The sequence below is a fragment of the Alishewanella tabrizica genome (genome assembly GCF_014652375.1).
Lineage (GTDB): Bacteria > Pseudomonadota > Gammaproteobacteria > Enterobacterales > Alteromonadaceae > Alishewanella > Alishewanella tabrizica.
This window is the reverse complement of record NZ_BMYR01000004.1, coordinates 57,672-115,342: the sequence shown is the minus strand read 5'-3', so window position 1 is coordinate 115,342 and position 57,671 is coordinate 57,672. Positions and strand designations below refer to the sequence as shown.

The following is a 57,671-nucleotide window of genomic DNA, read 5'->3' as shown; positions in this document are numbered from 1 at the left end:
TCCCACTAAACCACAGAGTATTTTTTGCAGCAGGCTTTCGCCTAATTGCTCGCGCTGTTTTAGATAAAACGACACTTTCTCCCAACTGCGCGGGCTAGGCCAACCCCGTTCAACGTCGGTTTCCATATCAAAAAAACATTGTGGTTGATAACGCAAAAAGGCAATCATGCCATCGTCGAGTTCATGATTACGTGCCCACAGCGTCCAGCTGTTTAAGTCGGCTTTAAGCTCCAAATGGCAAAACCGGTTCGCTAAGGCGCTAGACATGGTATAGGCCACTGCGCGATCGCCACTGCGATTCCCTGCCGCTAATACCAACCAGCCAGGGGGTAATTGGTAAAGATCACCTAGCCGCCGATCCAGAATAATCTCATAAGCCGCAACTTGCAGGCTGCGATCGGCCGCAGTGATTTCATCAAACAGAATAATGCCACGGCTGTTCGGATCGCGTGGCCACTCGCCACTGAGTAGCCAGTCAACCTGATCACCGCGCACCACCGGTAAACCACGAATATCCACCGGCTCGCGCTGGGCAAGCCGGATATCGATAAAGCCAATCCCCTGTTTTTTGCACAGTTCGCGTACGATAGTACTTTTACCTACACCCGGCGGCCCCCATAGCATCACCGGCGCGACCAGCGACGCATGCTCAGCGTTTTCCAGCAGCTTTAGCTGTAACGAAAGAAATTGTTGTAACTCTTTTGGGGTGGTTAAGATCTGGCGATTTGCGGACATAGACACCTCTGACTAGTAGATAACCCAGCATAAGGCAGTGTTGCGACAAGATATGTCGCGGGTAAGGTACCTTTGCACAAAAGCTCGTCACAAAGAACTGTAACAAAAATCAATATTAATGAATTACCGTTTTTAGCGAGTCAATAAACTCAATACTTGATTTGGCCTTAAATTGGCTTGGCTTAATAAGCTTGATGCGGCTTGAGTTACAATCTGCAGTCTCGTGAGCTCAGCTGTTTCTTTAGCAAAGTCAGTATCTCTTATTCTAGAGCGAGCGGTCGAAACATTTTCGCTGGTATTAGTTATATTACGGATAGTACTCGCGAGTCTGTTCTCAATCGCCCCTATCGAGCTTTGCTGAAAGCCCAGCTGAGACAAACCAACATCTATAGACTGAACACTTAATGCTGCTGATTCAAAAGTACTGATATCCATTCTTGAAATAATAGCTTCAACTCGATCCTCCAAAACAAAGCCAAGTTGGCTGGCATTGTTTGAAGATACCTCAAGGTTTGTAAAGCCATCACCGAAGCTTCTCAGCTCAATTCTTGGAATATAAATACCTGGTTTGAGTTCAGGAAAAAATACACCCGCGTTAGGACCGCTGATCGCAACATCACCAGAAGAGACTAAAGTAAGACTCAGTGCATTACCGCCTAAACTAAGTTGAGCACTGACACCAGAACCACTCAGTTGAGTGTTTAATTGATTAATAACATTGGTACGATAATATGCTGCTTCCTCTTGAGGATGAATCAATGGGTTATATTCTTGGATGGACGTTAGATCAATATCTTGTCCATTGATGCTAAAATTAACTGCATTAGAGAGTTCCGAGGGTAAAAAGCTTGTTCTGAAACTTACTGAATTTAAAGCTCTCGCAGTTACTGGAGAATTATTTGCAGGGTAGTCCGCTGAATTAATCGCATTAATTAACTGCGCTGAGCTGGTAAAGTTATCAGTAAAGTCAACACCGTTAATGGTAAGTGGATTCGTTGAGCTGATAAGACCTTCCAAATTATTATCTTTAGCAATACCATTAAAACGCAAAGGTGTATTTCCCGCCATACTGACACTAAAAGCTGTATCAGTTGTGATAAACGTTGATGGTATATAGGCGCCATCAGTGATTGCGGACATCATTAAGCCTGTACCATTAATGGTCAGTGTATTTTTATCCGGCCCCGAAAATGCAACGAGACGGGTTGAATCATTAAAGTTTGCTGATACATTCGCTGGTAGTCCACTTTGAATGCGATTTTTTATCTCAAAATATAAGTATTCACTTTCTGACTGTGCGCTAAGAGGATCATGAGGGACTATATCGTCGAAACGAATCTCAGTACCATTAATTGTTATGAAATCAGGAATGTTTGCCGGGTTTGTCGTATTTATGTTGCTGCGAAGCTTTACCGGCCCATCAACTGTGATATCTGCGCCAGGTAATGCCTGTACAAAATTTACAAAGCCATTAAAATCAAGACCGTTGGGAATGGTTACACCATTTATACTACCGCCTGGGCCAAGTAAAGCTTGTTCTTTTATGAAGCCAGTATTAGATTTATTGGGATTATCAAATTGCGTTCTAAAGCCAGTAAAGGTTTCTCGGGTTGCCCAGCCGTAGAAGCCAAGGCGTTGACTTCTGATATCTAAGTCAGTAATTGTGATATACTCATCGCTATCACCGTTTGCGCCAACCAAAAAATTTCCCTCATAATCACCGCGCGTTAGCGTGTTACCAGCAAAAGTAGTGGTATTGGCAACTCTGTCAATTTCTTGTTTTAGTGCCTGAAACTCTTTATCTAAAGCTAACCTATCATTATCGGTATAAATACCATTTTGCGCTTGAATGGCTAGCTGACGCATTCTTTGAACTAAATTAGTTACTTCACCAATAGCACCATCTGCGACCTGAGATACTGATATCGCGTCTTGAGCATTTCGAGTTGCTTGATCTAAACCGTTAATTTGAGACGTTAATCGAGAACTAATCTGCAATCCGGCAGCATCGTCACTTGCTGAATTGATGCGAAAACCTGACGATAATCTCTTAAAAACACTATCTAGAGCTTGGTTTGAGCTCATCAAAGCTCGATTGATATTTAATGCTGAGGTGTTGGTGAAAACAGAAAGCACTACTTAACTCCGCTTTAAAAGAAACTAAACTCCATACACAATTTATCGTCTAAGTCATGAGATTCTTTAATAAAAAACTTAGCTAAGCGGAGAAATTGAAAGAGATTGGCTAAAAATAACGCGTTGTGCACAAATTCATTGATTAAATTTCCTGTGTCGAAGATGCATATAAGCGACACACAAATTTATCAACGTAATTAGGTAATAAACACTGATATAATCGTTTGGCACAGCAAGACGAAGGCTAACCACATGTAAGCAGTAACTTGCTGAGTCGAATCAACCTTGGCAGCTGACGAATTAAAACTAATAAAGCGTAGATGTGATGCTAACCTATTAGCAAATCAAGCTTAAAGTTTCGAATAATTCTCTTATCGATACAGCTTTGCAAAAACTTATTCATTGCAGCCATATAAAAATTAAGCATTAAGGTATTAAATTCTTGCTCATGCTTAGCAGGCATATTAATGATAGGATAGCCATGCACTAACAAAATACTGTTCATCATAAAACGGCCAATGTTTACTCATATCGCAAAAAAACGGTACTCTAGCCATTTGTAAGAAAGCCGTAATGGCCTGGTCATAAATATCGCTTTCATATAAACCAGCTGCTAAATTTCATGCCATTTCTCTTCTAAAATATCCGGTGCTGGAGGAGTATAATCAGAGCCAGTAATAGAAACAAAACCTGGGCGGAATTAGCCTATTCACACCCAAAACATCAAGAAAAAAACAAACTAAACGCACCTTAAAACATCAACTGTTATTCAACCGATAATGCATTAAAGCCCGCAATAACATCAAACAACTCTTCATCAATGCCACTCTGCCTTAAGCCGTTGAACTGACTTTTCATTTTAAGTAATAGCTCATCAATATTTTTTTCTGCTCTTTGCATGGCAGCCAAACGGCTGGCGTTTTCACTTGCCAACGATTCCGCACATGCGCGGTACAAAGATACAAACAGAAATTCATGGATCAGTGCTAATTGTGTTTGCTGGTAGCGATTACCAAGGGGGTTGTTATTAGCATCTGAGCTGCTTTCTGTGTTTTTATGTGTGCTGTTATGCGCGCTTTTATGTGCGTTGTCAGATATGTTGGCAACCACAACTTCAGGTAGGTTATTTGTGGGCCAGGGCAAGAGTCTTACTTGTTGTTGCCACTGTTGATCCAGGGGCAACAAACGCTGTTTAACTGGGCGATAAATTGCACCTGACTGAGTATGATCTGGTTGGTTATGAAAAACTGCTACTTGGTTTATCTTGCCAGCAGCACGGTAAGTTTCCATTTCAAGTAAAAGCTCACTTACCAAAGGTGTGATAGTGTTGATTGCCTTGGGTAAGGCAAAACCTTGTTCCAGCGTTAAATTGCTTTGCATCAAACGAGATTGCAAGCGCTCGCCAACAACCCAGACAGTTTTATCGCTCTGTTGCTTTGCTAAATCTGCTAACACAAACTCGGCAAGACTCTCATTAAACTGCCCTACTAAGCCCTGATCAGAGCCAAAAACCAACACGCCCAATTTAGCCGTTCTACCCCCTGAGCTAATTAAGTGATTGTGGGCATCAGTGATATTTTCAGTTTGATTAAAACAGGCCCTCAAACCCAATTGCACGGTCCGGTAATAATCCCCTAAAGAATCCACCGCACGCTCGTACTGCGTGATATGAGATGCAGTCATTGCTTTCATGGTTCGTACCACGGCGAGCAAGTCAGCTGCGCTATTTATTTTACGTGTCAGTCCCGCGGTAGATTCACTCATGACGCTGCAGCAACAAATGACAGCAAACGTTTACGTGCCAAAGTAATAATCACATTATTGTCGTGTTCACTGATTGTTTTTTCACTGAGCCATCTGTGCTGAATATCATCCGGAATATCCTGCGCCGCCTCGCGCACAGCGAGTTCTGCTGCCGGCATATCGGCTAATGGAATCGCGTCAAATAGCCCTGCTGTTAACGCGAGTAAGAGTATAATTTGCCCAGCGACAGATACCGGTGAGCGCTCTGCTTGAATAAAGCAGGCACGAATGCGCTTGCCATGATCAACAATCGCTTTGGATTTATCATCTAATCGTGCACCAAAGCGGGCAAAGGTTTCTAATTCTTCAAATTGAGCGTAGGCCAACTTTAAATCACCCGCGACGGTGCGAAATGCAGGCAACTGCGCTTTACCACCAACGCGCGACACAGATTTACCGACATCTAGCGCCGGTAATACACCTAATTCGAACAACGCTGGCGATAAATATATTTGGCCATCGGTGATAGAAATAAGATTAGTAGGAATATAGGCAGAGATATTTTGTGCTTCAGTTTCGATAATCGGCAGTGCCGTAAGTGAACCACCACCGCGCGCTGTATTTAAGTGCGTAGCCCGTTCCAGTAACCGTGAATGGATATAAAAAATATCGCCAGGAAAGGCTTCTCGCCCCGGTGGTCGGTGTAACAAGAGCGATAACTCACGATAGGCCCGGGCATGTTGGGTTAGATCGTCATAAACAATAAGGACATCGCGCCCTGCTTCCATAAAAAATTCAGCAATACTGGTAGCCGCATAGGGCGCAATATAGCGTAAGCCTGGTGCATGATCGCCTTCACTTACCATTACCACCGTGTATTTGAGAGCGTCCTGCTCGGTTAATACCGCAATCATCTTAGCAACGGCAGAGGCTCGCTGGCCTATCGAACAGTAAATGCAAAGTACATTCTGGTCGCGCTGATTCAAAATGGTGTCGATGGCAATGGTGGTTTTACCGGTTTGACGATCACCTAAAATTAATTCGCGCTGACCACGGCCAATAGGAATTAACGCATCAATTACTTTTAAGCCCGTTTGCAGCGGCTCTGACACCGGTGCACGATCCATAATGGCAGCTGCTGCACGCTCTATTGGCCAACGTGTGGTACTTACTACCGGGCCTAGGCTATCCAATGCAGCTCCCAGCGGGTTGATGACTCTACCCAATAAACCATCCCCTACCGCAACGTCCATTACCCGTCCGGTACGTTCCACTGGATCGCCCGCTTGCAAGTGCCAAAAATCGCCGAGTAGCACCACACCTATGCTGGTTTCATCGATATTAAAAGCAATGCCAAAAATATTATTGGGGAATTTAAGCAATTCATCGGCACCCACGCCCGGCAAGCCAGTAACAATAGCATTGCCGTTGGACACACTACTGATCATGCCAATTTCGCGAGTCAATAAATCTGGCTTATATGCACGTCTTGCCTGTTGCAAGATAGAAAATGTCTGGCCTAGCACATGCTGCAAATCAATCATGGTGCTATTGCCGTTTTGGCGACTTGTCCCGCAACAGATTTATCTTCGCGAGCTCGGAGCAATTTGTGAACACTGTTTTTTAGCGTCGCAAGGTATTCGTCAATACTCCAAGATATTTGCTGGCCATTATTTTTAAGCGTTATACCACTGACAACGCCCGCTGCCGTTTCGAATTGCAATTGAACATCGGCCGAGAATAGCGTGTTTATTGCCACACTTAGGGCCGTTTTTTGGGTTGGTTCTAGCTCAAAAGCACTGTAAACCCGTATATGCTGCTTGTCACCAGACATGGCGTTGATAAAATCTCGTTTGTTATCGCCATCAATAGTGTCTAGTTTAGCGATAAATGTTTCGGTGATGCATTGTTCTAAACTGACTCCGGCTAGATCTGTCAGCACGTTGCGGGCGATAGCAAATACCTCGTCACTGGCTAAATTCTGTAACGCAATGTGTATAGCGTGTTGTTCTCGCGCTAAGGTTTGTTGCAGCGTTACGCTAAGTGCATCGGCTTGCTCGCGAGCGGCGGCGATTAAACTTGCCCGCTCAGTATCAGCAGCCGCTTTGGCTTGTTGCAGCAGGGTTTGTTTTTCCATGTCAAACTCTGCATTCTTTTGCGCAAACTCATCGTGGGCTTGTTGCGCGGTACGTTGTATCGTATCGGCACTTTTAAGCGCGTCGGCTATACGCTTTTCACGTGCATCTATGGCCTCTAAAATGGGCTGATAAAGAAAACGTTTCAGTAACCACACCAGGATCAAAAAGTTGAGTATCTGCGCACCAACAGTGAACCAATCTATCGCCATGGTTTATTTTCCCACCAACTGCTCGATAGCCAAATTCCAAAAAGGGTTGGCATACAAGAGGATCATCGATACCACGAAACAGTAAATGGCGGTAGATTCGATCATCGCCAGTCCCACGAATAAAGTACGGGTAATGGTAGCGGAAGCATCAGGTTGCTGCGCCAGCGCCATCAGTGCTGAAGACACCGCCTTACCTTCTGCCAAGGCCGGCCCCATGGTACCAAAACCGGTAGTAATGCCAGCCATGATGATGGAAACTAACGCAATAAATGTCGTGCTGCTGATCATATCCATACTAAAAACTCTCGGTTATTTAACGGCTTTTTTGGGCATTGCTGCTTGAGTTGGAACTTCACGTGAACGGGTAGCCGCCGCGATATAGACGGCTGCCAGAATAAAAAAGATATAAGCCTGTACCATGCCTGTCAGCAGACCGAGTAAAGTCATAACGACAGGAAAAATAAAGGGTGTAATGGCCAGCAAAATAGCGATGATCATGGCACCACTCATCATATTGCCAAATAATCGGACTGCCAGCGCCAAGGTACGGGACACTTCACTGATAATGTTAAAGGGCAACATAATTACTGAGGGCTGCGCATAGGACACCAAATAAGAGCCCAAGCCTTGATTAAGAATGCCAAACAAAGGCACTGCAATAAACACACATAAAGCAAGTGCAACAGTGGTTGACAACGATCCCGTTGGCGGCTCATACCCAGGGATAATAGTACTGATGCTGGCAGCCGCGACAAATAAAAACAGGGTACCAAGAAAGCCCAGATAAGGCCGAGGGTGTGTAAGGCCTACATCCTGAATTTGCTTTTCCAAGCTGGTGACAATAATTTCCAGTAGGTTGTGCCAGCGCGAGCGTGGCTTGCTTTCTTGCACAGCAGAATCGGGCGTAATGCCGGCAGACAATTTTCGGGTAATCCAAAAAGCGCTGATCACCAGCACCAGCATCAGTGCCCAGGTAAAAACGATAGTGGCATTAAGTTTAACGAAGCCATATTGCCAAAATATAATCTCGTCTGGACTAAGTCGCATTGTTATCACCGTCTCGTGAGCCCGGGTCAATGGTGCTATTGTTAATCTGGCGACTGTGCTGCTGGGCCAACCAGATAATTAAGAAACGCGCACTAATAAAACCTGTTAAACAGGCCAGTAAACGTGGCCATCCGCCAAAAGTAATGAAATAAATACCGACCACGGCTAAGCTTATCCGCAGAACCGAGCTTGTTAAAAACCACGCTCCGGTATGAGCAGATTGCAACCCTTTTTGCACCGTCCACCACAGTCCACCAAAAAAGAGCCCGCCCAATATGCCGCCACCTAACAGCGCCATAGCAAGCATTAAAAATCCTGAAGAGTAATCATTCATTTTTCGTATCGTCCTCTCGCATTGCCTGATGTTCCTTGTCAACCCAATGCCAGGCGTTAAAACAGCCCAGCGTTAATCCGGCAAAAATTAGCGCTACCGTCCAGTTATGCTGGCCAGGGTGATACTTATCCAAATACAAGCCCAGTGCCGCACCCAATAAGGTTGGCACTACCACCGACCAACCAATTAAGCCCATCATGCCAAGACCAAACCAAACACCTGGTGTGCTATTGCGCTTTGCCAGACGTTTTCGCGTTGCTTTACGCTGCACTTGTTCGGAAAAATCGGGCTTATTTTCAGGTTTCATGTTGAAACATGGCAAAGCGACGTAAAAAACCAGTTTCTAATTTCAACATGGTGGCATGCCGGTTTCTTTCCAGCTCGTCCTGCAGCAGAAACTCTTCTTCTACTAATTTGTGTAAAGTATCCAGATTGTTGCCAGCTACGGCGCGTCGTGTCGACACCAGTACCGTGTTGCCGGTTTTCACCAACACCCCTTCGTCAACAGCAATAAACATCTCATCTTCAGTTGCGTTGCTGTAGCTTAAAATGCCGGCGTTCAGCACGGCGACGCAGTCCAGCCGATTAGGTAACATACCCAGCGCCCCTTGCGTTGTCTCCACCACCATCGACAGCACGCCGGAAATATCAGCAAAGGCGGCAAAGGGCATAAATACTTTAAGCTGCATCATCTTTGAGGACATCGCCCTTCTCCCTTGCCGATTTGGTGGCTTTTTGTTCAGCCTCATCAATTGTGCCAATCATATAAAAAGCACTTTCAGGCAGGCTCTCAAATTCATCTGCCAATATGTTTTCACAGCCGGTAAGAGCATCGTTAAGGCTGACTAATTTGCCCGTTAACCCTGTAAATGCTTCAGTGGTAAAAAACGGTTGGGTAAAAAAACGCTCCAAACGGCGTGCCCGCGCTACTAACTGGCGATCTTCCGGGGTAAGTTGTTCAAGTCCAAGCATGGCGATAATGTCTTTTAGTTCAGCATATTGGGCCAGGGTGCGCCGAACTTCCCTGGCTAAGTTATAATGCCGCTCGCCAATGATGGCGACCGTCGCCATGTTAGAATTGGATTGTAAGGGATCGATTGCCGGATAAAGCCCTTCGCTCGCGCGTTGGCGCGATAGCACAATGGATGCCGATAAGTGTGAAAAGGTGTGAACCGCAGCAGGATCAGTGAAATCGTCGGCAGGCACATACACGGCCTGAATGGAAGTAATAGCACCGCTTTCAGTATTGGCTATCCGCTCTTCAAGCGCAGCCAACTCTGTGCTCATGGTTGGCTGATACCCCAGCCGCGAAGGCATTCTGCCTAGCAACCCCGACACCTCTGAGCCAGCTTGAATAAAGCGAAAAATATTGTCGATTAGCAGTAACACATCGCGGTTTTCATCATCACGAAAATATTCAGCCATAGTCAATGCTACCTGACCAACATGAAAACGGGCACCGGGCGGTTCATTCATTTGCGCGAACACCATCACCATGTTATCCAATACTTTGGCGGCTTTCATTTCCCGATATAGCTCCTCGCCCTCTCTTGAGCGCTCACCAATGCCGCAAAAAATACTGACGCCATCATGATGACCCAACATGTTGTGGATCATTTCGGTTAACAGCACTGTTTTGCCAACTCCCGCCCCACCGAATAATCCCGCTTTGCCGCCGCGCTCTAACGGCATCAGGACATCAATAACTTTGATGCCCGTTTCAAAAATTTCAGAATGAGTAGAACGACGTTCTAACCTTGGTGGTGCCTGATGTACCGAGCGCCATTGCACGTCGGTAAGCGGCGGCGCCTTATCGATAGTATCGCCAAAAACATTAAACATACGGGAAAGAATGCTAGGGCCTACCGGAGCAGTTAACGGCCCACCGGTATCCTCTACTGCCATACCTCGTTGTAAACCTTGAGTAGGCGTGAGCGCAATCCCTCGGACATGGGTTGCATCGGGCTGTTCCAGCACCTCAATCATTATTTTGCCATCGTCGGCACGCAGCAAAGTATGAATAGGCGGCAACTTTTTTCTGAATTGAATATCAACCACGCTGCCGCGAACAGCAACGACTGAACCATAATTAATGGCAGCATCGTGCAGTTGTGTATCCGTACCCATAAGAACTCCGGTAGCGTTAATCAATGCACTGAGAAAGTAGCTACAGATTAAATCCAAAAGCGTTATGCGTCTGTGCGCCACCGCACAATGGTGTTACATGCAGTTGTACCGTCTTTGTTTCTGTTTATCGTTACAGCAGTCATTTAACCCGCTGCTCTTTTTTGCTATCGCAAAAACAGGCATCGTTCCAAGTACCCAAATGGCGAAGAACTCAGGTGTTCTGCTGACGCATAGAAAGCGGACATGAAGAATTGCAGTTACCCTTTAAACAGGTAAAGGTGATGAAATGAATTGTGAGAAAGGCAGTGTTAAATATAAAAATACGAAAAACTCACCAAAACTTTTTACCTTCATAACCCGAGGATTGAGATTTTAGGATCTGGTTTAAGTAATTTTAACTGGTGTTCACCTACTTGGTATTTGTCGATAATCTGCTGAATACTGCCGTCAGCGAAGCGTGCTTGCCAAGCATCGGCTAACTTTTCAACCTGTTCTTTGCTAATAGTTTTTTTGTTAAAACCAAAATACACTGGGGTTTCATACACTTTTAAAATAGGTTTTAGGTTTTTATCCTGTCTCCCCATATCATCTCGCCACGCGATAAAGGCCATTATATCGTCCAAAACACCATCAACTCGATTGTTTAGCAGCAATAAAATCTTATCATTGTTACTTACTATGGGCACAAAGACGTTGTTGCTTTTATGGGAACTTATAATGTCATCAATTTCTTGGCCGTAATAACTGCCATTTAAAAAGGCGATCATGCCAGTACTATAATTTTTTAGCTGTGCTACGTCGGTTATTCCTGCAAAGGCGTTATCAGCGCCTACTAAATAAATTTCTTCTAAATGATGTGGCCCAATAAAATAAAATTCTTTGCTGCGTGCCGCGCTATACGTCATATGAACGAGTACATCCAGCTCGCCCCGCTCAACTAACCTTAAGGCACGTAACCAAGGACTTGGAATGATATCGAGTTGGCAGCCGATATCTTCAGCCAACATCTGCAACAGCTCTATCGTTACCCCTTGCCAACGTTCATTTTTATGATCAATAAAAGGGCGAAAACTTACTTCACTGCCTAAACGTAATGAACACGCAGCTGCGGATGTTGAAGTGATTAAAAATATCATTGCAATGATGACTAACCGCATGCGCTCTCCATTGTCAGTATAAATATTCTGCTGACTGTTTTTAAAACGTAGCCTTTTTAACGCGAGCTGAGGTCCAACTACTAGCCGTACGGTTAAGGCTTGGCATTAAAAATGCTGAACCTGTGCCCAGCCATTCAATTCCCAACGGCTTTAATTAATGCAAAATGTTTCTGTATAATATCTCTTTTATTTTAGATTTTAGTGATTCGCAACCATGTGGCTTAACAAAGAACAGATCACTGATACTGCACTGCGCGCTTACCGACAACAGCTATCACTTAACTTACCACGCTATATGGTTATTGATCATCTTTTTGATAATAATCAACTGGAACAAGTACTAAAACAGCTGCAACAAGAAAACGGCTGGCAAACCCAGAAGCATACCTACGACAAGCTCTATGTGAATGATAAAAAATGGCAAAACACCCCCGAGCCAGAGCGCTTTGTAAAGCGCGATGTTTGGCTACGTAGCAGCACAACAACACAAAATAACCTTGCACAGCAGTTTTTAGATTATTTGCGGGGTGAGGAATTTCTTAAGCTACTATCACGGCTGTTTAAAGTACAGCTTACTGATAAAAACGTCGCTGATCCGGCGATTAATACCAATTACTTTCGGCTTGGCAGTAGCGATTTTGTGCACCAACATGCCGACGATTCGCCCGGGCGCGAAGTCTGTATGCTGCTGTATTTAAATAAAGACTGGCAAGCAGATCAAGGCGGTGATTTAGTATTTCAGGGGCAAGATAACAACACCATTGCCATCGCGCCGCTATTTAACCGCTGCGTGCTATTTGATCCCGCTTCACCTGGCGCTGAGCATTGGGTCAATGCGGTAAAAGCGGGAACAACGAGCCGTTATCGATACAATGTGACTAGCTGGTATTGGTCTGAATAATCAACAAAGCTGTAATTACGTTGAGCCCGCTGATGCTTTACTACGATCAATACTAATACAGCGATTTTTCGCTAACCCTTTGCGGCTTGCTATAAACAATCTGCTGCTCTTTGTGATGACAACTCTCGCCTTCTTTACGGTAATTTCTGCAGCCCCAAAAGCTGCCGTAGGGGCCGTTGCGTTGCACCATCTCGGCGCCACATTTAGGGCATACTGGCACCCAGCTATTACACCTATCGTTAAGACACACTTTAAAACGCCCTTGCCGTGTCATTGCTGCACTGCATTTGCCACAGCCGCGCTCTTTATGGTTGCACAGCGGGTATTTATTACAGCTAAAAAAAGTGCCAAACTGCCCTACTCTGGGCACCATAGTACCAGTTTTACATTTAACGCATTTAATCAACTGAAACAGCTGTTGGCTAAGCGAGGTGTCAAACTCATTTAGCTCCAGCGGATACTTGTCGTTTAACAGCTCCACTACAAATTCAGAGGCCACAGCCATATCGGTAATTAAATACACCCTATGCCGGGCACGGGTCAGGGCAACATAAAATAGGCGGCGCTCTTCGGCAAAGCGATAGCTTTCTGCGGCAGGTAATAACGCTTCTAGCAAAGGATGGGTTTGTTTATGCGAGGGAAACCCATGCTTGCCCGTTTCTAACCCCAGTAGCACCACATAATCGGCTTCTTTTCCTTTTGAGGCGTGAATGGTCAGGCTACTTAACGCAAGCTTAGGGAAGATGCGGCTAAGACGTTTTAACTCGGCGTTGTCGGGTAAATTAAAACCAAAGCGCCCGAGCAGATAGACACTGCTGCCCGCAGCGGCAACGCTATTAAGCTTAGCCAGCACCCGCTCTAGCCGACTTGGCTCGCCGGGTTGTTCGCGATTATCCGCGCGCAATAAAGACACTGCCGGATAATTTACCTGATTAAAGGTATTCAGCGCCTTGCGTACCTGCTGTGGGTTTTGCAGCACAAACTGCGAGGCCACAGCGCTAATACTGTTATTAAAGCGAAAGGTCAGATCCAGTGCCGTAATACAGGTATCACCAAAATGCTGGGTAAAGTGCGTAGTTAGCTGTAAATCGCTACCGGTAAAACGGTAAATGGCCTGCCAATCATCGCCTACACAAAATAGCGACGCCGCATTGCCCGTGCTACTGGCGGTATCGCGTAAATAGCGCACTAACCGAGCCCGTGGCTCGGAGATATCCTGAAACTCATCCACTAAAATGCTGCGCCAGCGGCTTTTAAAACGCCCGGTTTTTACATACTCAATGGCCTTGCCAATCATATCGTCAAAATCGATATGATTATGCCGATTAAGTTCACGCCGATAATCGTCTACCACAGGCAGTAATAAATCTAAAGCCGCTTGCACCTTTTCAGGATCAGGCGCCTTGGCAATGGCCGCCGCGAGTTGGCCAGGCTCATAACAATTGGCTCGGTAACGCTTTAACAAGTCCGCCAATAAGGCAGCAAACGCCGTGATTGCGCCAAACTCACGTAGGGTATCTAGCATCGCTTCATCGGGTAAAGGATCAGCCTGTACACCCAAGGCCGCAAGCTGTTGCTCCAACGCCTGATACAAGGTGCCTTCGGTATGCTGATAATGATACAGGCAAATAAGCTTAGTACCCTGAGTTTGGTGCAGCTGCACCTTCCAGGCCATCTCAGTATGATACTGTTGTCTATTAATATAAGGCGCGGTATTGCCAGCGCGATCAATACCAAAAAACTCCAGATAAATGCCGTATTCCGGTAAGTAAAAATCGGGCTGATATTGCCGATGCTGCAAGCTGGCCGTGCTATGCTCGTAAGGGGCTTCGTACTGATAGGCAATACCTAACCGTAACAAGTAATTGGCAATCAGACACTCGCCTAAACTTTTCACCTTTTCACTTTTTAACGTGCGAATATCGTTGGCCAGAATAAAATCGAAATACTCACCTTCGCTAGCAAAATCAAAGGGATTAGCCAGCGGATAAAGATAGTTCTGAAAATACGCCAGCACCAGCTTTTGATACGCCGGCGCCTGTAAGTGCTGCTCAAACCAATCATTAACCTGCTTGGCCAGTAATTTGTCATCCTCTGCCAGCGGCGATAACGACGGCTGCTTGCCCTCAACACGGGCAATAATATCCTTACCCAGTTTATGAAAGGTGCTAGCGCGAATGCCGCAATCGCCAAGGCGCAGCTCCAGCCGCTCTTGCATCTCAGCGGCGGCCTTATTGGCAAACGCCAACATCAAAATTTCATCAGCTTGCAGCTGACCGCTTTGCAGCAAATAGCCGGCGCGCCCAATCATTACGCTAGTTTTGCCGGTACCAGCCCCAGCCAGCACTAAATTGTTATCTTCATCATGCACACAGGCTAAGCGCTGCCACTCAGTCAGTGGCTTGCTCTCTACCGTATCAAAAAAGCCTTTATAAGTAGCAAGCTGCGTTTTAACATAACGCTGGCGCAACTGCTGCCACGCGTTTTCACCCCAAGCCGCCCAGCACAGTAACTTCTCAAAAGCCGATACATCCAGTTCTGGAAAAAGAGCTCGCTCTGGCGAGCGCCCAAACCGCGCCACCGCTTGCTGCGCGAGTTGAGTAACCAAGGTTAAATGCGAGGTCTTTGGGTAGCCTTTTGCTAATAACGCCTCAATGGCCGACACAACCTTTACCAGATCTGGCTGCAATTGGCCTAACCATTGCCGCTGCAACCAAAGATAATGCTGCGCCCCCGCCGCTTTAGGTAAAGCCCCCAAGCGTAACTTGCCCTGATCCGTTGTCACTACCAGCGAGCTAAAAAACACGCCACGGCGAAACCCTTGCGGATTAGCAAAAGATTCAGGCAGTACCGAAACCGTTTGGCCATTGGCCAAAGTAAGCTGCATTCCCTTTGCGGTGACATTGACTTGTACTGGTTTTTGGCCGAATAAACGCGGCAGCCAGTGGGGGTTAAGCATTAACGTATTTGCTGAAAGCTGAGTACTACTAGATCTCAATCGTGAATATTCCTAATTACACTGCTATTTTTTATGAAGGCTTTTTTAAATTATCTAAACTCTCTCGCATATAATTGCAGCATAGTAAATCATTGAAATTTATAGTCATTACTAATACCTAACGCAAGGGGAAATACTGTTAGAGGATTTTGTACATCGGTTGCAAAAGGCATAGAATAAGATGATATCACATCATTTTCAGTGCAAAAGAGTTTATAATAAATCTCAATTTAATCTATTAAATACTCAGTGAGATTATTAAAGAGTATATTTTAGAGAACGATTCATCTTAATTTTTTTATATATTACACTTAGTCACAAATTTAAGACAAGGACGACCAATGCAAACTAAAGCCGCACGAATGAGAGATTTAGTTAGGCAAATCTTGGATGGCGACACCCTCCACCCACATCAGAAAATTGCAGCGCAAAAAACCTTTGCTGCATTTGATGGCGAAGTACGAGCAGTTGTTACTGCCGCAGAAATGCAGGCGGGTAAATCTGGCGTTGCTCTTGCTTTGGCTTGTTTACAGCGGCTTTCTTTGTCTGATGAAGATATCTGCGAAAAAGCTAAACTTAAAGACACTCTGTACTTAGTCACAATGCCTGATCTCGCATTAATAGATCAGGCGGAGAAAGACTTGAGTTTAGCTAAAAATATTGTGGTCAGTAACTTCGTTCGTTTCGAGCAGGATCTCGAACGCCATTTTAAAGGCCATCCACCCAAACTGATCCTTATTGATGAATGCCACTACGGTTCTAATGCGGCTTCCATTCGTTACTGCAGCATCTTTGATTACCTGGAAAAACAGAACGACCAATGTAAGGTGGTATTTATTTCAGCAACCCCCTTTGGCGCTCTATATGCCGCAGAACAAGACTATGAAGTTGCAAAACATTTAGAAAGCGTTGCAATAAAAGAAAACGACAAAGCCGCACAGCGAGAAGCCCAACAACTAGCAGAGGTTGCGGCACGAAACTCTATTTTAAGGCGCGATTTTCAAACCAAACTCGTTTTCCATCGCACCAGCCCAGAGTATTATGGGGTGCGACAAATGCTAGCAAGCAATAAAGTTACGCATCTAGATTCGACAACTCGCAATTTTCTTGATCAGTCAGTTGCCCGCGATAAATTCATGCAATTATTTCAAGACTACGAAGGTGCTGGGTGGGCGCTGGTTCGAGTTACCGCAGGTATGGCTATGCAAGCCAAAGACGAGCTCATAGCTAGCGGGATCAATCCAAGTAATATTTTTATACTTGGCAGTAATTTACAAGATGTGCCTGATGAAGAACTCACCACCATTGACCGCTTTAAGCGAGAGTTTGATGAATGCATCGACTTTGAAGAAAAGCTCATAGCAATCACCGTTGCCGGGTGTCGTGCTGGAATCAACTTTGGCCAAATGATGAAAACCCGGCTAATTGCCACCTGGGACAATACTATCACCAGTGTAGCGTCTGTGGTACAAGCCAACATTGGTCGCGCTTGCGGGTACCACCAAAACCGCGATGCAGCGCATTTTACCAATTTAAATGCCGCTCAAGCCTATGGTGCCATTTTAGATTATCTTGATAAAAATACTGCTGAACATGCAGCATCAGATTTTGATGGTCTAAGGGAATTCTTTGAAGATGTCTGCCAGGAATTTAATGTTAATGGCTTAGATGTTGGACTGGCTATCAAGAGTAAACGCCGCCGCCCAATTGGTGACGTTGAAACCTATATGACCGACAGTTATATCGCTGTACCTGCTCGCTTACTTAATCCTGAGTATGACTTTACTCTACACACTCGCGATCCTTTACTTCTTAAAGCAATAGAGCTTCTGCGAGAGGAAATGATAAAAGGTGGTGGTCCAATAGTTAAGGGCAACAGAGCCATGCGCGGGGCAACTAAAAACTGGGTTAAAGCTCAATGGGTAAACGGCGATAGTTTCGACAACCCTGAAAAAGCCCGTAAAGAAGGCACGATGAAAGAGCGTGCTATTAAATTCGCACAACGCTTAGATGACAAACTTCCTATAGAATTTAACCAAATAGTACTACCTGGCGCCGGCGAATATACAGAAAACAAGCATGTCACAGCAATTGTGTTTAGTGTCTTCAATATATCACGCCGCGATGTAACAAAAAAAATCATGCTTGAAAGTGACGTATATCAGATGTGTGAGCACTTCGGTATACCGCATGACAACACCATGTTTTTACTCTTTAAACGTGGCGAGTACGACGCCGATAAAACCCGTATAAAAATTGAAAGCAACGAAGGTCCAGATTTAATAACGTTGATTCATGATGAATCGCAGTTTTCTGAGAAAGAACGAAATAAATGAATAACAGCGCCATTCGGCACCGACAAAGGCTAGAACAGGTATTAGCTGACAATACTTTCGAACATCAGCGCCAAGCTGCCCGCAAAGTCCATGAACAATTTGCTAAAGGCAGCAAAGCAGTTATTGTTGCGGCAGAAATGCAGTCAGGCAAATCGGGTATTGCGCTGGCTTTAGCTTGTATGCAAAGAAATACCCTCACTGATAACGAGATATGCGAACGCGGCAAGCTGCAAGACACCTTGTTTCTGGTGACGTTGGCTGATGTCGCATTGCAAGAACAAGCAGCAGAAGACTTAGCACCTTGCCCAAATGTCGTAGTCAGTAACCTGGTGCACTTTAAAACGGCGCTCACTGTACATTTCAAACAGCAATCGCCCAAGCTCATAATTATTGATGAATGCCATTATGGCTCAGCCAGTGATGCGGTCCGTTATGCTCAGCTATTTGACTACCTGGACTCAGCAGATAGCCAAACTCGCATAGTGCTAATTTCGGCCACTCCCTTTAGCGCTATGTTTGCTGCGGGTGGCGATTCGATTCTGCGGCAAGGCTTCCACACTAGCCTGGTATTTCATAAAACACCGGCAGATTATCATGGCGTGCGACAAATGCATCGTAAACAGCAAATTGTGCAGTTACTGGAAGAGCAACGAGACTTTACTCAAGAGTCGATACCACGCCGGATTTTCATTAACCATATTAAACAACATTCTGGCGAAGGTTGGGCGTTAATAAGGGTAGCCAGCAATGCCGCAAAGACGGCAAAAAATGAGCTATTAGCGCAAGGCTTTAGTGATTCACAAATTTTTATTGTTGGCAACAAACTCAATGACGTCGAAGATAATGAATTAGTTTCTTTGACTGAATTTAAACGCCAATATCAAAATGCTGCCCTGTTCGATGAAAAAGTTATCGCGATTACTGTCGCAAGCTTCCGCGCCGGAATTAACTTCGGTATTGAAATGAAGGAGCAATTAATCGCCAGCTGGGATAGCACCATTTCGAACATAGCTGCTGTAGTGCAAGCCAATATCGGCCGGGCCAGTGGTTATCATCACAATACCACGGCAAAACATTTTTCTAATCTAGATGCAATATCCGCCTATACTGAGTTATTAAATTATCTAGAACAAGAAGAATGCACCAATAACTTTGTCGGTATTGCCAAATTGTTTGAACAAATTTGTGAAAAATACCAAATAAAAGGCTTCGACCGAGGTCTCAAGTTAGGCAGTACCAAACCATCGCTACCTACCACACCTGAAAAAGAGGAAATCAATATTGGCATAATTCAGTACCTGATCGCTGACTTATCAGCGCCGATAAAAAATGATGAGAATATCGACCCTCGCGTCATAAGAGCCATACAACTTATTCAAGATTACTACCAACAAAAACCAGGGCTGGCTGTACGTATCCAAGAAGAAATAGCTAACAGACCTAGTTGGCTTGAAATTGTATTCGCAGATGGCGAAAACTTTGGTGATTCATTAACTGGTTTATGCCATGACCTTGGGGGCCTTCTAAAAAATACAAATGACTACGTCACACAAACGGCCTTGAAACGGTTCATGCCAACTGTAGAAACCGTCGTTGCATTTGCCCTTAGCGCAAGTAATATCTCACCTAATAAGAACATCTATAACAGAAGGATAATTCAGGATGATTTAAATGAATTTGCTTTGAAATTCGGAGTTGATCATCATGAGTTTTGTATTTTCCTGCTGATGGGGAATAAAGAAACTCAAGGTACAGGAATTGACCAGGGAGTAGAAAAAAGCCGTATCAAGTCTGATTCTATATTCAAAAGTCTATAACTGAAAACTAGTCTAAATAGAGGGATCTAACAATGGATACTCACGTTGAAGATGTATTTATAACACAATTTAATCTCAAAAGAATAATTCCTGAAAACCTTCCAGAATATGCTCGGCATGATATAGCTACATTAGTATGCTATTGCCAAATAAAGAACATTTTTAATACAAATGAGCTTGATCAATTTTTAAAACTTTGGGTGGTTCTCGAAGATACCAGCATATTAGTGAAGTATTATTCTGAAATCTCCGACAAAGATAAGCCAGAAGCTTATAGCAGCTACCACCATGACAGAGACTGTCTTGAATTACACAAATGGTATCTTGACTATTCAATCAACAATAGAAGCCATAAAAAAAGAGAAGAAATCAGTGCAAAAGTACGTCATGCCTTTAAAGACTACTCGTATAAAAATAACTACTCATCTGAAGGTGTTAGATTTGATTTTAATGAAAATACAGTAGCAACCATACGTGAAGAAAAGATACTAGGCACCATACCTGAGAATTTAAAGAATGAGTTAGACACAATTAGTATCAAATACCCTGGTGCGCTTGGCCACCTTTTCGATCTTTACCCAAACAGTGGAATTCACTCCTATAAAAATTGTAGCATTACAGAAATTGAAAATGAAATAAATAGACTTATCTCAGAAAGCGAGGCTTTTAGATCAAGCAATCCATTCATAGAGAAAAAGATAGCCAATATCACTTATGCAGACATCAAAAAAATTAAAGAAATGCAAGATGAAGAAAAGCAAAAATGGGCTATTGAATTTAAAGAGCCTTTATCAAGAGCTATAACTAACTATTATTGGATAAAATTCAATCCTGAATTAACCGTAAACAAAACCATTCTAGATAGTATTGGTTTTAAGCCTTGCAGAAGATGTATAAAAACCTAAATTTCAAACAAAGGGTATACCAAAGAAACCTAACACAACACCAAGAGGGGAAATGGGTAGCGCCATTTCAGTGACCGCTTCAGCAAGCCCCTCTTCCAGAAAACTATTATCTGATAGGTTATGAAAGTCAGCGCCAAAGTTTGCAATACCAGAAATCGGATCTACAATGCTGCCAGGGTTTGCCAAGTTAGCAAGCTCTTGTGTGAAAAGTGATTCATATACGATCTCATCCAATTCGGCATTTGCAATTCCAGAATCTAACACCATCTCACTATCAACTCTGTCAGCTAATTCACTGGTAGTAATAATTGCTATATCCGGATTATCTGCCAATGTCTGATTAATATATGAAACGCTATCGGTTGCTTTTAACTGAAGCTCCAAGGGCAAGTAACCATCGATTTCAATCAAAATATCAGCATCAGGATGATTAGTGGCTTCGAAAAGTGTTGATTCAACACCCGCATCATTTAAATGGTTACTTACCTGCTGCTCAAATAAAATACCCTTGATGTTTGAAGCATGCCCAACCATTGATTCAGTTTCAACTGCCGCAAAATGATTAAGAATCTGCTCTTCTGACGCAAAACTAAGTTCAGAATACCCTCGCCTTACAGCATCAAAAACATTACTAGGCTCTATCATCAACAAAATGACCTGATAGCGTTAAAAACTCTGCGATGTCTTTGAAGGCAGAATTATCGAGCACATTGGTTTTGCCAAATAATGGCGCGCGTTGCAGGGCAATTTGCTTTGCTGTAAGTCCTTTATTGTTTGTTAATTGCGCGTTAGCTTTATACTCTAATAACAATTCAACGCCATCCAAACTGCCTAAATAAGCTGTATACATCAGCGCGGTATTGCTATCACTGTCACAAGCATTAACAGCTGCACCTTGTTGAAGTAAGAGCTCAGCCGTACTCAGTTGATTAAAGCGAAAAGCCGTTAGTAATGCGGTCGTCTTATTTTTAGATTTAAAGTTAATATCCGCACCTTGTTCAACAGCCATTTTAACAAGTTCTAACTGGCCATTTTTAGCCAAAAGGCTTAAAACTGAATTCCCTTCTCTATCTTGTACATTTAGATTTGAACACTTGGTTATGAGTAACTTGATTAAGCGCTCATCACCTTTAATTACAGCCTTGGCCAATAAAGACTCGCCGTTACTATCCTCAATATCGACTTGGCAACCTTCCTCAACCAACTCGATAAAAAGATCAACATCGCCGGCTTCCAGGCTACTCAGCAAAACCAGCTGTTTAAATCGTTCTGAGAAAACCGCGCCATGATCCTTTAATAGCTCGACAGTCTTTGTTTGTCGTTTAAAAAAGGCCCCTGTAATTGCGTTCCAGCCATCATTATTACAAATGTGGATAAGAGCATTATGGCGTAATAGAAATTCGACAGCGTTATTTCTGCCGTTTACAGCAGCCCAAATTAATGGCGTCCACCCCTTGTCATTTCGAATATTTACTTCGGCCCCTTTGGCGATCATCAATTCAGCAAGGTCGTAATATTCCTTTTCTAGGCAAAGTAACAAAGCACTGTTCATGCCTCTTGGGCGATAATTTGGCAAAGCTCCCTTATGCAGCAAGCGCTCAGCCAATTCAATAAAACCTAGTTCAACTGCAACTCGAAGCGGGTTGTGCATCTCATGATTTAAATTAAATTCACTGTATTCCAATAACGTTTCAGCGAAAGCCACAAAACCTGAAGCAAGTGCCATTTCAAAAGCTGATAGTTTTTCTTCAGGGTGAACCGCATTTACCAAGTCCGGTAATTCGACTAACTGCTGTTTGAAAGTAGCGATATCACCCAAACGAACAGCATCCCAGAAAATACCATTTTTTATAGAAGTTTCAGAATCCATCCCATCCCTCAACAATTAAATTTCAGTAGTAAAAAAATGCTGATGCTTCAAAAAGCTTTCAATTACCTTAAGTATTTAAAGCCCAAACTTCTGAGTAAGCGTTTTTGCTGCTTTAGCTGCGTTACCATGACATTTTTTATACTTCTTGCCTGAGCCACAAGGGCATGGCTCGTTAACGCCTACTTTGGGCTTCTTAGTTATTGTTTTAACTTCCGAATAGGGGTTTTTGCCTTTTTTATGCACTTTAGTAGCTCGTTTGAGCTCTGCTACTAACGCAGCAGAATGAACTTGAAACTGCTGCTGCATAAAACTTACTAGATTATCCTTCTCCAATACTAGAGCAGAATTACGATCTCCTGACTGAACAGCTAGCTCTAGGTATTCCCTGCCTTTATCCTCGTCCTTTTCTAAGTATTCACCTTCGTACAAACTACGGCCTAGCAAAGCAATCGCGGGTATAAAACCACGCTCAACACCACGGTCTAAATATTGTCTAGCTTTAACCAAATCCGGCTGGCATGCCTTACCTTCGGCGTAATACCAAAATAACACTTTAAGCGCTCGTAGTTCGCCCGCAGCATCGGCTTCCAACAATAGTTTTAGCGCTAGATCAAACTTCTCTTCAAAGTATAGCAAGCCCCCCAACAACGCCTTGGAGGCAGCATCTCCCTTAGCCACGGCAGCTTGAAGCGCTAACATACCTTTTGCTCTCCAGTCATCACCAATATCACCGTGTACAACTACGTCAGCAAAGCGAAAAAGGTATTCAGGCTTACTGCGGCTAAAGATCAACTTTTCAGATTGGTTTGGGTCTGCATGATGTGAAAAAGCTATCTGGTCTAGCTCCGCATCGAGCTCTATGGCGGCAAGATACCAGGTTGCAGACAAGCGCAGTAATGACCAATAGTGAAACTTTTGCTGCTCAGTTGCAACTAGATTAGGCACACTATTCAGAAATTCTTGCGTAAGTGCATCGGTTGCCACACCAGCTAAAAACTTATCTTTTGGTTTTAGCGAGGTTGTCGCTATGGCAATTAAGTCTTGATGAGTCAGTGTTGAAAACTGGCGCTGCTGCAAAACTGAGGCGTATACTTCACCTTTAATTGCACGAGCAAAATCAACCAAAATACGGCACAAAGCATCACGGCATTGCTGTGTGGCTTCATGAAGAGCAGCAGAGGTATTTGTAGCTTTGTTCTCTTTTCTGGCTGACTTTTGTGATTCTTTATGCACATATTTATTCGCTTCAATGCGCACAAAATGCAAGTCATCTGCAATAGCTTTTTTAAACTTGCCACTATCTTTTAAGTCGACAATAAGCTGATAAAGATTGGGGTTATCAGGCAAAGCTAATTCAACATGCTCAGCCAGTGCCATACACAGCGCCTCAACTACCTGTCGCATTCGCAGCAAGGAAAACTCAGGTAAACTGTGCTGAAATTTTGCAGCCTCTGTGTAGAGCTCTGCTACGTCGCGGCCAAATACAGCAGAAAAATCAATATCATCTATCGCCGCTATTGGCAGTAAATTCACTGACGCCATCCCTAGAACATCCTTTAATTATTTTGATATCTCTAACACGGGTGTTAAACACTCTTGCAAGCTTAAGCCGCCGTGGTTGTAGTGATCACCGCCGCGAAATAGCTGAATGCCTCGCGCCATGGCTAGGGTCACGTTTTTATTCCAGTACCACTGGCATTTTAGGTAACCCACATCTACGTTATCCTTTAAAATAGCGCAGCGAGCCAGCCGTTTTTTTACTATATGCTCAGGCATATTTTCGGTCGGTAATTTGCTGGGTGCCCATAACCAACCGTGATCGGTAACAATACGAACATGCTGCCAACCGGCATCCAGTAAACCTTGCACCCGGGCAACGATCTCTTGCAGCACCGGCTCAATATACAGCGGTAGTTTACGCTGCATTTCATGCCCCAAATTATCCAAGTCACCCACTTGTAGCCAGGCTAAGCCGGTTGTTTCGCCGGTATCTAACCCTTCCAAATACTGCCAGCCATGCTCTTTAAGCACTTTTTTAAACTGGTACGAACTAAAGTCCACATCTTGCTCGGCCAATGCCGGAATGAAATCAGCATTGTCTTGCCTTCCGGTTAATAGCTCAGAAATTGGCGTTACTGCTGCTTTAGCGGTTGCAGTAAGGGACGGCAGCGCAGCCCAACTGGGTTTTAAGCGGCCATTCAGACCTTTGGCGGCCAACAATGACAATAATCGCTGACCAGTATCAAACCGCAGGCCGTCGACAAAAAATACCACTTGGCTTTTCACCTGGTAAGTCGCTTTTGCTTCTTGGATGCCGTCATCGCCGGGATAGCCTTGGCTGGAAACTAACTGCTGAAAATTATTGGTTACTTGTTCTAACCAGGGTGTATAAATAACATCCAATACCTGAGCCACCGTATCTTGCGCAGTAGGCGTATCTGCCAACGCCATCGCAGCCAAGGCTGCGGCATCGGCCTGCCAATAGGTGGTTTGGTAATGCTCTGCCATCGCTAGCGGGCTAAAGCCACTAAAGGCAATATCTGTCAGCTCAGCCACTTTGGCTAACTCGCTTAACGTTTGCGCCCAACGGGCAAAGCCTAATTTGGCCCACACCCAATCTAAACGGCTAGCATGCGTTTGCTGTAGCTGAATAATTTTAGTTCTGGCAGAGTTTGCATCCAGGTTAGAAAAACCGGCAAGCTGTTTAGCCAACTCTTGTTCTTCTGCCAAGTTAACCGCCAAATAGCGCTCCACCGGTGCTGCTAAATCCTGTGGTGCAATAGTTTCTAACTGCTCAACTAATTTCGGCAGGTTATGGGCAGTATCACAAAAGCGTTGCCATACGGCCTGCCATGCCCCATCTGCATTACAAAGCTGGTGCAGTACTGTGTTGATATTGCCTTGCTCTGGTAAAAAACTATATTGCTGTTGGCAGAGATCACTAAAAATCTGCCACTGGTTAGCGCTAAATAGCCGCTGCTTTTCCGCAGGTTCATTTAACCATGCCAAAATATCTTTTACCGGATCGGCCATCACTAAGGCTTGAAAATCAGCAGCCTCTAACCGTCGGTTACTCAGTGCCGTTACCTGTGCTTCTAATAGCTCAGGTAATACACTTAGCATCGCGTCTTGGGTTGCATTGTCTTTCGCCAGGTCCAGGTTTAAACCCACGCGCTGATTGGTTAAAAACGATGCCACTGTCCAATCCCGGCCGGCAGTGTTATACGCCCACCATGCTCCACGGTACTGCAGCTCTGCTAAAGGCTTTAAAAAGTCCGGACAATGCTCTATGGCACGTAAATCTTTGCGGCAAACGCCGGGCAAGTACACAATCGGGGTTAAACCCTGCGGCATTGTCAGCTCGTCTAATACGCAAGCAATGGCACACTTAAGCCAAATCGCAGGCCCTGTGCGTGTCGCCAGGTTATAGTCGCCAAGCTCTACCAGCTCAGGTAAAAACTGTTTAATAACCGGCATAGCCGTCTGCCACTGTTTGGCTTCGTCAGTCCATAAAATGGCTGCTGGCGCCACTTGGCTAGCTTGGTTGTAAGCCGCGCTTTCGCGTAGTTGTTTTACCAAGTATTCAATAATTTGCATTTAATGCGGTAATCCCTTTAAGGAAATCTATCTAAAAATGTTTTAAGATTCTGTGCTATTGCGACAGCAAATGGTTTATAAAGACCATTAGTTCGGGTAAAACAAGCTCGATAAACTTTTTCAAATTCAGCCCTAGTCGCTGTTTTGATAAATTCTGGTGTCATAACACCGACAAGCTCATCAAATCTAGCCTCGTTTAATTTTTCAGAGTCCAGTTTTAACTTCACAATCATCACACGAGCAGGTTCGTCATTATCCATTGCTTCAATTGTACCATCATCAAGATACTTAAACCTTTCTGTTAAATCTTGCATCGGTGATAACAAAAGATGTCCATCGAACCAATTACCCTTCGCAGGCCCACAATGCTTTGGGCCCTTTACGGATTCACTTTTAAAACAGCTAGCATGCAAATTTTGATAACTTAGCTCTAAGCTGGGAAAGATGCTTTGTGGTTGCAAATGTTCAATATGAAATTCGCCCTCCTCAATAGCATTCAAAGGACCAGCAATGGCTCTATTGCAATAACAACAAACGCCACCTTGCTCGAGCACCAATGCTTTTCGTAATGCTTTACGGGGGGCACCAGCTAAATTAGCATAACTGGGCTGCCAATCCTCATTTTCCAGAGCTTTCCAAGCAATAACTTCTTCAGGCTCTGCTTGCTTATGAATCTGTAGCATCTTTCCCTGCCAATACTTCCTTGCGCCAAATTACAGCGCTCATCCGTTGAATTAGGTCAATTTCACCGCATGTTTGTTTTAGCTCTGAGATTAATTTTTTTGCTTGCTCCAGTTCATCACGGTCGACCAATTTCACCAGTTTCTTCAGTTGCGCGTCAGTGCTGGCCTCTCGCTCTGGCACCTCAAATAGCAATTTAAGAATACTGCTCGAATCCATACCGAATGAGGTATCAGGCTGATAGGGTTCAACCTCACCTTTATCATTACGCTGAAATAGCCAAATCGCCTCCGGCTTAACGTGGCTTAAGATCTGCGGGCTATGAGTAGTAAAGATAAACTGCACATTAGGAAAAGTTTTTTCAAATAGACCAACAATCTGACGCTGCCAGGCAGGGTGTAAATGCAGGTCAATTTCATCAACCATAACTACTGATGGTTGGGTCAGTGGCTGGGCATTAAATGAATTAGCAATAGCCAAACGGCGCGCTATGTCTGCCACCAATGCCAACAAACTTAATTCACCATCAGATAGTTGATTGACGCTGAAACGTTCGCCATTTTTATCAATCATTAGCTCTTTTTCTGCCTCGCTATAATGTAAGTTCGACAAATCAGGCAGAAATGACTCCACTGCTTCAGATACAGCTTTCAATTGCAGATCATCTAAGAGCGGTTCTTTTTCAGGAAAGAGCTTCTTAATAAATTGGTAACGATACGCAAACCAACGCTCAAGTTGCTTAAAATCTACTCCCGTTGATTCCAGAGCATTATCAAATGCACTGAGTTCATCCAAGCGGATCTTAGTTACCGATAACTGAGGCTTATTATTGTCAGTTTTTAGTGCACGATTCACACTGTAATACAACGCCAAAGGCAGAGGGTTGTCCTGTGTCCAAAGCATCCCTTTATTCGGTTTATTTTTTTGGAGCTTGCGCAAGTTCAGTTTATTAAAGGCTGAATAATCTGAGGTTTGATTTACAGCTTCTGAGGCAGAAGAGCGAAATGCATCAACATGCCATTTATAAAGCTTTTTGTTCCATTCGAGCTGGATTTCAACATGCAAAGGATCAGATTCAAAATTCCTAAAAATATCTCTGTTGGTAAAACGTTTGGTTTTTCGATATTCACCTGCAACACGATAGGTTAGAGCTGACAACATAATTCGCAGCGCGTCTAACACTGTCGATTTCCCCACGCTATTGGGGCCAACCAGCAGGTTTACGCCAGGTTTAAAGGTTAAATCGACTTCCTTTAAACCGCGCATGTTTTTCAGACTTAGGTGTTTAACGTACATTAAGCATTTCCTTGCTCAGCACGCGCTGCCTGCTTTTCGGCCAGGCTTAGATGATGGTCGTTTATCCTGTCACCTTCTTTGCCACCGTACTCTAGGCCTAAGTGATACCAAGGTGCGCTGGGTACATCGGTACCGCGATCTTTTTTCCAGTCAATTTTCGGTGCAATGCGTAGCACACCGGCGCCTTTTTTGCCGACATCGGCCACTTTCATAAAGGGGCGAATATTAAGCCGCACGCCGTCGTTTAAGTCCGGGTTCCAGCCAATTGGTTGCTCGTGCAGCGGCTTCCAGCGCACAAAGATATCCAGGCCTTTTTCGCCTTCTAAGATGGCTTTTAAGCGCTGCTCCAGGTTTTTGGCTGCTGTCAGGCGAATATCGGCACCGTCCAGGCCTTCTTTTACGCCATGTTCTTGGGTGCGGATCCAATCGCCAAGGTAGGTGTAAATTAGCCGCTCTAAGCCTTTGTAATCGAGTTTATGGTAATTCACCAGCACCGAGAAGCCATCCTTCAAGCCATCCCAAATTTGCCAGATAAAAGGTCGGTTTTGGAAGATTTTGCAGTGCTGCTCAAAAAACTTATCGCGCAGGTACTGCATTAAGCTGGTGCTGCCCACAGCCTCTAACAATTTTTGTAAAGTATTGGCCGACCACTCTTCAGCATAGGCTTTCTCTAAAATAGCTTCTACCCGGTCAGCGGCAGGCTTTTCACCGCGTACCGATGGAATACAAACAATACCATCATCATCCACTAAGCTATCGAATACGCTATTTTCCTTAAGCCAATAACGCATTTCCTCAGCCAACTCCATATCTGGGTCAAGCTCGGCTGGCCATTGGTAGCCGAGTAAACGGGCAATCGCGACTTGTAGCACGGTGTCATCAATACGGCGTGGGGCTACAGCAGTCCATTTGGTGGCTTCGTCCCAGATTACTGAGCCGCATGGGTGGCCGTGGAATATCCATTGGGTTGGATCACTTGAATATGGTTTGGGCAATCCTTCAGGGTAATACCCATGGGCTACAGATTTCCAATGTTCTAAATCAAAAGGTACTTTGACCAAAGTAGCATTTGTAACATTAATTTTTTGGTCAATTTTTCTTATTTCTTCTCTATACTGATCTGAAGCACAAAATGACCATATAGCAGATAGATCCTCTGCATTTGTTGGCGAAAGAACTGCGGCATTATTATCAAATTTAACACCCAAATATAATGCTGGAGATAATTTCCCCATAGAGCTTATGAGTACACCTTTTTTATTGAACGCTTGAGTACCCTGAATTCTAACTCCAGCACTAACCTTTAGCTCTTCACCTGCTGTGCCCCAGCGCATTATTTTAGAGAGACCGTCATAAAAAGCTACGTTTGAAACGGTCATGTTCGTAAATTCCCATCTTGAGAAATTACTAATTTCCCAATAGGAGAATATAAAACGCTGAGAATCACCTGTTTGCACTCCAACAAATGAGCTTGCATACTCGCTAAGAAACTTCAATCCTTTATTGCTATCCATCGTTACTCGTGCATCAGGATTATTAAGCTGCTCATGCTGTTCATTTAAATATAAAGAATATTCACTTAAGCTCGCTGATTTATCTGCGGGATTATTTAATCCCGATACATCAACACTGCAAATTTTATTGATTACAGATGGCGTTTGTGAACTTAAGATTATTAACTGCACATTAAAGTCCCACATAGGTGTCTGAAAACCCTTGGCGCCTAAGCGAGCGATCAGGTTCCAGGTATCCTCTTTAAGCAGCTTCTCACGGAACTTACGGTAGCTGGTTAAAAACAACCAGTTTTGCGGCAGTACTATGCTAGAGGTGCCGCCTTTGGGGCTAAAGCCTAAGCAGCGTTCTAAAAACACTGTAGCTAGATCGGGTTTGGCTTCCGGGTAAAAGTTTTCACAAAAATCTTTTAGCTCTTGGCACTGCTTACCGCGCGCCAAATACGGCACATTAGTCGCAACAAAATGGTATTGGCTAGCCAGTAATTTAGCCGCCAGTGCTAAGTCCTGGGCGGTAACCTGGGCTTCAAAGGCCTCTTCATCAGTAGTTTGTTGCTGCGCATTTAATAGCAGCTGCCAAGGGGCCGGTTTGCCTTCTTTTTTGCCTTCGTAGTAGCTGGTGGTTGGGTCAATTAAGCTGCCTAGAACTGGTGCTTCTTTAAAGGTGCGGCTAAACCACTGCATGGCAGCGGTAAGCTCAGGGTTACCGTTGGCAATTTTCTGCCAGTTTTTGCTGGCAGCCGTTACATCTAGCCCGCTGCAAGCAATTTGTAATTGCGGCAATGGCCGGTAGCCACCGGAATTAGGATAGCGCCATGCCTCTAGAGCCACAGCAAAGGCAGCGATATCGACACAGCGTAAATCTAGCTCTAGCCCGTGCAAGTTATCGCGCAGTACGGCATCGGCTGCCTCACGCGCGGTTAAACCTTCAAGCTGCATGCGAATGGGTACCAGCATTAAAAACAGTGCTACTAAAAAGTGGCCCGAGCCACAGCAAGGGTCTAACGTTTTTAAATCTTTAAGCTCTGTTGGCCAGGCATCAAACCAACCGGCAGCAGGTTGCCATTGCTCTTGGCCTGGAGCGCTGCCATCTTTGTCTACTTTTACAAAACGCAGATACGTTAGCGGTACACCGTCAATAGCAGCCAGTTCGCGTAAATGTTGCTCGCTGGGTGCTTGGGTTAAATCGTCCTGGCTTAAGCGGCGCTTGGCCCACCATGCGCCTAAGGCGTTATCAAGCAAAAAGCTGACCATATAGGGCTCGGTAAAGAGCTGGGTTACCGGGCTAAGCTCTTGTGCGCCAATTAATACACCAGAGGCATTAACCTCATCTTTGCGCTTACTTTGCCAAAACTGATAACACCAGCCTAAAGAGTCAGACGCTTGAAAAGTATCAGGGTGTAAGCTGCTAATCAGTTGCTCTAAAGCACGAATATGGTTAATGGGTAGTTTGACATCAAACACCGGTGAGCCGGTTTTAAAGATTTGCGGCAGCATTTTTTCTGCCAGCTTGGCAGCAAGCTGCCAGCCATCGCTAAAGCCTTCATCTGCGGCCAGTTCATTACACTCGTCAATGGTTACCGGGGTTTGTGGATCGTACATTAACAGGTGGTTTTGCTCTAAAAAGCGGGCAAATAGCATACGGTGCCAGTGCTCGTAGGCCATTTCGTTTAACAGCAGTTCTGTTGTTTGACTACCGTCTTGCAATACATCCCCTAGCTGGCGGCCATGGGCGCGCAAGCGGTTACGTAGCTTGCGCTCATCATCGGTTAAATAGCTCGGGGCAGTGCTATCGGCAATACCTAAACGCTCAAGCACTTCGCTGACTGCGGTTTCGACTATATCACGGGCTTTTTGTACGGTTTTTTCTAATTGGCTGCGTAGGCTTTTATCTAAGGCGGCGCGCATCTTTATCTCCTGGTGCTACGTTTTATTGTGGCACTTTACAAATAGGGTTAAACGCAGCCCTGCTATAGCGCAGAGCTGCGTGCCGTGTTGTTAGTTAGGGGCGACCGGCCCTTTGGCAAGCTCGGCTTTAATTTGTTGCTCTATTTCTTGCAGCCAGGCCATTAGCTCGGCTTCGTTTTTAAGCACCGGCTTTTTAATCGATAAATGCTGTACCTTAGGCTGCATTTCGCTTACCGCTTTTTTGCGCACATTTTCAAAACGGCCTGGTAGCGCGGCGATACGGTCGTTCCAAGTTTGAATTGGCGTATCATTAATGGCGTCTAGTACCGCAGGTTGGCCAGATAAATCTACCTTAGGCATAGCAGCCAGGTTGGCTTGCTGTAGCAGTGTTTGCTGGCGATCTGGGCTTAAACGCTGCCAGTCTGGATCTTGCTCTAGTACGCGCATACAGCTGTGGTATTCCGTTTCATAGCGGCCGATATGGGCAGTGATTAAATCACGCAGTGCCATAATGGCTTTTTTCAGTAGCGGTTCTACCGGATCAGGTTGCGCCAGCAAGCTGCGGTTTTGCAGAATGGCATGCTGCTCGGTATGCAGGCTGTCGTACACTGCCAGATCTTTGCAATAATGCATAGCTTGCTGCAAGTCGTCCCAGCGGGCGCGACGCTCTTTTACCAATAAGGCTTGATTACGCCAGGCCTCGGCAGCGGCTTCTATCGCATCGCGTTTTTCGTAGGCAGCTTTAAGCTGGGCATTACCAGAGAGTATTTCTAGCTCGTGTAATGCGGCAAGCTGCGGCGGTGGTGGTAAGGGGGCATCACCACCGGCTGTACGGGCAAGTTGCTTTAACTGCTGCAGTGCCAACGGCAACTTGCTGACTTCTTCTTTTGCGGTGCAGTTAAGATCGGAAATGCTGTTAATTAAGCTACGTACTTTAATTAGCTCAACATTGGTTACAGTGATATTTTCCGGGCGGAATTTATGCTGGGTTAGCTTATTGCGATCTAAGTTTTTCGCATCCACCGCGCGCTCTTGAGCGTCACTGGCTTTTAACACGCCGGCTGCGAGCATGGCATATAGTGCACCATCGATAGCATCACGCGGCCAACCGTAAGGCGCTTGGTTAAAGTGGTCACGTATTTCGGCACCGGTTCTTACTAAACCAATGTAGCGTTTAATCAGGGCACATACGGGTTGTTTATCAGCTTCATCATGGTGGCCCACTGCTTCTAGGGCGTTTTCGCCACCTTCTTTGCTGGCGCGGTTATATACGGTAGCCCAGCCTTTATGGTCGGCCTGGTTAAACTCGCGGTATAAGCGTAAGCAGGCGGTTTCGGCTGCTTTTTGCAGCTGTTCGGTAAGGCTGTCGCCTGCGACATCGGCACCACCGGCTAAATTGACCTGAATTTGGCTAAATAGCTCGCTTAAAATGGTTTTCTTAGTGCGCTCGGCTTCGCGTAAACGATATTCCATTGCCGCGCGGGCTTCTTTGCCGGCATCGGTGTTGGCTACGCCACGCACATCCAATGTAGTTTCTGCTGCCTTGGCGGTAACAATGGCATCGATCAGCGTTGAACGGTGCGAGGTAGGCACAAACACAAAGATAGTTGCTTGCTCTGGGCTGGCACCGCGAGCCAGATCGGCAAAAGCTTTTTCAGTAACATCAGGCACCCAGGCATAGATTTTTTTCTCACTGTCAGCGGGTAGTTCATTACCAAACTCTAAATATAGTTGGCGCCCTTCAGCTACTGTACCCTGTGTAAGGCGCACCATGGCTGCCTGCTTTTTAATAAAGCCTTGAATTTCATTACTGCGGTAGGTTTCTAACTTAGTTGGGTTGCTGCGTAGTTCGGCCTCTTGCTGGCGGAACATGTCGTACCATTGCTGGCTTTCGATTGTCTGCAAGCGGTATTCTTCGCCGCTACTGGTTTGCATGCTCATTACCAAGCCATCAGCCTCTAACTGGCTGAGCATTTTCGGTACCAGGGCGCGCAGCTCGTGCTTACCTTGTTGTAGGTCGGTTAGCAGTAAATCGGTAAGCGTATCAGCGTTAGTTGCAATGCCGTAATCAATATCAGATGGCAGTTTGCTGATCAGTAAAATCAGCGACAAAATGCGACCTTGCAGCACTTGCTCACTATTACCGCCTTTTAAGCGGCTGATGTCTTCATAAATTTCTTTACTGATCACGCCGGTTTGGACGAGTGTGGTTGCGATTCTTTCGTATATGAAATCGGCTGGAACAATAGCACCTAACGATTGTTCTGCTGTCTCACGAGTAGCCTCGTGTACTAATCGTAATTGGTTTCGTAATTGAGAGCCTGTCCCAGTCTTATCGACGGCAGGTAATATGCGCTCCCAAAAACGTCGACGCACGGGCAGTAAGGGGTAATCAGCCACCATCCAGTTTTCGTCGTCTTTATTGTGCTCGATTGTGCTGCCACGCAAATGGCGGGAAATTTCGCCTAAGTTGTCCTGCACTACCTGTTCTATAGCCGACCTGGCGCTTTCTTTTTTCTGAAGAATAACTTTGCGAATAACTGAATCAACGTCAGTATCTTCTAATTGAACTTGTACTGGAAAGCGCCCCATTAAACGCATTAAATTGGGCGTGCCAGAAATTGCGCTTTGACCTGTCGCCACGAAAAGCAACTTAGATTTAAACCGGCTGTCTTTACAACAGGTCTCTATTGTCTCTTGTAAATCATAAGCTCGTTGCACATCGTTACCAATATATTGCTGCACTTCATCTAGCACTATGAGAGTGAGTGGCATGGTGCCATCCACAGCCAAGGCATCGACTATAGCTTCGACCATTTCGTCGTTTGATACGTCGGTAACAATTTTGTATTGAGCGCGAAGCATTTCGCGCACTTCTTTTTCATCACTTGCCAAGCCAGGCATAACATGCAGCAAGGCTTTGGCCATAAGGGGTGACACATGCAGGTTACGTAGCTCTTTAACCCAAACATCCTCACCACTAGCAGCTTTAATATTCTGCGCGATAAACTGCTGCATAGGAGCCAGAGCACCGTGAGTTTTTAACCACATCACAAAACGGGCTAGATGATATTTCTCTGGCAGACCAACCGATTTTAATACGATGCCAAGAATTGCAAGTCTGACATGACCTTTGTCAGCCGCCCCCATCGTGCCAGAAGCAGCATGCAAACCACTTTGGCTTTGTCCCAATTCTGTTAGCTGTGCCAGTAGACCAGAAATGTCTTCTGGCAGATCGGCAATACCACGAGCATCACTGCCATCTATAAATTGTTGGTTTTCCCAGAGTGCATGAAGCATTTTTGCTAAATGCGATTTACCCGAGCCAAAGAATCCACTGATCCAAACACCTGGCTGTTCTTGCTTAGCCTTTACGTTTGAAACAAAGTTACTGAGGATTTGTTTTAAACCTCTATGGTAGGCACCATCGCACACGAAGGTTTTTAATTCGTATTGTAGTGTTTCCAGAGAAGCTTCAGAAATGTCATCGGTGACTTTTGCAACACCATTGTTGACTAATTTTTTTCTAGGGGATCGTTCAAGTAAATGTCACGGTTAAGCATTTATCTAATCCTTTATCAAATTGCGGATATAGCAACGGCCTGGTAACCCCAGCCATCTTTGGCATCAAGTAAACGGTAGGTATTGTCGTAATGTTCCCCAGGGAAAAACACCACCAGGCGCCCCTGAATATGAGTTGCTAATTCTCTAACTAGTGTAGACACTGATGCAAAGCCAAATAAGGTACCACAGCCAACTAAGGCTACAACACTATCACCGGTTTGGAGCTTTCGGTATTGCTCGGTAAGCTTAGATACTAGTTCCTCAGCAAAGTAGCCATAGCTACCCTCGAGAAACTCCGGATCTTCAAAATACGCTTCACTATAGTCTTGCTTGGCCATCCATTCAGGGAAGGCATTGGTGAGTTCCAAATTAATCCAGGGGTGCCCGGCTTGACGGGTTACCTCTTCAAACTCAGGTAAGCGTGCGCGCAGCTTTAGTTCATCTTCTTTGTGGTATACCACAAAAATCGCCCGTTCTTCAGCAGAGATCACCTGGCTCCAAGGGATGCTAATATGGCTGGCGTAGCTTTGCAGTAATTTACTAAGACGATCTGTCATCGATGCGATCCTTGTTTTACTTTAAGTTTGGAAAGGTAACTTCGACCACTTCGCTGGCGTGTTTAAAGTTAATAACACCGCGTAGTGACGCGCGTTGCGCTAAGTCATATAAGGTTACTGTGTCTTGACCGAGCAGTTTGCACCAGGCGTTTGTAAATAATCGCTGGCCTGAACTGCCCTCACAACTGGCTAAATACAGTGCGAAAGCAACATTAACGTAAGTAACTACTGGCTCTGAACGATACTTTTTTGCTTTACCGGTTAAAAAGCCGGCCTGGGTCCAGCTACCATTAATATTTTGCGCAAAGGATTTCAGTGAGGCGGCACTAAAACGATGCGGATCCGGCGCGGCTAAGTGCGCCTCCATCTGCTCGCGGGTTAATAACTCGCCAGTTTGCAGCGGCAATATAACTGCCATACTGCCCCGCAAAAGCGGATCCCGTGTTAAGGCCAACTGCAGCGCGAGTAACGGCTGCGCCTCGTCTGACAGCTCCCATAACTGGCGAAACACTCGAAACAACGTAATATCAGACGATAAGCCATATAGGTCAACCATATGGCTGAAGGTTAACTTACGCGCATTTTCACTGGTTTTATGTAGCACGTTAAAACTTACAACATCTTGTTTGTAATCTTCCTTACTGGCATCTGCCGGCCGGCCATGCAGCAGCTGTGTAAGCTCTTGTAACATCATGCTGCGCGCCGCATGCGCACCGTTAATGCCAAATTTAAAACCAAGTTGAGTAAGTTGTTGTTCCAATTGCGTACTACCTTTTTGTATAAACTGCTTAGCAAGTTGTTTTAACCTTACTATTTTACAGAAGCACTAGTTAATATCTACCCAACAACCAGATTATGCTTTGAATTACGCTAAATTATGCTCTATATCGTTGGTCTTACCTAAAGTAAAATTAAAGATATTACGATTTTAGCACTGTCTCAAATAACACAGTTTAAGTAACGTTTTTCAAGTGGAAATATCACTCATCCTCACCCCAAAACTGTGTAGCAAATGACAAGCTCTTTCTAGTCAAATGTTAAAAAACGTTTATGCATTGCAGATACATCTAATGATACATTTTCAGCTAAATAAAAATCATTTAAATCCATATCTTGCTGTGTCGCATAAGCATTTATCCAAAATTTTCTATAACCTGTTGAAACACTTATACCATCGGCCTCTTTGCTTTCAATCCTATTAATTATTGCCTTACTTGATTTTTTGAGCTGAGTTACTGTCACAATAACATGAGCAATATTAGGTTGTTCTGGGCAAATCACCTCATGGAACCACGGGAAAAATTTTCTATCGCCATCAGAGCACTGCCAACCTCTGGCTGAAATAACATCATCTAATTCATCATATGGATGTGAATGAAATGACCCCACTAATTCAAGATGTGGCCAATAACTGTTAATTAGTTCTTTTTTCGCCTGAATTGATTCTGGCTCTGGTCTAACCCATTCCTCATGACGAAGAGCCGATGTTTCAATAGTTGCATTAGTAGCAACTACTTTTGCTGGTTTTCCATTTTTTTCGGGTATGACATAACCCCACAACAAACCAAAAGTTTCTAATTTTCTTTTGCCTTTGCCGCGACTGTGAGTTTTATGCTCAAACTCATATGCTTCCATAGCAGAAGTCAAAAGCGAAGGTATGACATGGTCTTCTATAACAACAAGCATTTTGTATTCCTTTTTTATGTTGATAATTTAGAGATTAAATTAAAACCGGATAACACCCCTCCCCCCAAAGCTGATCTGGTGCGCTCATCATTAGCGCAATTATCAGGGGGATTAACTTATTTAGCAGGTTACAGGCGTCTTTGAGTTGTTCACGGTTAACCTGGCTATTGTAGGTAGCGCCGCCATGGATAATTTGGTTGCGTAAGGTGTAAAGCCTTGTAAAAACTTGCGCCAGGGCTGCAGGTACGTTCTTGGCGACGAGTGTAAGATTAAGTGCGGCTTTTGATGTGTTAAAGCGGTGCAAGCGTTGGTAGGCTTTAAGCGCATTATGATCTAAGTCCATTATTTGCATAGGTTATCAGCGTCCAGGTTGCTAATTTTGTAGCTATTATTGGCATAAAACGACTTATTTAGGCAAGCACTTTAGCTAAAACTTTTGTATTAGGTTTTGGGTTAAGAAAGTTTAGCAAGGCACCACGACAATTTAGGTCGTTACCCCTTGGTTCTTAGCAAAAACGCAGTAATTAGCTAGCTTTTTATCATTATTACTGGGTTACGACACAAGCTGTCGCACTGAGTCGTTATGCTGCGCTTTTAACATGCCGAGGATACGCCATGAACACATTTGCATTGGAACGCATTGATAACTTTTTGGTCCTGCCAGAAACCGCTCCTTTAACAGACTATGTGATTAGTCAGGCAGAAGATGAAAACTGCTGGTTTGTTCATGGCGCGGCTGACAACGCAAAACTGCTGGCGCAACTTGCGGCGCAGCAAGCAGAAAAAGTAAAGCAAGCACGCCTTAGCGTGATGCTGCAAGGTACTTTTGAGCCTGTGCAACGGCAAGGTAATTTGTTGCTGCTACCCGAGTGGTTTTGTAGTAGCGAGGTTTCGATACAGTTTTTTCTAAAACTATCACTGACTAATCAAGGCTGAGGCAAGTGGGCAAACCTTTTGCTCTTCGATCATACTCACCTATAGTCGAGTTATTTAACTTGGCTGGATACCCGTTAAAAGCAAAGTAAGCTCTGCTTGCGTGATCTCTGGGGTAATGCGCAGGCCAGACAGTATTAAGGTGTTGTCTGGCAATTGCGCTTTCAGGTGTTGATGCAAAAACTCAAACTGGTCCAGTGCAACTTCTAATCGGGTTTGCGCACCCAAGGCTGCCTACCCCTATGATTAAAATACGTGGTGAAGGTGTGTGCATAATATTATCCTGCATTAGCCGCTAACCACTGCTCCACCAACTTCGGTACTTCAGTCGCGGCTTTGCCTTTTATAAATTGATACCCAGCATCATTATCGGTGGCTTCAAGGTTAACCAGCACTTTTTCTGCACTCTCTCGCGCATAAAACAATAATGACGCAGCGGGGTAAACTTGAAGTGAAGTGCCAACAACTAAAATTTTATCGGCACTTTCGATCTCGTTAATAGCAGGCTCCATGGCGGGCACCTCTTCGCCAAACCAAACGATATTGGGGCGCAGGGCTGTGCCATCTGCGGCGAGCTCGCCCACTTTTAATTCGCGCTCTCCGATAACTTCAATCAGGTTTGGATTTTTGCTGCTGCGCGCTTCATTAAGTTTGCCATGCAAATGCAGCACCTTGCTCGACCCTGCACGCTCATGCAAATCATCGACATTCTGCGTTACCACCACCACGTTAAAGGCTTGCTCTAACTTGGCGATAGCTAAATGCGCAGCATTAGGCTGGGCTTTCGCGGCTTGTATGCGCCGCGAATTATAAAAGCGATGCACTAAGGCGGGGTTACGCGTAAAAGCTTGTGGGGTGGCTAAGTCTGCCAGATCATATTGCTGCCATAAACCATCGGGATCACGAAAGGTCGCCAGGCCGCTTTCAGCGCTAATGCCCGCACCACTGATAATGACTATTTTGCTTACAGCTTTATTCATGTTTTCTCCCAAGCATCTAAATATTGGTGCCTTAAATTTTGCAAAATCAAGCGCTTTATCGCAGCTTTATAGACAATTGATTTCAAGATGTCTCCTGGCGGCCAACACTCGTGCAACTTGAAAACGACAAGTCTATATCGCCGCATAGTCACCAGTATAAGCACGCGTTGCGACAGGATATGTCGTTTTACCCAGCACCGCTTTACCGAGCGTGTGCTAAGCACCAACAACGCGAAAACCCCGCCCGGTTTTGTGCTAGCCGACTATGTCACCCAGGGTGCTTTGCAGCGGTAAACCCATTATCTTAGAAGCACGGGTAGCACCTTATCTAAGTCGCATTTTAACCGAAGCCCCCATTGCTGCAGATATGACGTTAACGCTCATGTCTGAAAGCTGGTATCAGTTAACCGCAACGGTGTTCGATGGCTGGCAATTGCAATGGTGGATCTTATCGCACTCCCGCGCCATTGAATTGTTAGCAACTAGTTAGCACCTACAGAATTACGCCAAGAGATTATTGAGAAGCTAACAGAGGCCGCGGGTATATACCTAAAATAAACTTAAAATAATGTCTCACAATACTCCATGCATTATTTAAACTTTTGCTGCCTAAGCCAGGCTGGCTCGTCAAAATAATCGTAATCGCCGCTGAGTATGGCGTGTTGCCGTTTAATGGCCTCACTGGGTTTACGTTCGCTTATGCTGACGCCGAAGATTTCGAGGTATACTTTTTCCATGCGTTGCTGCACATCTTGACGGGTACAAAGCTGTAATAATTCGCCGGCGTGAATAAAGCCTTGGGCACGCAAGCGCAGCTCGGTATTGTCTTTACCGCTCTTGCTGGTATAAAAAATATTGCGGAATTGCGATTCTAAAGTAATTAAAAACAAATCTCGTTGTAACACGCTCATTTATAGCCTCCATTTGTTGACGCAGGTATCGCTCCATTATGTTTCCCTAATAAGCATAACGCGTTTCTAAAATATCACCATACTGTTTAGGTATTCAGTGTCGATTATTCAGGCAGGACAATTTTCCCAGCAATAGCATTACGTCACAGAAATGCCATTTAAGCGTTGTTATGGATCAATAAGGCTTGCTGAAATGCAACGAATGCCCTCTGACGGCTTACATTATACTGCTATGTAACGGAGTGCTTTGCTCCCCCAAACAGTATTGAAAAAGTTAAATGCCAATCGTGTTTACCAACGGTCATAAATTCTTCATCTGGTTTTCATCGCAATGTCATGCGTGACTCGTTAAATAAAAACAGATTTCGCCAGAGATAATACTGATGAATAGACTGCAGAAATTAACGTTACTTGATACGCGCTTATTTTTTCAGGTGAATGTGTTTGGTCAGTTGCCCTCGGTTAAAAAGTTGAGCTTACAGATCTCTCGTTGTGGTGATGGTCATTTATACCTAATGATTGCACTGCTACTGTGGTATTTTGATAAGCAACAAGGTGAGTCACTGTTTAATCATCTATTACTGGCCTTTGCTATTGAATTACCTGTGTATTTAATTTTAAAAAACACCATTCAACGCGAGCGGCCACAAAGCACGGAAGATTTAAGCTGGACGCCGGCCATTCGCCCCTCTGATCGATTTAGTTTTCCCTCTGGCCATACTACGGCGGCCTTTATGTTTGCTTGGTTAATGGCGGCCTATTACCCCGACTATACTTTATATTTTCTGTTATTTGCCGCTGGCATTGGTTTGTCACGCGTACTGCTAGGTGTGCATTATCCTACCGATATTATTGCGGGCGCCTGTTTAGGCAGTATTATTGCTGTTGCCGTATTACATCTCTCTGAAACAACACCTGACGCCGCACCTTTGTCTGTTGTTTCGCAGGAAAGCGATACTCGCCCTATACGCATTGTTAACACCGTGGCTATTGAACACCCTATCACCCCGATTGTCTTGGCAATTTAGCACCAAAAACCGCGCGACTCCCTCTGGTTTATTTGTCGCCATTAAGCTAGCATTCAGGTCTTAGCTGTTTCTTGCCTCGTTTGGCAAGCACATCACTCAATTACTCTTACTGATAAAAAGGAGCCGGCATGAAAAAAACCACGCGTAGCCTAAACCGTTGCACGCTATTTGCTAGCTTACTTTTGCCAGTGTGTATGCTAAGTGCAGCCGTGTCTGCTTCATCAGCGAATCAGCAGGCCACACCCAGTAGCTTAACGCAAGCCAGTGTGTCTACCACCAGTGTTGCGCAAAGCTCTGGCCGCGCGTTTCAAACCTGGACCGATGTAGTGCGCACTAAAGCCTATGCAGAAAGCCAGGGTGTCTACGATAATGTGATGAATGTGCGACGTTGGATCCTCACCCAATCCGGCCATTGCACAGAGCGCGATCGGCATATTCTGTTTGATATGCGCGGTAATTTTTTAGAATACATTGAAGACGCCATTGATTCACCGCAAACACAGCGCAAGCTTAACCAAACACGTCAGAGCATGGCCCAAACAGGTCGAGTGCATGGATGGGTTGCTGGCAACGCCAATACTATTGGCTATCCTTTTGCCATTCGCTGTCATCAACCTTACGTAAATTTACCCTTGGCTATTTCGCGTTACTTAGGCGAGCATCCGGATGGCCGTTTATCGGGCAATTGGAATGGCATTTCGGTAGGTACGCCCAAAAAGCAAGCGTCGTTGCATGAGGTGTTGCAAACGGTATATAACCGTCGTGTCCAACAAAAGCGTATTACATTACCGCCTAGTTTACTCCCAGACTTAGCCGGCATGTTAATTATTGAAAGTGGCGGCGTACGCGAAGCTAAATCAAAGGCCAATGCCCGTGGGATTTTGCAGCTTATGCCGCAAGTCTTAAAGGAATGTGGCATTCCGGCCAATAAGCATTTACACCGTATCGCCCAAGTCGATTGTGCGCTGTGGTTATTTGAACGCAATCATAAAATGTTGCACCCAGTGTTTATGGCACGGTTTGGGCATTTACCTGAAGAAAAACGCGATCAAATTTATCGATTTGTGTTAATTCAGGCCTATCATGGCGGTCCAAGCCGGGTAAAATCGCTCTTAGTTGATGGCGAGCTAAGTAAACCTGCGGCCTATTTTGCGGCACATCATGAACAATTTAGTGCCGGTGATATTGCCTTTGGCATGGTGTTTCACAATTTAGGGCGTAATCGTTTGGGGTTTGCATCGTTATATTACACGGCTGATATTCGCGTTGCATTACAGTTATTGGAAACCAAAAAACAAACGAAAAAACCACAGCGAAATACCAAGCAAAATATTGCTGCCGTACCATCAGCAACAATGTCTCACACGGTAACGCCTTAAGTTAAGCCTAGAAATATTTTCTAACCCGCTGACAATATGATAAACGCATGACCACGCCCCATAAGCGATGTGCTTACGGGGCTATGTTGTTACGCAGCACGAATAGCCGCTAATACTTCTGCGATCTGATCGAGCGGTAAAATGTGCTGCACTGCGCCCGCTTTCACCGCTTCCTTAGGCATACCGTAAACCACACAACTGTGCTCATCCTGCGCGTATGTGACAGCCCCAGCTTGGCGCATCGTTAACAAGCCACGCGCACCATCATCACCCATCCCCGTTAAGATCACGCCTATGGCATTTTTACCCGCACTGCTAGCAACCGAATCAAACAACACATTAACCGAGGGTTTATGCCGAGATACCGCAGGTCCATCTTTTAACATGGTGTAGTAATAGGCACCTTGCCGACGAATTTGTAAATGTAAGCCACCATTGGCAATGTAGACATGCCCCGGTAAGATGCGCTCGTTATTCTCAGCCTCTTTTACCGTAACAACAGAACACTTATCTAAACGCTCAGCAAAGGCACGAGTAAAGGCTTCTGGCATATGTTGCACCACCACAATACCTGGCACAGTAACGGGTAACGCTCGGCAAATAAATTCGAGTACTTGTGTTCCCCCCGTTGAGGTGCCCAAGGCAATAATACGATCGGTGGTTTGTTGCATTGCCACATTTTCTGTCGAGAGCAATAATTGTTGAGCCGTTTTAATTAATGTGTTTTTTTCATCTGCTATTGTTCGCTGAAATACCCGATTCATATTCGCTTTAGCCGCTGCTTTGATAGCGATTAACATTTCACTGCCAATAGAATGTAAATGGGCTTTTAATCCTGCAGTAGGTTTGGCAATAATTTCAACCGCGCCAGCCGCCATGGCTTCAAGGGTCATGGCCGCCCCCTTGGTAGTGAGCGATGAACAAATAATTACAGGTAATGGTTTGGTTTTCATCAAGGTTTTTAAAAACGTGATGCCATCCATACCGGGCATTTCGACGTCTAATACCAACACATCTGGCCACACTTGCTCTAGGGCTTTCATTGCGAACAAGGGATTGCTGTGTGCCCCAACCAATTCTAACTGTCCATCAGACTGGACAATTTGGCCTAGTGTTTGTCTGACCACTGCGGAATCGTCCACAATCATCACTTTAATGCGGTGAGTCGTCATAGGATCCCCTAAGCAAACAGTAATTCAAAGCGATTAACCGTAGACCGTTCAATATGTATTTGCCCAGTAGCGATGTTCACGGTTAAGCGTCGATAAATCGCGCCGCCAGTATCGGTAGTAATAATTGGAATGGCTAACGCGGTTAAGAGCTGCCGACATGTTTCAACATTCTTTTCGCCAATGGCGGGCGCGTTTTGCGAGTGCGGAAACATATTGCCCCCGCCCACTAAACACGCGGTAAATCCCGCCGCATTTACATGAAAAAGCGGGGTTTCTAGCTTAAAAATATCAATTAATTCGTCGGCAAACCTGCCAGAAAGATCAGGTTTAGTCACTGGCAATTCCCCACTTCCCGGCACAACACTCTGGCGGCTGGGTAATAAAATATGACTAACCCCCAATAGCTGATGCTTGGGATGCCAGAGTACCATTGAGACGCAGGAGCCTAATATGGTACTGACCTTACCTTCACCTTTACCAAAAAACCAATCACCCGGTTTTAGAAACACATTCTTATTCATGTGCGCCCCCCTGTGAAACGGTATAACGCTGGTTTTAACGACACAAACTGATCACTGATCCCATGAAGCGATTCTGAATGGCCAATAAACATTAAGCCGTCAGGCTTTAAACATCGTGATAGGTTATTTAAAATCACAGCCTTTGTTTTATTATCAAAATAAATTAATACGTTACGTAAAAATATAATGTCTACTTTGCTGTCAAGCCTCTGTGGTTCCATTAAGTTACGTTGGGCAAATTGAACTCGTTGCTGCAACTTTTCGTCGATTAATAAATAGCCGTCATACTCGCCCTTGCCTTTTAAGCAATATTTTTTTAATAACGGCTGCGGTAATTCCTTGGCCCGAGTAAGGGGGTAAAGTGCCGTACGAGCACTTTCTAATACCCGAGTAGAAATATCGCTGGCTAAAATCTGCCAAGGACGACTGCCAAAAGCCTCAGCCATTAACATGGCTAAAGTATAGGGCTCTTCTCCCGAAGAACACGCCGCACTCCAGATAAGCGGGGCTTTATCGCCAGACCATTCTGCGAGTAACGCCTGCAAATAGGTAAAGTGTTTTGGTTCACGGTAAAAATAGGTTTCATTGGTGGTCAGTAAATCAACCGCCATTTGTTTTTCCAGCTCTTGCCCAGGTTGCAAAATAAAGTGCAAATACTCTGCAAAACTGCCTAACTTTAACGCCCGCAAGCGGCCCGTTAATCGCCCCGATACCAAACTACGCTTGGTATCGGGTAAAGCAATTCCCGACTCATGCTGAAAAAAACGCCGTATCTGTTCAAACTCATCATGAGAAATCAGATCCGCATGCATGATATTGCCCCTTAGAAGGATCCAAACTGGCTTTTATCGAGCTTTTTCCCGGCGATGGCACTTTTTGGCGCACTACTTTTGGCCCCAGTTTGCACCCGTGTACCAGTTGCCTTTGCGCTATTGGCCATCTTAGGATTTACCACGGGTGCTTTAAAAGATGTGTTTAGGCTGTTCGTATCCTCACCAATTTTAAAGTACCCCACCAATTGCATCAGGGTTTCAGCTTGACCAGACATCTCTTCAGCCGTCGCCGCTAATTCTTCTGAAGCAGAAGCACTTTGCTGTGTGGCTTGTGTAACTTGCGACATAGATTCATTAATTTGCCCGACGCCAGCCGATTGCTCATCCGAGGCGGCAGCAATTTCTTGCACTAAATCAGAGGTTTTGCCAATGGCAGGTACGATTTCTTTTAAGAGTGAACCAGCGCGTTCGGCTTTTTGTACAGAGCCACTGGCCAGCGTTGAAATTTCTTGGGCAGCCACTTGTGAGCGCTCAGCCAGTTTACGCACTTCTGCAGCCACAACCGCAAACCCTTTACCATGCTCGCCAGCCCGAGCCGCTTCAATGGCGGCATTAAGGGCTAATAAGTTCGTTTGATAGGCAATATCGTCAATAATGCCAATTTTTGAGGCAATGTCTTTCATCGCTTGTACGGTATTTTCAACCGCAACGCCGCCTTCGCGGGCTTCAGCGGCGGCTTTAGCCGACATGCCATCTGTTACTTTGGCATTTTCTGCATTTTGTGCAATCGAGGCGGTCATTTGTTCTACTGCTGCAGAGGTTTCTTCTACCGATGCCGCTTGCTCACTGGCGCCCTGGGCTAAGGATTGAGCAGTAGCGGAAACTTCAGACGATGCTTGAGCCAAGGATTCTGAGTTAGAGCGTACATCAGAAATCACTTGGCGGAAGCTATCAATTGTACCATTTACGCTGTCTTTTAATTCGCCATAGGTGCCGTGATAATCGCCTTCGATCAGCACGGTGAGATCGCCTTCGCGTAAGCCGGTCATCACCGCTGCCGTCTCTTTAATTGGCCGCTCAGTCGCTTCAAGTAATTGATTCATACTCTCAAGCAGCACCTCATAGCTATTTAAATATTGGCTACTGTCGGCGCGATTCGATAAATTACCACGCTGTGCGTCATTCACCATCTCAAGTACCGCACTTACAACCTGATTTACGGTTTGGGTAACCGTAGCCGTACTACTTGCTAGCTCGGCCAATAAACCATTACATTCAACCTGTGGGGCAACGTCTAGGCGCCCTTCCGATACCGCTTTTAATACTGTTGCGTTATCATTGATTGCTGCATCCAAAATTTGTACCGCACTGTTGTATTTCTCGGCAATGTCTTTTACCACCCCCGATAATTCTGTGAGGGCAATACGCTGGCTAAAGTTTCCTTGTTCTATGGCGGTAAAGGCGTTACCAAACAAATGCAGCATTTGCTGATCGTTCTTGATTTGTACTGTCACATCTTTCCATTCAACAATGGTGGCGGTACGTTGATTTTCTAAGTTAAACACTGGGGTAATAATCAGTTCTAGGGTAAATTCGGCAAACCGTAATACTGCGGTGTGGGGATCTTGCAAACCGCTTAACATTTTGCGCTGATGTGCGGGATTTTTATGAAACACATCAATATTGGTGCCCACCACATTTTTAGCGCTAAAGTTGGGCAAGGTAATACGAATTGCGTCTTCAATATTGGCTAAGGTCGCTGCCATAGAGCGGTTGACATATATAATTGTTAAGTCGGCATCGGCCAACATAATGTTGGCGGTACTGGCATCTAGCGCGTTACGAATGCATAGGTTTTCTTCAAATAACTTTTTCTCTTGAATAGCTAACCGATTTGCCTGCTCTTCGCGCGCAAGTATGTCGGTCATATCTTGCCATTCTACAACGGTGCCGGTACGCCGCTCTTGTTCAAATACGGGCGTTACCAATAACATAAAGGTGCGGCCACCGATCAATAATCGGGTGCGATGCGCCGTGCGTAATTTATCTAACATGCCACGTTGCATAGCGGGTTTTTTGTGGAAAACATCGATATTACTGCCCACCACATGCTGCGCAGAAAAATTAGGTAAGTCTTTTTGGATATCAGCCTCGGCGGTAACCAGCATACTCATAAGCGACTGATTAACATACACAATATTATAGTTACGATCGGCTACCATAATATTGGTCTCCACCGCATCAAGCGCGCTGTTTTTCAGCACACTTTGTCTTACGTTATCAATAAGCACGTTTACCGATTCAGCTAAGGCGGCGTGCTCGCCCGCGTAGCTATTGGCCGCTAAGGTAGCATATTCACGCTGTTGCACGGTTTTTTCTAGTGCTGTCGCTAAATTTTTGGTTTGGTTTTTACTTAAAAAATCAATAATACTCATTTTGTCACCTCGTGCTTAGCTGGTGCTAACGTGTTTTTGTCAGTTTGTTTGTTAATTAACTTGGGAATATCTAAGATCAGTGCAATATCCCCTGAGCCTAAAATACTGGAGCCACTGATCCCTTGCATAAACTCAAATAATTTACCCAAAGGTTTAATGACGGTTTGAAATTCGCCTAACACTTGGTCTACTACCAAGCCTGCTTTGTATTGGCCATAACGCACCACAATAATGCTGCGGCGCGCTTGCTCGATGCGAGTGAGCTGAAATAATTGCTCAAGGAAGATAAAAGGCAGCATCTCGCCACGAAGATGCATAAACGAAGCAGTTGTGGCATCGGCACTGCTGGCGGGTAATTCAATACACTCGGTCACTAAATTGAGCGGGATCACAAATTTTGAATCAGCTACTCGCACCATAAAGCCATCGATGATAGCTAGGGTCAGTGGCAAACGTAATTGAAAGGTCGTGCCTTGGCCTGGCACAGAAAAGATATGTACCGTACCGCGCAAGGCTTCAATATTTTTGCGTACCACATCCATACCCACACCGCGGCCAGACAGGTTACTTACCTCATCGGCCGTAGAAAAACCGGCTGCAAAAATTAGCTCATCAATCTCTATGTCGCTAAGCTCAGCCGTTTTGCTCACAATGCCTTTCTCAATGGCTTTGCTCAGCACTTTTTTACGATTAATGCCCCTTCCATCGTCACGGATTTCAATAACAATAGATCCCGAGTCGTGGTAGGCGCTTAATGCTAATAATCCTTGACTCGCTTTTCCTGCTGCTGCGCGTTCATCAGGTAGCTCTAAGCCATGGTCCATGGCATTGCGCACTAAATGCATTAATGGATCACTAATACGTTCTACCATCGATTTATCGAGTTCAGTATCAGCACCCTCAATCTCTAACCGCACGTTTTTGCCCAACGTTGTTGCAATATCACGCACCACACGATTAAAGCGGTTAAAGGTTTCACCAATTTGTACCATGCGTAACTGCAAGGCACTGCTTTGAATATCGTCAACCAGTTGTTGAATATGCTCAACGGTTTCAGCCAAACTACTATTTGTTTGCTCTTGCATAAGCGATTGCAAGGTAGCCGTAGCAATCACTAATTCACCTAATTGATTAACCATTTCATCTAAACGAAAGGCCGGCACCCGCATTAAGCGAAGATCTTTGCTCGCGGCTTTAGTCTGTACCGACGGCGTCTCTATCATCTCCTCCGCACGCAGCGCAGAAGCATTCTGGACTGTCACGTTAGCCGGCATTTCATTCTCGCTGGATAATGTTTCGCAGGTGCTTTCTGACGTCGTAATTGGCCACAATCCTAACTGCAGCCAACGCTGTTGCAGCCTGTTAGCTTCTTCAGAAGGCAAACTGGCTAAAAATTGTTGATACACTGCTACTGAGGACTCTGGGGCAAAAAAGTGTACTACGCTATCTGCTTTAATATATTCAAAGGCTTCAGCGAAAAGTGCATCGTGCCCAGCGGTAACCACCAGATCCAAGCATAAATAACAATGTTCAAACACATTAAAATCGGTAACCTGCGACATTGGAGCCAATGGGGATATCGGGCAGTACCAGTATTCAGCAACAATCCGGCATTCTTTGGCAATAAAACGCAGCATGGCGATGGGATCAAACCCATCACGAAACGTATCAGGACCAAATTGAATATAAATGTGTTGCGTTTGCAGTAGCGTTGCCGCGGTGTCATCGATGATCGGGATTGCTGCAGAGCCCATGGCCTGAAGCGGTGTTAATTGCGAGGCATTCGGTGTTAAAAACTGTGCTAACTCGGTCAACAACTGTTGACCGGCGTCTATACTGCTAACAGGAACATCTTGTTGATTTTCAGCATAATTGAACAGCAAAACAATATGATCATTGCAACGTAATAGTATGTTAATAAGTGGTGTATTTAACTGAAGTTGTTTTGCTCGCACACTTTCAAAGGCGGTTTCTACTAAGTGTGTAAAGGCAACAACGTCGTGTAATCCCACCACACCTGCAGAGCCCTTAATGGTGTGGGCGGCACGAAACATAGCATTTATCGTTTCGTCGTTTAATGCCGATGGCGCATGTTCAACAGCTAATAATTCTTGTTCAAGAAAATCCGTTAACTCACGTCCTTCGGTTAAAAAAATGCTTACCAATTCTTGCATATTAAGCATAATCAGCTCCTGCATGTGCCGCAAGTTTAGCCATAAGCCAGTGTGCTAACGTTTCTTGTGCTGGCGGGGTAATAACGGCATGCGGATGTTGCAATTGCACGCTCTTTGCCATGGCCATTAACAATTGTAATCCGGCGGCATCACACTCTTGTAAAGCGGCTAAAGACCAATTTAGAGATCCTGTTTGCTGTAATTGCTGCTGCCAAAGCTGAGCTTGTTGTGCCACCTCGTAAATTGTTAGTAAGGCAGGCGTTTCAATAGTGTGTAATGCATCGCTCATAATCACCTCGTTATGGCACTAACTTTTGAACAACATTCAATAAGTTGTCAGGTTGAAAGGGTTTTACCATCCAGGCCTTGGCGCCAGCTGCTTTACCTTGTGCCATAAAACTCTCACCCGATTCAGTGGTAAGCATGACAAAAGGGGTAAATTTGTAGGCGGGCAACTCTTTCACTTTTCTAAGTAAGGACAAGCCATCCATTTTTGGCATATTTAAATCGCTTATAATTAAGTGAATTTTTTTCCCATCGAGTTTGGCTAATGCATCTTGGCCATCTTCGGCAGTAATCACTTCAAAGCCTTTAGCCGTGAGTACCAATTTGCTCACTTGTCTGATAGAGGCCGAATCGTCAACAACTAATATGGTTTTATTCATCATAAACCTCAGAAAAAGGTAATTTCGTTTTCAACATGCGTTGTATTACTGGCTGCGCCTTGATGGCTGTCACGCTCTTCTTTCATGGTGTAAGAGGCATAGAGTTGTTCACTTATTGCGGTTATTTGGTTTTTGTTAAGGGCTTGCTCGCTACCAAGCAGTAGTTGAATTTGCCCTAACGCATCGGCGGTATGGCCTAATTTTTGACTTACGCGATCTTGAAATTGAAACTGCATCAAGGCGGTCGCCACCTTTTGCTGCACGGTAGCGGCGTTTTGTTCTAATGCATGCACATTGTCGTTAAGCTGCTGATTAACGCCATTCATTTGCTCTAGCACTGCCGAGATCTTTTGTTCTGCCTCGATCAAAATGTGCTGATCTTGCTGCTGAGACGCAGACAATTTTGTACTGCTTGCCCCCACGGCTGACATCAGGGTATGCATACGCTGAATGATTAAATTTGCCGCCTCGGCGGTAATATCGGATAACTCTCGCACCCGTTCTGCTACCACCGCAAAGCCACGCCCCGCCGCGCCAGCTCTAGCCGCTTCAATGGATGCATTCAATGAAAGTAAGTTAATTTCTTTAGAAATTTTTTGAATAGACGCCGTTTGCGTCATCAGCTCTGTCGCCGTCTCAGACACATAATTTACCGATTGCACCAGTTCAGACTTACTGGCCAAGGCCGCATTTAAAGCTTTGATAACATTCGCAAGTTCTACTTTACTGTCTTTGGCAAAACCGGCATCGTTCTGACCAAACTGAGCACTGGCGTTATTCGCTAGGTGGATACTGTGATCCAGCGCATCATAAATAAATTGGAAATCTGCTGTGAGCCCGGTCACGGCGTTATTTGCATCACCACGCGCGAGTTCAATTTGCTGGCATAAGGTACTGAGCAGTTCCGCTAGCCCGTTATCACTTTGTTGAGTTATCTGTTGCTGTAAGTGCTCATTTGCAGCAACTTGCTGTAGATAAGCAAATTTAACCTCTTGTAGTTCAACATATAATTGGCGTTCTAAGCCCCACGCCACTAATAAAAAAGCAGCAATTAAAATACTCCAAATACACCAAAATGCCGCTAACACAAACCCTAACGTTAATCCCAATAACAAGTAAGGTAGTACCACGCCGTAACGGTGCAAATAACGTAAGCTTTTTTGAATAAACGTTATAATTAACCATTCAGAGGCAGAATCTGCGTTACTTGAGGCGATGAGCTTAACGGTATTCATGTTAATGCTCCTGATTGTTAACGTGTTCGGTTACCGCGACCAGTGAGGCCATTTCCTCAACTGATAGCACTTTTTCAGGTGCTAAAATCATCAATAAGCGATCCGATAAACGCGCCATAGCCTCAATAAAATCAGTACGAATTTTGCTACCAAATTGCGGCGGCGCGGTTAATTCGGCTGAATTTAATTCCAGTACCTCGTTTACCCCATCCACCACCACACCAAGCTCTGTAACGCCATCGGCATTATTCGGCACTTCAACAATAACAATACAGGTGCGTTTTCCTTCATCGACGCATTTACCATACAAGCGTGCACTAAGATCGATGACTGGCACGACCGCACCTCGTAAGTTAATTACCCCGCGAACAAAAGTAGGCATCAATGGAATTTTGGTAATACCGCCAAATTCGATAATTTCCTTCACCAATAAAATGCCCAGTGCATAACACTCTCCCCCCGTATTAAAGGTTAGATATTGCTTAAAGCTGGGGGAAATCGCCGTTTGGTGCGTTAATGTAGCTTGTGATAATTGCATAAGCCCTCCTGTATCTGACAAAATTATCATATCAATTGATAAATTTGTCAAATGACATATAATAATTAAATTAAATATTTTTGATAATTGATGAAACGCTACTATTACTAGGAGGGCGTATGCCTTACAGTCAATTGGCCGTATTAATCGTCGATGATGCTGCGACCGTCCGTGCTTGCTTGCGGCAAATCTTGGCCCCATTGGGATTTGGTAAAATTCATGATGCGGCCACCGGTCAACGCGCTCTGGCACTGTTAAACGAGCAACGGTACGATATGATTTTTTTAGATATTGAATTACCCGATTATGATGGCCGAATCTTATTAACCGAGTTCAAAAAGCAGACAGTGGGAACGCATGTGGTGATGTGCTCGTCACATCATTCGTTTGACAATGTGCATTTATGTCTTAAAGGCGGGGCCAGTAATTTTATTGTGAAGCCGTTTTCTTCGTTAAAAATTAATAGCATCGTGAAACACTGTTTAAGTAAAAGGGCGGCGCAATGTAATAGCAACACGCCCTAACCTTGAGCTTACTCTGGTTGGCTTAGGTCTATTTCTAGTTCGGCTTTTTCAAGAAAATACTGCGGTAATTCGCTACGAATGGCTGGAGCGAGCTTTTTAAAGTCAGCGACGTGTTTCACTAAATTGCCTTTGCCACTAACCAGTTGGTTTTCTGCCGTGGTATAGGCTGTTTGCGCCTGCTCAAGCCCTTTTTTAATTTTTTCAAAATTGGCCAGAAAACTGTTTAGTTTTTTAAAAACGGCATCGGCTTTCTGAGCGAGTGCAGCAGTATGCTTATTTTGATCTTCATAACGCCACAATTGCCGAACAATATTTAAACTGGTTAACAACGTTGTAGGCGTAGCGACCAGAATATGCTGAGCAATTGCTTGGCTAAACAGGCTTTCATCGGCTTTGAGCGCTTCAACAAAAGCGGACTCAATGGGAATAAACATAAACACCATATCTGGCGAGTTTAAGCCCGGTAACGCAAAATACTCTTTGGCCGATAATTCTTTAATTCGATTTGAAATAGCCTGAACATGTTCTTTTAACGCCAGCACTCGATCCGTTTCATTCTCAGCATTAACATAACGGGTATAAGCGTTTAGTGACACCTTTGCATCAATAACCAGGTGTTTATTCTGCGGTAAATACACGATAGCATCAGGTCGATACTTACCTTCTTCCGAGGTAAAACTCACTTCGCGCTGATAATCTACACCTAATTGTAATCCAGAGCGTTCTAACACATTCTCCAGCACCAGCTCGCCCCAATTACCTTGCAATTTTTTCTGGCCTCGCAATGCCGTAGATAACGCATGTGCTTCTTGTGTGATCTGTTGGTTTAGCTGTTTTAATGAGTCTAATTCTTTTTTTAGCTCACCTTGTGCCGTCGTTTCACGATGATGAATATCGTGCACCTCTTTTTTAAACGCTTCCATTGATTGCTGAAACGGATTCATCACCGTGGCAAGGGTCAATTTGCTGCTTTCCTGCAAGCTTTGTGCTTTGGCGTCTAAAATATCATTAGACAGCAGTTTAAATTGTTCTATCAGATTTAGTTTTTGCTGTTCAAAGCTAGCGAGTTCACGTTGATGACTGGCGTCGCGCTCGGTTTGCGCCGTTTTAAGCGCGGTATAGTCTGTACTGAGTTGATGGTATTGCAGCTGCAAGCTTTCTAGCTGGTGTCTTGCTGCCTGATATTGCTCCATCAGCTGCTGATACTGTTTTTCTTGTTCATTTAAGGTGGTTTCAAAGTGCTGGGCCTGTTTGCTTTCTGCGGCAAAGGCGAGTTGTAGTTGTTTTAACTCGCTGTTGTATCGGCTGTTTTCTTGTTGTAAACGATTAATCGTGGCCTCACTAAAATGATGCCTTTCTTCCAGTTTACTGCTGTAAAGTGCCTGCTGCTGCAACGCGCTCTGCTGAGCGTCAAGTTGTTCTTGTGCCTTGCTTAGCGCCGTTTGCACTTGCTGCCATTGCGGTTTGTGCCGCACGCGGGCAATTACAAAGCTGACAACTGCGGCAAAGATCATTGCTAATGCCAAACTGATAAGCATGTGGATTTCTGAAAACGCCATATCGTACCTTACTGTTATGTATACTGTTATATGATAAGACTATAAAAATAAATCACCATACTGTATAAAAGACTATGTCGATTTATCAGGCAATAGGAAAGAACTATAATGAAAATAACGCCACTCTCTACCGTATTAACACTGGCATTTAGCTTGTCGTTAACGTTGCCAGCTCACGCTACTAACACATTTGAACAAGGTCGGGTACTGCAAAGTGCCAATCATTTCGCAGTATTAAGTCAGCGTGATCGTATTGCGCCGGAAAATGCGATGTTAAACACTCGATTAAACCAGTTGTTACCCGCGTTAATGGCTGAACAAGATTTGGACATGTGGCTGGTAATAAACCGAGAAAAAGCCGAAGATCCGGTTTATTTTACTCTGGTCCCCCAACCTAGCTTTGCCGCCAGACGCACCACAATGTTAGTATTTTACAAACAAGCTGATGGCAGTATTGAGAAGCTAACCGTTAATCGTTATCCGCTTGGCGCCCCTTATACTTCAGCTTGGCAAGGTGGCAGTTTAGATGAGCAATGGCAAGCATTGGGCAAGCTGATTGTCAGTAAAAATCCAAAACGTATTGGCATCAATATGTCCGCCGATTGGCCTGTCGCAGATGGCTTAACCGCTTCGTTACATCAAAAGCTTATGCAGGTTATGCCCGACGATTGGCATACTAGACTGGTTTCAGCAGAAAAGCTCGTGGTGCGTTGGTTAGAGCAACGTACCACGGAAGAGCTGGCCGTTTATCCGCATATTGTGAGTCTCGCCCGCGGCGTTATAGCCGAAGGTTTTAGCAGTAAAGTGATTACTCCTGGCGTAACTACCACAGATGATGTGGCATGGTATTTACGTGAGCGTTTTAGTCAGTTGCAGTTGCCAGCGTGGTTTATGCCGTATGTCAGTTTACAACGCCCTGGCACCCCTTGTTTAGAAGATACCCCTTTTTGCGGTGAGTCTGGCATTATTCAACGCGGTGATATTTTGCACACCGACGTGGGCATTTGTTATTTAAAATTATGCACCGACACCCAAGAAATGGCTTATGTCCTTAATGCCGATGAAACGGCCGCACCGAAGGGCTTACAAGCTGCACTGGCGAAAGGCAACACCTGGCAAGACATCTTAACCAGCCAGTTTAAGACGGGCGCAACCGGTAATCAGATTTTAGCTGCAACACAGCAAAAAGCCCGTAATGCCAAGATAATAAGCAGCACCTATAGCCATCCATTGGGATTTTTCGGTCATGCACCAGGCCCCACTATTGGTATGTGGGATAATCAGGGCCCCACTCCTGTGCAAGGCGATTGGCCACTTTATGCCAATACGGCGTATGCCATTGAAGGCAACATCAAACATGCGTTGCCAGAATGGCAAAATCAGTTAGTGCATATTAAATTAGAGCAAAGCGCATATTTTGACGGTAAGAAAGTGGTTTATCTGGCTGGGCGCCAAACTGAATGGCATCTGGTAAGGTAATATGCTTGAAATCGCAGTTGTTTCCACTACCAAGAAACAACTGCGATAACGCTAGCTAGGTAGATTGTTCCAGCCAAAAGTTAACGGCCGATAACAGTTCGTCAGGATGAAATTTAGCAATAAACTGATCTGCACCGACTTTTTTAACCATGGCTTCGTTAAATACCCCACTTAATGACGAGTGTAAAATGATATGTAAACCACGCAAAGCGGGATCGGCTTTAATTTCCGCTGCCAGCGTATACCCATCCATACGGGGCATTTCAATGTCAGAGATTAACAACGGAACTTGCCGTAAAAAGTTATCCCCCGTTTCCTTGGCTTTATTTTGTAACCATTGCAGCGCTTCTTGACCATCTTTGGCCAGCGCAGTGGGAATATTAACACTCTCGAGCGCACGTTTTATTTGGTTACGGGCAACAGCTGAGTCATCTGCAATTAACACTAGAATTTTTGTGAGATCAAGCTTATGGCTTTGCTCTTTCACTTTATCGCTGACATCTTCTTCTACCGGAATAATTTCAGAGAATACTTTTTCAACATCAATAATTTGCACTAACTGATTATCCAGCTCGGTAACCGCTGTTAAATAATGTCCGCGTCCAGCGCCCTGTGGCGGCGGTTTAATTTGTTCCCAGTTCATATTGACTATGCGTTCTACACCTGAGACTAAAAACCCCTGCACATGACGATTGTATTCAGTAACAATAACAAAAGCTTTACTGATATCGGCAATAGGTTTACCGGTTGTAGCCTGCGACAAATCAACTACGATCACCGATTCGCCTCGCAACTGGGCAATGCCTTTGACACACGGATGCGATCCCGGCATTTCTGACAAGCTAGGTGCCTGAATGACTTCGCGCACTTTAAACACGTTGATACCAAAAAGTTGAGGCCCATTGAGCCTAAACAACAAGAGTTCAAATCGATTTTGTCCAGCCAGATTGGTACGCTGGTTGACTGTGCTTAACAGGTTACTCATTGTTGTTTCCTCAGTAGTGTCCAAATGCTTTACTAAAATTAGCTTTAATAACCATAGCCTAATTTAATGTAAATTTTCTCGCTAATCATCGCAATTTGTTTTTTAAATTGTCCGAAATAGGTTCCGGATTTACCTTAAGAACAGCATGTTTAGGAACAAACACAATTTGACGCGGCCGTCCTTTAGGATCAGGATCGGCATTGCTGGGTAAAAACTGCCAGTGAGCCTGTTGTGTCGCCGCAACAAGCAGAATAAAGGCATCCAAAATATCATCGGCTTTTGCCCATTTCTTTGCCGTTTGTGTTAGCGCCTGTGTAAGAACACTAAGCTCAACATCCGGAAATTGCGCTAAAAGTGCTAAACGTTCGTCACGCCCTTCCTCAGTGGCTTTTGAAAATTGCATTGGTTGTCCCGCAAACCCGGTAAATACCAATTCGGGATGCGATTCATAAAACCGTACACCTGACGGCTGAGACGCCTTATGTGTTTGCAGTAATTGATCTAATTCAATTATTTTCGGGATTATATTCCACGTTTGAATGGGAAAACGTTTACCCAGCTGTTGTTGATTAATATCGCAAGCGGTTTGATAATCTGCGGCATATACCGCTGCTTCACAAGGCACCGGAAAGACACTGGCCGCTCGCCCAGGTAACCATTGACGCGCCAGTTTATCGCACTGACGCCCCAGCTCGCCGGCAGCAGGAAACCCTATCGGCATATCAATAAAAACACATGCGTTATCCGGCAATAGCGCTTTTAACGACGCTAACGTGTCGAACAGGTGAAACGCGGTTTGATAATGATGCGTATCAAGCTGCTGCCGGATAAAGGCGCACCAGCCATATTTACACCCATCAACCCCCACCCACGTTGTTACTTTTTCCATGCGTCCTAGTTACTCCATTGGCTCAGGCGACTTAACACCAACGACTTAGATTGCCATCATTTTTTATTCTTTATGGCTTACCTGCATTATTTGCTGCTCCAGACACCGAGAGACGTTCAGACAATAGGCGCTGAAAAGCGGCTAACAACTCAGGGGATTCAATGATCTCTGCCAACTGAATAGCATGCTCTGCCCCCGTGTTGAGCAACAATTGCTTGGTTAAAAATAATATGAACGA

At 44.8% G+C, this 57,671-nt stretch carries 52 protein-coding genes (2 of these 52 cut by a window edge); 10 read left to right on the top strand and 42 right to left on the bottom strand.

Going from position 1 to position 57,671, the window contains the following annotated elements; all coding sequences use genetic code 11:
• The 13 genes from IE070_RS05950 to IE070_RS05890 form a co-directional block, all read right to left on the bottom strand.
• Positions 1–735, bottom strand: partial view of an ATP-binding protein gene (locus tag IE070_RS05950; protein WP_189481445.1) — the 5' portion only. The gene continues 393 nt to the left of window position 1, outside the view; 735 of the gene's 1,128 nt are visible here — the first part of the coding sequence; the start codon lies at positions 733–735; the stop codon falls past the left edge of the window.
• A gap of 132 nt (positions 736–867) precedes the next feature.
• On the bottom strand, positions 868–2,871 hold the full coding sequence (locus tag IE070_RS16765) for a flagellin N-terminal helical domain-containing protein (protein ID WP_189481443.1): 2,004 nt from the start codon (positions 2,869–2,871) through the stop codon (positions 868–870).
• 328 nt (positions 2,872–3,199) lie between these two features.
• A complete protein-coding gene (locus IE070_RS16585; protein WP_229796950.1) occupies positions 3,200–3,379 on the bottom strand; it encodes a hypothetical protein in 180 nt (59 codons plus the stop codon).
• A 257-nt stretch (positions 3,380–3,636) separates the two neighbouring features.
• Positions 3,637–4,635 carry a F0F1 ATP synthase subunit gamma gene (locus IE070_RS05935; RefSeq protein WP_189481441.1) on the bottom strand — a complete coding sequence of 333 codons (999 nt, stop codon included), beginning with the start codon at positions 4,633–4,635 and terminating at the stop codon, positions 3,637–3,639.
• Positions 4,632–6,158 carry an alternate F1F0 ATPase, F1 subunit alpha gene (locus IE070_RS05930; RefSeq protein ID WP_189481439.1) on the bottom strand — a complete coding sequence of 509 codons (1,527 nt, stop codon included), beginning with the start codon at positions 6,156–6,158 and terminating at the stop codon, positions 4,632–4,634. Before IE070_RS05930 ends, IE070_RS05935 begins: the two co-directional genes overlap by 4 nt.
• Positions 6,155–6,961 carry a F0F1 ATP synthase subunit delta gene (locus IE070_RS05925; RefSeq protein WP_189481437.1) on the bottom strand — a complete coding sequence of 269 codons (807 nt, stop codon included), beginning with the start codon at positions 6,959–6,961 and terminating at the stop codon, positions 6,155–6,157. Before IE070_RS05925 ends, IE070_RS05930 begins: the two co-directional genes overlap by 4 nt.
• 3 nt (positions 6,962–6,964) lie before the next feature.
• Positions 6,965–7,246, bottom strand: coding sequence for a F0F1 ATP synthase subunit C (locus IE070_RS05920; protein ID WP_189481765.1), 282 nt, complete (start codon positions 7,244–7,246; stop codon positions 6,965–6,967).
• A 24-nt stretch (positions 7,247–7,270) separates the two neighbouring features.
• A complete protein-coding gene (locus tag IE070_RS05915) occupies positions 7,271–8,008 on the bottom strand; it encodes a F0F1 ATP synthase subunit A (RefSeq protein WP_189481435.1) in 738 nt (245 codons plus the stop codon).
• Positions 7,998–8,342: an N-ATPase subunit AtpR gene (locus IE070_RS05910; RefSeq protein ID WP_189481433.1), complete on the bottom strand. Its 345-nt coding sequence runs from the start codon at positions 8,340–8,342 to the stop codon at positions 7,998–8,000. Before IE070_RS05910 ends, IE070_RS05915 begins: the two co-directional genes overlap by 11 nt.
• A complete protein-coding gene (locus IE070_RS05905; protein WP_189481432.1) occupies positions 8,335–8,649 on the bottom strand; it encodes an AtpZ/AtpI family protein in 315 nt (104 codons plus the stop codon). Before IE070_RS05905 ends, IE070_RS05910 begins: the two co-directional genes overlap by 8 nt.
• The gene (locus IE070_RS05900; protein WP_229796948.1) at positions 8,639–9,034 is read right to left on the bottom strand and encodes a F0F1 ATP synthase subunit epsilon; all 396 of its coding nucleotides are present in this window, start codon (positions 9,032–9,034) and stop codon (positions 8,639–8,641) included. Before IE070_RS05900 ends, IE070_RS05905 begins: the two co-directional genes overlap by 11 nt.
• Complete coding sequence (gene atpD, locus IE070_RS05895) at positions 9,021–10,469, bottom strand: F0F1 ATP synthase subunit beta (RefSeq protein WP_189481430.1); 1,449 nt, start codon at positions 10,467–10,469, stop codon at positions 9,021–9,023. Before atpD ends, IE070_RS05900 begins: the two co-directional genes overlap by 14 nt.
• A 350-nt stretch (positions 10,470–10,819) precedes the next feature.
• On the bottom strand, positions 10,820–11,626 hold the full coding sequence (locus tag IE070_RS05890) for a substrate-binding periplasmic protein (RefSeq protein ID WP_189481427.1): 807 nt from the start codon (positions 11,624–11,626) through the stop codon (positions 10,820–10,822).
• 214 nt (positions 11,627–11,840) lie between these two features.
• On the opposite strand from IE070_RS05890, the gene IE070_RS05885 reads away from it, so the two are divergent.
• Complete coding sequence (locus IE070_RS05885; RefSeq protein ID WP_189481425.1) at positions 11,841–12,527, top strand: 2OG-Fe(II) oxygenase; 687 nt, start codon at positions 11,841–11,843, stop codon at positions 12,525–12,527.
• A 52-nt stretch (positions 12,528–12,579) separates the two neighbouring features.
• Here IE070_RS05885 and IE070_RS05880 read toward each other — a convergent pair whose 3' ends face one another.
• The gene (locus IE070_RS05880) at positions 12,580–15,486 is read right to left on the bottom strand and encodes a UvrD-helicase domain-containing protein (RefSeq protein WP_189481423.1); all 2,907 of its coding nucleotides are present in this window, start codon (positions 15,484–15,486) and stop codon (positions 12,580–12,582) included.
• 380 nt (positions 15,487–15,866) lie between these two features.
• Between IE070_RS05880 and IE070_RS05875 the strand changes: the two genes are divergently transcribed.
• Genes IE070_RS05875 through IE070_RS05865 form a run of 3 tightly spaced genes read left to right on the top strand, consistent with a single transcriptional unit; the run spans position 15,867 to position 20,583 of the window.
• Positions 15,867–17,861 (top strand): DEAD/DEAH box helicase family protein, encoded by a 1,995-nt coding sequence (locus IE070_RS05875; protein WP_189481421.1) that lies wholly within the window; start codon positions 15,867–15,869, stop codon positions 17,859–17,861.
• A complete protein-coding gene (locus IE070_RS05870) occupies positions 17,858–19,678 on the top strand; it encodes a DEAD/DEAH box helicase family protein (RefSeq protein ID WP_189481419.1) in 1,821 nt (606 codons plus the stop codon). The genes IE070_RS05875 and IE070_RS05870 overlap by 4 nt, the downstream gene beginning before the upstream one ends.
• Before the next feature lie 32 nt (positions 19,679–19,710).
• On the top strand, positions 19,711–20,583 hold the full coding sequence (locus IE070_RS05865; protein WP_189481417.1) for a hypothetical protein: 873 nt from the start codon (positions 19,711–19,713) through the stop codon (positions 20,581–20,583).
• A gap of 3 nt (positions 20,584–20,586) precedes the next feature.
• Here the strand turns inward: IE070_RS05865 and IE070_RS05860 are convergent, their stop codons facing one another.
• From IE070_RS05860 to IE070_RS05805, 12 genes are all read right to left on the bottom strand, one after another.
• Entirely contained in the window at positions 20,587–21,228 is a 642-nt protein-coding gene (locus tag IE070_RS05860) for a hypothetical protein (protein WP_189481416.1), read from the bottom strand.
• A complete protein-coding gene (locus IE070_RS05855) occupies positions 21,215–22,453 on the bottom strand; it encodes an ankyrin repeat domain-containing protein (protein ID WP_189481414.1) in 1,239 nt (412 codons plus the stop codon). Before IE070_RS05855 ends, IE070_RS05860 begins: the two co-directional genes overlap by 14 nt.
• 75 nt (positions 22,454–22,528) lie before the next feature.
• A complete protein-coding gene (locus IE070_RS16580; RefSeq protein ID WP_229796947.1) occupies positions 22,529–23,830 on the bottom strand; it encodes an SEC-C metal-binding domain-containing protein in 1,302 nt (433 codons plus the stop codon).
• A gap of 183 nt (positions 23,831–24,013) precedes the next feature.
• On the bottom strand, positions 24,014–26,050 hold the full coding sequence (gene pglZ / locus IE070_RS05845; RefSeq protein ID WP_189481412.1) for a BREX-1 system phosphatase PglZ type B: 2,037 nt from the start codon (positions 26,048–26,050) through the stop codon (positions 24,014–24,016).
• A 17-nt stretch (positions 26,051–26,067) separates the two neighbouring features.
• Positions 26,068–26,733 carry a retron system putative HNH endonuclease gene (locus tag IE070_RS05840; RefSeq protein WP_189481410.1) on the bottom strand — a complete coding sequence of 222 codons (666 nt, stop codon included), beginning with the start codon at positions 26,731–26,733 and terminating at the stop codon, positions 26,068–26,070.
• A complete protein-coding gene (locus IE070_RS05835; protein ID WP_189481408.1) occupies positions 26,717–28,027 on the bottom strand; it encodes an AAA family ATPase in 1,311 nt (436 codons plus the stop codon). Before IE070_RS05835 ends, IE070_RS05840 begins: the two co-directional genes overlap by 17 nt.
• Entirely contained in the window at positions 28,027–31,446 is a 3,420-nt protein-coding gene (locus IE070_RS05830; RefSeq protein ID WP_189481406.1) for an Eco57I restriction-modification methylase domain-containing protein, read from the bottom strand. The genes IE070_RS05835 and IE070_RS05830 overlap by 1 nt, the downstream gene beginning before the upstream one ends.
• A gap of 90 nt (positions 31,447–31,536) precedes the next feature.
• Complete coding sequence (gene brxC, locus IE070_RS05825; RefSeq protein ID WP_229796961.1) at positions 31,537–34,914, bottom strand: BREX system P-loop protein BrxC; 3,378 nt, start codon at positions 34,912–34,914, stop codon at positions 31,537–31,539.
• A 110-nt stretch (positions 34,915–35,024) separates the two neighbouring features.
• Entirely contained in the window at positions 35,025–35,567 is a 543-nt protein-coding gene (locus IE070_RS05820) for a BREX protein BrxB domain-containing protein (protein ID WP_189481404.1), read from the bottom strand.
• Positions 35,568–35,583: 16 nt separating this feature from the next.
• Positions 35,584–36,327, bottom strand: a complete 744-nt coding sequence (locus IE070_RS05815) for a hypothetical protein (RefSeq protein WP_189481402.1) — start codon at positions 36,325–36,327, stop codon at positions 35,584–35,586.
• A gap of 266 nt (positions 36,328–36,593) precedes the next feature.
• The gene (locus IE070_RS05810) at positions 36,594–37,253 is read right to left on the bottom strand and encodes a hypothetical protein (protein WP_189481400.1); all 660 of its coding nucleotides are present in this window, start codon (positions 37,251–37,253) and stop codon (positions 36,594–36,596) included.
• A gap of 34 nt (positions 37,254–37,287) precedes the next feature.
• Positions 37,288–37,605 carry a hypothetical protein gene (locus IE070_RS05805; protein ID WP_229796946.1) on the bottom strand — a complete coding sequence of 106 codons (318 nt, stop codon included), beginning with the start codon at positions 37,603–37,605 and terminating at the stop codon, positions 37,288–37,290.
• Between the two features lie 263 nt (positions 37,606–37,868).
• On the opposite strand from IE070_RS05805, the gene IE070_RS05800 reads away from it, so the two are divergent.
• The gene (locus IE070_RS05800) at positions 37,869–38,189 is read left to right on the top strand and encodes a hypothetical protein (protein ID WP_189481398.1); all 321 of its coding nucleotides are present in this window, start codon (positions 37,869–37,871) and stop codon (positions 38,187–38,189) included.
• A gap of 54 nt (positions 38,190–38,243) precedes the next feature.
• Here IE070_RS05800 and IE070_RS05795 read toward each other — a convergent pair whose 3' ends face one another.
• The gene (locus tag IE070_RS05795) at positions 38,244–38,414 is read right to left on the bottom strand and encodes a hypothetical protein (RefSeq protein WP_189481396.1); all 171 of its coding nucleotides are present in this window, start codon (positions 38,412–38,414) and stop codon (positions 38,244–38,246) included.
• A 50-nt stretch (positions 38,415–38,464) separates the two neighbouring features.
• Positions 38,465–39,166, bottom strand: coding sequence for an SIR2 family NAD-dependent protein deacylase (locus tag IE070_RS05790; protein WP_189481394.1), 702 nt, complete (start codon positions 39,164–39,166; stop codon positions 38,465–38,467).
• 265 nt (positions 39,167–39,431) lie between these two features.
• Between IE070_RS05790 and IE070_RS05785 the strand changes: the two genes are divergently transcribed.
• A complete protein-coding gene (locus tag IE070_RS05785) occupies positions 39,432–39,656 on the top strand; it encodes a WYL domain-containing protein (protein WP_189481392.1) in 225 nt (74 codons plus the stop codon).
• A gap of 100 nt (positions 39,657–39,756) precedes the next feature.
• Here IE070_RS05785 and IE070_RS05780 read toward each other — a convergent pair whose 3' ends face one another.
• On the bottom strand, positions 39,757–40,077 hold the full coding sequence (locus IE070_RS05780; RefSeq protein WP_189481389.1) for a hypothetical protein: 321 nt from the start codon (positions 40,075–40,077) through the stop codon (positions 39,757–39,759).
• Positions 40,078–40,460: 383 nt separating this feature from the next.
• Here IE070_RS05780 and IE070_RS05775 point away from each other — a divergent pair, with 383 nt between their 5' ends.
• Together IE070_RS05775 and IE070_RS05770 are read left to right on the top strand one after the other, a co-directional pair.
• Complete coding sequence (locus IE070_RS05775; protein WP_189481387.1) at positions 40,461–41,105, top strand: phosphatase PAP2 family protein; 645 nt, start codon at positions 40,461–40,463, stop codon at positions 41,103–41,105.
• Positions 41,106–41,233: 128 nt separating this feature from the next.
• Positions 41,234–42,484, top strand: a complete 1,251-nt coding sequence (locus tag IE070_RS05770) for a transglycosylase SLT domain-containing protein (protein ID WP_229796945.1) — start codon at positions 41,234–41,236, stop codon at positions 42,482–42,484.
• A gap of 89 nt (positions 42,485–42,573) precedes the next feature.
• Here IE070_RS05770 and IE070_RS05765 read toward each other — a convergent pair whose 3' ends face one another.
• From IE070_RS05765 to IE070_RS05725, 9 genes are read right to left on the bottom strand one after another with little or no spacing between them, the layout of a single operon-like run.
• A complete protein-coding gene (locus IE070_RS05765) occupies positions 42,574–43,656 on the bottom strand; it encodes a protein-glutamate methylesterase/protein-glutamine glutaminase (RefSeq protein ID WP_189481386.1) in 1,083 nt (360 codons plus the stop codon).
• A gap of 8 nt (positions 43,657–43,664) precedes the next feature.
• Positions 43,665–44,177 (bottom strand): chemotaxis protein CheD, encoded by a 513-nt coding sequence (locus tag IE070_RS05760; protein ID WP_189481385.1) that lies wholly within the window; start codon positions 44,175–44,177, stop codon positions 43,665–43,667.
• Entirely contained in the window at positions 44,174–44,989 is an 816-nt protein-coding gene (locus IE070_RS05755; protein ID WP_189481383.1) for a CheR family methyltransferase, read from the bottom strand. Before IE070_RS05755 ends, IE070_RS05760 begins: the two co-directional genes overlap by 4 nt.
• Before the next feature lie 11 nt (positions 44,990–45,000).
• A complete protein-coding gene (locus IE070_RS05750) occupies positions 45,001–47,385 on the bottom strand; it encodes a methyl-accepting chemotaxis protein (RefSeq protein WP_229796944.1) in 2,385 nt (794 codons plus the stop codon).
• Entirely contained in the window at positions 47,382–49,568 is a 2,187-nt protein-coding gene (locus IE070_RS05745; RefSeq protein WP_189481381.1) for a chemotaxis protein CheA, read from the bottom strand. Before IE070_RS05745 ends, IE070_RS05750 begins: the two co-directional genes overlap by 4 nt.
• Entirely contained in the window at positions 49,561–49,848 is a 288-nt protein-coding gene (locus tag IE070_RS05740) for a hypothetical protein (RefSeq protein ID WP_189481379.1), read from the bottom strand. The genes IE070_RS05745 and IE070_RS05740 overlap by 8 nt, the downstream gene beginning before the upstream one ends.
• A 10-nt stretch (positions 49,849–49,858) precedes the next feature.
• On the bottom strand, positions 49,859–50,224 hold the full coding sequence (locus IE070_RS05735) for a response regulator (RefSeq protein ID WP_189481756.1): 366 nt from the start codon (positions 50,222–50,224) through the stop codon (positions 49,859–49,861).
• A gap of 8 nt (positions 50,225–50,232) precedes the next feature.
• Positions 50,233–51,459, bottom strand: a complete 1,227-nt coding sequence (locus IE070_RS05730) for a methyl-accepting chemotaxis protein (RefSeq protein ID WP_189481377.1) — start codon at positions 51,457–51,459, stop codon at positions 50,233–50,235.
• A 1-nt stretch (position 51,460) separates the two neighbouring features.
• The gene (locus IE070_RS05725) at positions 51,461–51,997 is read right to left on the bottom strand and encodes a chemotaxis protein CheW (protein WP_189481375.1); all 537 of its coding nucleotides are present in this window, start codon (positions 51,995–51,997) and stop codon (positions 51,461–51,463) included.
• 119 nt (positions 51,998–52,116) lie between these two features.
• On the opposite strand from IE070_RS05725, the gene IE070_RS05720 reads away from it, so the two are divergent.
• Positions 52,117–52,521: a response regulator gene (locus IE070_RS05720; RefSeq protein WP_189481373.1), complete on the top strand. Its 405-nt coding sequence runs from the start codon at positions 52,117–52,119 to the stop codon at positions 52,519–52,521.
• Positions 52,522–52,529: 8 nt separating this feature from the next.
• Here IE070_RS05720 and IE070_RS05715 read toward each other — a convergent pair whose 3' ends face one another.
• Positions 52,530–54,080, bottom strand: coding sequence for a DNA recombination protein RmuC (locus IE070_RS05715; RefSeq protein WP_189481370.1), 1,551 nt, complete (start codon positions 54,078–54,080; stop codon positions 52,530–52,532).
• Positions 54,081–54,188: 108 nt separating this feature from the next.
• On the opposite strand from IE070_RS05715, the gene IE070_RS05710 reads away from it, so the two are divergent.
• A complete protein-coding gene (locus IE070_RS05710) occupies positions 54,189–55,559 on the top strand; it encodes a M24 family metallopeptidase (RefSeq protein ID WP_189481368.1) in 1,371 nt (456 codons plus the stop codon).
• A gap of 55 nt (positions 55,560–55,614) precedes the next feature.
• Here the strand turns inward: IE070_RS05710 and IE070_RS05705 are convergent, their stop codons facing one another.
• The 3 genes from IE070_RS05705 to IE070_RS05695 form a co-directional block, all read right to left on the bottom strand.
• The gene (locus IE070_RS05705) at positions 55,615–56,544 is read right to left on the bottom strand and encodes a chemotaxis protein CheV (RefSeq protein WP_189481366.1); all 930 of its coding nucleotides are present in this window, start codon (positions 56,542–56,544) and stop codon (positions 55,615–55,617) included.
• Positions 56,545–56,629: 85 nt separating this feature from the next.
• Entirely contained in the window at positions 56,630–57,433 is an 804-nt protein-coding gene (locus tag IE070_RS05700; RefSeq protein WP_189481364.1) for a DUF429 domain-containing protein, read from the bottom strand.
• Positions 57,434–57,503: 70 nt separating this feature from the next.
• On the bottom strand, positions 57,504–57,671 hold the 3' portion of the coding sequence (locus IE070_RS05695; protein ID WP_189481362.1) for an HDOD domain-containing protein. 1,008 nt of this gene lie beyond the right edge of the window; only the last 168 of its 1,176 coding nucleotides appear in the window; the start codon falls outside the window, past its right edge — the gene reads right to left on this strand; it ends in the stop codon at positions 57,504–57,506.

Coding starts and splice junctions, on each gene's coding strand:
- IE070_RS05810 (WP_189481400.1), bottom strand. CDS start 37,253: ATGCTTGTTGTTATAGAAGACCATGTCATACCTTCGCTTTTGACTTCT.
- IE070_RS05720 (WP_189481373.1), top strand. CDS start 52,117: ATGCCTTACAGTCAATTGGCCGTATTAATCGTCGATGATGCTGCGACC.
- IE070_RS05835 (WP_189481408.1), bottom strand. CDS start 28,027: ATGTACGTTAAACACCTAAGTCTGAAAAACATGCGCGGTTTAAAGGAA.
- IE070_RS05865 (WP_189481417.1), top strand. CDS start 19,711: ATGGATACTCACGTTGAAGATGTATTTATAACACAATTTAATCTCAAA.
- IE070_RS05875 (WP_189481421.1), top strand. CDS start 15,867: ATGCAAACTAAAGCCGCACGAATGAGAGATTTAGTTAGGCAAATCTTG.
- IE070_RS05710 (WP_189481368.1), top strand. CDS start 54,189: ATGAAAATAACGCCACTCTCTACCGTATTAACACTGGCATTTAGCTTG.
- IE070_RS05915 (WP_189481435.1), bottom strand. CDS start 8,008: ATGCGACTTAGTCCAGACGAGATTATATTTTGGCAATATGGCTTCGTT.
- IE070_RS05800 (WP_189481398.1), top strand. CDS start 37,869: ATGAACACATTTGCATTGGAACGCATTGATAACTTTTTGGTCCTGCCA.
- IE070_RS16580 (WP_229796947.1), bottom strand. CDS start 23,830: ATGGCACTGGCTGAGCATGTTGAATTAGCTTTGCCTGATAACCCCAAT.
- IE070_RS05725 (WP_189481375.1), bottom strand. CDS start 51,997: ATGCAATTATCACAAGCTACATTAACGCACCAAACGGCGATTTCCCCC.
- IE070_RS05790 (WP_189481394.1), bottom strand. CDS start 39,166: ATGAATAAAGCTGTAAGCAAAATAGTCATTATCAGTGGTGCGGGCATT.
- IE070_RS05840 (WP_189481410.1), bottom strand. CDS start 26,733: ATGCTACAGATTCATAAGCAAGCAGAGCCTGAAGAAGTTATTGCTTGG.
- IE070_RS16585 (WP_229796950.1), bottom strand. CDS start 3,379: ATGATGAACAGTATTTTGTTAGTGCATGGCTATCCTATCATTAATATG.
- IE070_RS05770 (WP_229796945.1), top strand. CDS start 41,234: ATGAAAAAAACCACGCGTAGCCTAAACCGTTGCACGCTATTTGCTAGC.
- IE070_RS05870 (WP_189481419.1), top strand. CDS start 17,858: ATGAATAACAGCGCCATTCGGCACCGACAAAGGCTAGAACAGGTATTA.
- IE070_RS05775 (WP_189481387.1), top strand. CDS start 40,461: ATGAATAGACTGCAGAAATTAACGTTACTTGATACGCGCTTATTTTTT.
- IE070_RS05925 (WP_189481437.1), bottom strand. CDS start 6,961: ATGGCGATAGATTGGTTCACTGTTGGTGCGCAGATACTCAACTTTTTG.
- IE070_RS05930 (WP_189481439.1), bottom strand. CDS start 6,158: ATGATTGATTTGCAGCATGTGCTAGGCCAGACATTTTCTATCTTGCAA.
- IE070_RS05730 (WP_189481377.1), bottom strand. CDS start 51,459: ATGAATACCGTTAAGCTCATCGCCTCAAGTAACGCAGATTCTGCCTCT.
- IE070_RS05760 (WP_189481385.1), bottom strand. CDS start 44,177: ATGAATAAGAATGTGTTTCTAAAACCGGGTGATTGGTTTTTTGGTAAA.
- IE070_RS05830 (WP_189481406.1), bottom strand. CDS start 31,446: ATGCGCGCCGCCTTAGATAAAAGCCTACGCAGCCAATTAGAAAAAACC.
- IE070_RS05765 (WP_189481386.1), bottom strand. CDS start 43,656: ATGACGACTCACCGCATTAAAGTGATGATTGTGGACGATTCCGCAGTG.
- IE070_RS05700 (WP_189481364.1), bottom strand. CDS start 57,433: ATGGAAAAAGTAACAACGTGGGTGGGGGTTGATGGGTGTAAATATGGC.
- IE070_RS05735 (WP_189481756.1), bottom strand. CDS start 50,224: ATGAATAAAACCATATTAGTTGTTGACGATTCGGCCTCTATCAGACAA.
- IE070_RS05885 (WP_189481425.1), top strand. CDS start 11,841: ATGTGGCTTAACAAAGAACAGATCACTGATACTGCACTGCGCGCTTAC.
- IE070_RS05905 (WP_189481432.1), bottom strand. CDS start 8,649: ATGAAACCTGAAAATAAGCCCGATTTTTCCGAACAAGTGCAGCGTAAA.
- IE070_RS05880 (WP_189481423.1), bottom strand. CDS start 15,486: ATGCTTAACCCCCACTGGCTGCCGCGTTTATTCGGCCAAAAACCAGTA.
- IE070_RS05890 (WP_189481427.1), bottom strand. CDS start 11,626: ATGCGGTTAGTCATCATTGCAATGATATTTTTAATCACTTCAACATCC.
- IE070_RS05780 (WP_189481389.1), bottom strand. CDS start 40,077: ATGAGCGTGTTACAACGAGATTTGTTTTTAATTACTTTAGAATCGCAA.
- IE070_RS05740 (WP_189481379.1), bottom strand. CDS start 49,848: ATGAGCGATGCATTACACACTATTGAAACGCCTGCCTTACTAACAATT.
- IE070_RS05820 (WP_189481404.1), bottom strand. CDS start 35,567: ATGACAGATCGTCTTAGTAAATTACTGCAAAGCTACGCCAGCCATATT.
- IE070_RS05745 (WP_189481381.1), bottom strand. CDS start 49,568: ATGCTTAATATGCAAGAATTGGTAAGCATTTTTTTAACCGAAGGACGT.
- IE070_RS05860 (WP_189481416.1), bottom strand. CDS start 21,228: ATGATAGAGCCTAGTAATGTTTTTGATGCTGTAAGGCGAGGGTATTCT.
- IE070_RS05715 (WP_189481370.1), bottom strand. CDS start 54,080: ATGGCGTTTTCAGAAATCCACATGCTTATCAGTTTGGCATTAGCAATG.
- IE070_RS05910 (WP_189481433.1), bottom strand. CDS start 8,342: ATGAATGATTACTCTTCAGGATTTTTAATGCTTGCTATGGCGCTGTTA.
- atpD (WP_189481430.1), bottom strand. CDS start 10,469: ATGGGTACGGATACACAACTGCACGATGCTGCCATTAATTATGGTTCA.
- IE070_RS05935 (WP_189481441.1), bottom strand. CDS start 4,635: ATGAGTGAATCTACCGCGGGACTGACACGTAAAATAAATAGCGCAGCT.
- IE070_RS05855 (WP_189481414.1), bottom strand. CDS start 22,453: ATGGATTCTGAAACTTCTATAAAAAATGGTATTTTCTGGGATGCTGTT.
- IE070_RS05755 (WP_189481383.1), bottom strand. CDS start 44,989: ATGCATGCGGATCTGATTTCTCATGATGAGTTTGAACAGATACGGCGT.
- IE070_RS05785 (WP_189481392.1), top strand. CDS start 39,432: ATGTCACCCAGGGTGCTTTGCAGCGGTAAACCCATTATCTTAGAAGCA.
- IE070_RS05900 (WP_229796948.1), bottom strand. CDS start 9,034: ATGATGCAGCTTAAAGTATTTATGCCCTTTGCCGCCTTTGCTGATATT.
- IE070_RS05705 (WP_189481366.1), bottom strand. CDS start 56,544: ATGAGTAACCTGTTAAGCACAGTCAACCAGCGTACCAATCTGGCTGGA.
- IE070_RS05750 (WP_229796944.1), bottom strand. CDS start 47,385: ATGAGTATTATTGATTTTTTAAGTAAAAACCAAACCAAAAATTTAGCG.
- pglZ (WP_189481412.1), bottom strand. CDS start 26,050: ATGCAAATTATTGAATACTTGGTAAAACAACTACGCGAAAGCGCGGCT.
- IE070_RS05805 (WP_229796946.1), bottom strand. CDS start 37,605: ATGCAAATAATGGACTTAGATCATAATGCGCTTAAAGCCTACCAACGC.